52 protein-coding genes, 1 tRNA gene and 1 pseudogene (2 of these 54 cut by a window edge) are annotated in these 57,396 nt (G+C 70.8%); 15 read left to right on the top strand and 39 right to left on the bottom strand.

Going from position 1 to position 57,396, the window contains the following annotated elements; all coding sequences use genetic code 11:
- On the top strand, positions 1-229 hold the 3' end of the coding sequence (gene cydC, locus FHU34_RS31540; RefSeq protein ID WP_145786257.1) for a thiol reductant ABC exporter subunit CydC. 1,559 nt of this gene lie to the left of the window's left edge; only the last 229 of its 1,788 coding nucleotides appear in the window; its start codon lies off the left edge, out of view; its stop codon occupies positions 227-229.
- Positions 230-297: 68 nt separating this feature from the next.
- Positions 298-972, top strand: a complete 675-nt coding sequence (locus FHU34_RS31535) for a permease prefix domain 1-containing protein (protein ID WP_145786256.1) — start codon at positions 298-300, stop codon at positions 970-972.
- A gap of 22 nt (positions 973-994) precedes the next feature.
- Here the strand turns inward: FHU34_RS31535 and FHU34_RS31530 are convergent, their stop codons facing one another.
- Complete coding sequence (locus FHU34_RS31530; RefSeq protein WP_145786255.1) at positions 995-1,336, bottom strand: PadR family transcriptional regulator; 342 nt, start codon at positions 1,334-1,336, stop codon at positions 995-997.
- Positions 1,337-1,496: 160 nt separating this feature from the next.
- Here FHU34_RS31530 and FHU34_RS31525 point away from each other — a divergent pair, with 160 nt between their 5' ends.
- Together FHU34_RS31525 and FHU34_RS31520 are read left to right on the top strand one after the other, a co-directional pair.
- On the top strand, positions 1,497-2,456 hold the full coding sequence (locus tag FHU34_RS31525) for a DNA primase (protein ID WP_145786254.1): 960 nt from the start codon (positions 1,497-1,499) through the stop codon (positions 2,454-2,456).
- Between the two features lie 39 nt (positions 2,457-2,495).
- Positions 2,496-4,928 (top strand): transposase, encoded by a 2,433-nt coding sequence (locus tag FHU34_RS31520; RefSeq protein ID WP_145786253.1) that lies wholly within the window; start codon positions 2,496-2,498, stop codon positions 4,926-4,928.
- Positions 4,929-5,162: 234 nt separating this feature from the next.
- Here the strand turns inward: FHU34_RS31520 and FHU34_RS31515 are convergent, their stop codons facing one another.
- From FHU34_RS31515 to FHU34_RS31500, 4 genes are all read right to left on the bottom strand, one after another.
- Positions 5,163-5,756 (bottom strand): GTP-binding protein, encoded by a 594-nt coding sequence (locus FHU34_RS31515; protein WP_088986404.1) that lies wholly within the window; start codon positions 5,754-5,756, stop codon positions 5,163-5,165.
- 1 nt (position 5,757) lies between these two features.
- Positions 5,758-6,132, bottom strand: coding sequence for a DUF742 domain-containing protein (locus FHU34_RS31510; protein WP_124820399.1), 375 nt, complete (start codon positions 6,130-6,132; stop codon positions 5,758-5,760).
- Between the two features lie 98 nt (positions 6,133-6,230).
- Entirely contained in the window at positions 6,231-6,635 is a 405-nt protein-coding gene (locus tag FHU34_RS31505) for a roadblock/LC7 domain-containing protein (protein WP_030329023.1), read from the bottom strand.
- The gene (locus tag FHU34_RS31500) at positions 6,632-10,234 is read right to left on the bottom strand and encodes a sensor histidine kinase (RefSeq protein WP_145786252.1); all 3,603 of its coding nucleotides are present in this window, start codon (positions 10,232-10,234) and stop codon (positions 6,632-6,634) included. Before FHU34_RS31500 ends, FHU34_RS31505 begins: the two co-directional genes overlap by 4 nt.
- A gap of 502 nt (positions 10,235-10,736) precedes the next feature.
- Here FHU34_RS31500 and FHU34_RS33975 point away from each other — a divergent pair.
- The gene (locus FHU34_RS33975; RefSeq protein ID WP_231924438.1) at positions 10,737-11,030 is read left to right on the top strand and encodes a hypothetical protein; all 294 of its coding nucleotides are present in this window, start codon (positions 10,737-10,739) and stop codon (positions 11,028-11,030) included.
- A gap of 5 nt (positions 11,031-11,035) precedes the next feature.
- On the opposite strand, the gene FHU34_RS31490 is transcribed toward FHU34_RS33975, so the two are convergent.
- Both FHU34_RS31490 and FHU34_RS31485 read right to left on the bottom strand, forming a co-directional pair.
- Entirely contained in the window at positions 11,036-12,109 is a 1,074-nt protein-coding gene (locus FHU34_RS31490; protein WP_145786251.1) for an adenosine deaminase, read from the bottom strand.
- A 45-nt stretch (positions 12,110-12,154) separates the two neighbouring features.
- Positions 12,155-12,571, bottom strand: a complete 417-nt coding sequence (locus tag FHU34_RS31485; RefSeq protein ID WP_145786250.1) for a PPOX class F420-dependent oxidoreductase — start codon at positions 12,569-12,571, stop codon at positions 12,155-12,157.
- A gap of 58 nt (positions 12,572-12,629) precedes the next feature.
- On the opposite strand from FHU34_RS31485, the gene FHU34_RS31480 reads away from it, so the two are divergent.
- On the top strand, positions 12,630-13,118 hold the full coding sequence (locus FHU34_RS31480; RefSeq protein WP_145786249.1) for a MarR family winged helix-turn-helix transcriptional regulator: 489 nt from the start codon (positions 12,630-12,632) through the stop codon (positions 13,116-13,118).
- A 1-nt stretch (position 13,119) separates the two neighbouring features.
- Positions 13,120-14,103, top strand: a complete 984-nt coding sequence (locus FHU34_RS31475) for a putative RNA methyltransferase (protein WP_145786248.1) — start codon at positions 13,120-13,122, stop codon at positions 14,101-14,103.
- 2 nt (positions 14,104-14,105) lie between these two features.
- Here FHU34_RS31475 and FHU34_RS31470 read toward each other — a convergent pair whose 3' ends face one another.
- The 11 genes from FHU34_RS31470 to FHU34_RS31420 all read right to left on the bottom strand — a co-directional run bounded on the left by FHU34_RS31470 (position 14,106) and on the right by FHU34_RS31420 (position 27,164).
- On the bottom strand, positions 14,106-14,786 hold the full coding sequence (locus tag FHU34_RS31470; RefSeq protein ID WP_145786247.1) for a DUF4272 domain-containing protein: 681 nt from the start codon (positions 14,784-14,786) through the stop codon (positions 14,106-14,108).
- Positions 14,787-14,897: 111 nt separating this feature from the next.
- On the bottom strand, positions 14,898-16,178 hold the full coding sequence (locus tag FHU34_RS31465) for a thymidine phosphorylase (RefSeq protein WP_145786491.1): 1,281 nt from the start codon (positions 16,176-16,178) through the stop codon (positions 14,898-14,900).
- A 57-nt stretch (positions 16,179-16,235) separates the two neighbouring features.
- Positions 16,236-16,940 carry a cytidine deaminase gene (locus FHU34_RS31460; RefSeq protein WP_145786246.1) on the bottom strand — a complete coding sequence of 235 codons (705 nt, stop codon included), beginning with the start codon at positions 16,938-16,940 and terminating at the stop codon, positions 16,236-16,238.
- A 218-nt stretch (positions 16,941-17,158) separates the two neighbouring features.
- Positions 17,159-18,439 (bottom strand): ABC transporter permease, encoded by a 1,281-nt coding sequence (locus FHU34_RS31455; protein ID WP_145786245.1) that lies wholly within the window; start codon positions 18,437-18,439, stop codon positions 17,159-17,161.
- Positions 18,440-18,442: 3 nt separating this feature from the next.
- Positions 18,443-19,819, bottom strand: coding sequence for an ABC transporter permease (locus FHU34_RS31450; protein ID WP_145786244.1), 1,377 nt, complete (start codon positions 19,817-19,819; stop codon positions 18,443-18,445).
- Positions 19,816-21,363 carry an ABC transporter ATP-binding protein gene (locus FHU34_RS31445; RefSeq protein WP_341874464.1) on the bottom strand — a complete coding sequence of 516 codons (1,548 nt, stop codon included), beginning with the start codon at positions 21,361-21,363 and terminating at the stop codon, positions 19,816-19,818. The genes FHU34_RS31450 and FHU34_RS31445 overlap by 4 nt, the downstream gene beginning before the upstream one ends.
- 248 nt (positions 21,364-21,611) lie before the next feature.
- Entirely contained in the window at positions 21,612-22,679 is a 1,068-nt protein-coding gene (locus tag FHU34_RS31440) for a BMP family lipoprotein (protein ID WP_088986416.1), read from the bottom strand.
- Positions 22,680-22,957: 278 nt separating this feature from the next.
- Entirely contained in the window at positions 22,958-23,299 is a 342-nt protein-coding gene (locus tag FHU34_RS31435; RefSeq protein ID WP_145786243.1) for a hypothetical protein, read from the bottom strand.
- A 66-nt stretch (positions 23,300-23,365) separates the two neighbouring features.
- Positions 23,366-24,277, bottom strand: a complete 912-nt coding sequence (locus FHU34_RS31430) for a sugar ABC transporter permease (protein ID WP_425280596.1) — start codon at positions 24,275-24,277, stop codon at positions 23,366-23,368.
- Entirely contained in the window at positions 24,274-25,914 is a 1,641-nt protein-coding gene (locus tag FHU34_RS31425; RefSeq protein WP_145786242.1) for an ABC transporter permease subunit, read from the bottom strand. The genes FHU34_RS31430 and FHU34_RS31425 overlap by 4 nt, the downstream gene beginning before the upstream one ends.
- Positions 25,914-27,164, bottom strand: a complete 1,251-nt coding sequence (locus tag FHU34_RS31420; protein WP_145786241.1) for a sugar ABC transporter substrate-binding protein — start codon at positions 27,162-27,164, stop codon at positions 25,914-25,916. The genes FHU34_RS31425 and FHU34_RS31420 overlap by 1 nt, the downstream gene beginning before the upstream one ends.
- A gap of 199 nt (positions 27,165-27,363) precedes the next feature.
- On the opposite strand from FHU34_RS31420, the gene FHU34_RS31415 reads away from it, so the two are divergent.
- Positions 27,364-28,449, top strand: a complete 1,086-nt coding sequence (locus FHU34_RS31415) for a LacI family DNA-binding transcriptional regulator (RefSeq protein ID WP_244312065.1) — start codon at positions 27,364-27,366, stop codon at positions 28,447-28,449.
- 147 nt (positions 28,450-28,596) lie between these two features.
- Positions 28,597-30,231: a glycoside hydrolase family 13 protein gene (locus tag FHU34_RS31410; protein ID WP_145786240.1), complete on the top strand. Its 1,635-nt coding sequence runs from the start codon at positions 28,597-28,599 to the stop codon at positions 30,229-30,231.
- Between the two features lie 154 nt (positions 30,232-30,385).
- Here FHU34_RS31410 and FHU34_RS31405 read toward each other — a convergent pair whose 3' ends face one another.
- The 6 genes and pseudogenes from FHU34_RS31405 to FHU34_RS31380 all read right to left on the bottom strand — a co-directional run.
- A complete protein-coding gene (locus tag FHU34_RS31405) occupies positions 30,386-30,823 on the bottom strand; it encodes a hypothetical protein (protein ID WP_088986418.1) in 438 nt (145 codons plus the stop codon).
- A gap of 81 nt (positions 30,824-30,904) precedes the next feature.
- Positions 30,905-31,291, bottom strand: coding sequence for a GntR family transcriptional regulator (locus FHU34_RS31400; protein ID WP_145786239.1), 387 nt, complete (start codon positions 31,289-31,291; stop codon positions 30,905-30,907).
- Positions 31,291-32,217, bottom strand: a complete 927-nt coding sequence (locus tag FHU34_RS31395) for a YihY/virulence factor BrkB family protein (protein WP_145786238.1) — start codon at positions 32,215-32,217, stop codon at positions 31,291-31,293. Before FHU34_RS31395 ends, FHU34_RS31400 begins: the two co-directional genes overlap by 1 nt.
- Positions 32,218-32,298: 81 nt before the next feature.
- Positions 32,299-32,868, bottom strand: a complete 570-nt coding sequence (locus tag FHU34_RS31390) for a 2'-5' RNA ligase family protein (RefSeq protein WP_145786237.1) — start codon at positions 32,866-32,868, stop codon at positions 32,299-32,301.
- Between the two features lie 24 nt (positions 32,869-32,892).
- Entirely contained in the window at positions 32,893-33,918 is a 1,026-nt protein-coding gene (gene trpS / locus FHU34_RS31385) for a tryptophan--tRNA ligase (RefSeq protein ID WP_145786236.1), read from the bottom strand.
- A gap of 171 nt (positions 33,919-34,089) precedes the next feature.
- Positions 34,090-35,109, bottom strand: a pseudogene (locus tag FHU34_RS31380) (hemolysin family protein); the annotation flags it as partial.
- A gap of 196 nt (positions 35,110-35,305) precedes the next feature.
- On the opposite strand from FHU34_RS31380, the gene galE reads away from it, so the two are divergent.
- Positions 35,306-36,289 carry a UDP-glucose 4-epimerase GalE gene (galE, locus tag FHU34_RS31375; RefSeq protein WP_145786234.1) on the top strand — a complete coding sequence of 328 codons (984 nt, stop codon included), beginning with the start codon at positions 35,306-35,308 and terminating at the stop codon, positions 36,287-36,289.
- Positions 36,286-37,455, top strand: coding sequence for a galactokinase (galK, locus tag FHU34_RS31370; RefSeq protein WP_145786233.1), 1,170 nt, complete (start codon positions 36,286-36,288; stop codon positions 37,453-37,455). The genes galE and galK overlap by 4 nt, the downstream gene beginning before the upstream one ends.
- A gap of 107 nt (positions 37,456-37,562) precedes the next feature.
- Here galK and FHU34_RS31365 read toward each other — a convergent pair whose 3' ends face one another.
- The 8 genes from FHU34_RS31365 to FHU34_RS31330 all read right to left on the bottom strand — a co-directional run bounded on the left by FHU34_RS31365 (position 37,563) and on the right by FHU34_RS31330 (position 45,353).
- Entirely contained in the window at positions 37,563-38,858 is a 1,296-nt protein-coding gene (locus tag FHU34_RS31365; RefSeq protein WP_145786232.1) for a sulfate adenylyltransferase subunit 1, read from the bottom strand.
- Positions 38,858-39,769 carry a sulfate adenylyltransferase subunit CysD gene (gene cysD, locus FHU34_RS31360; RefSeq protein ID WP_145786231.1) on the bottom strand — a complete coding sequence of 304 codons (912 nt, stop codon included), beginning with the start codon at positions 39,767-39,769 and terminating at the stop codon, positions 38,858-38,860. Before cysD ends, FHU34_RS31365 begins: the two co-directional genes overlap by 1 nt.
- A gap of 75 nt (positions 39,770-39,844) precedes the next feature.
- Complete coding sequence (locus tag FHU34_RS31355) at positions 39,845-40,675, bottom strand: inositol monophosphatase family protein (protein WP_088986426.1); 831 nt, start codon at positions 40,673-40,675, stop codon at positions 39,845-39,847.
- Positions 40,676-40,855: 180 nt separating this feature from the next.
- Entirely contained in the window at positions 40,856-41,446 is a 591-nt protein-coding gene (gene pth, locus FHU34_RS31350) for an aminoacyl-tRNA hydrolase (protein ID WP_145786230.1), read from the bottom strand.
- Positions 41,447-41,539: 93 nt separating this feature from the next.
- On the bottom strand, positions 41,540-42,238 hold the full coding sequence (locus tag FHU34_RS31345; protein ID WP_145786229.1) for a 50S ribosomal protein L25/general stress protein Ctc: 699 nt from the start codon (positions 42,236-42,238) through the stop codon (positions 41,540-41,542).
- 334 nt (positions 42,239-42,572) lie between these two features.
- Positions 42,573-43,553, bottom strand: coding sequence for a ribose-phosphate diphosphokinase (locus FHU34_RS31340; protein ID WP_145786228.1), 981 nt, complete (start codon positions 43,551-43,553; stop codon positions 42,573-42,575).
- Positions 43,554-43,611: 58 nt separating this feature from the next.
- Entirely contained in the window at positions 43,612-45,171 is a 1,560-nt protein-coding gene (gene glmU / locus FHU34_RS31335) for a bifunctional UDP-N-acetylglucosamine diphosphorylase/glucosamine-1-phosphate N-acetyltransferase GlmU (RefSeq protein ID WP_482809808.1), read from the bottom strand.
- A gap of 110 nt (positions 45,172-45,281) precedes the next feature.
- Positions 45,282-45,353: transfer RNA gene (locus tag FHU34_RS31330), tRNA-Gln, on the bottom strand.
- Between the two features lie 318 nt (positions 45,354-45,671).
- Here FHU34_RS31330 and FHU34_RS31325 point away from each other — a divergent pair.
- Positions 45,672-46,637, top strand: coding sequence for an acyl-CoA desaturase (locus tag FHU34_RS31325; RefSeq protein WP_145786226.1), 966 nt, complete (start codon positions 45,672-45,674; stop codon positions 46,635-46,637).
- A 221-nt stretch (positions 46,638-46,858) separates the two neighbouring features.
- The gene (locus FHU34_RS31320) at positions 46,859-47,557 is read left to right on the top strand and encodes a TetR/AcrR family transcriptional regulator (RefSeq protein ID WP_145786225.1); all 699 of its coding nucleotides are present in this window, start codon (positions 46,859-46,861) and stop codon (positions 47,555-47,557) included.
- A gap of 47 nt (positions 47,558-47,604) precedes the next feature.
- Here the strand turns inward: FHU34_RS31320 and FHU34_RS31315 are convergent, their stop codons facing one another.
- The 6 genes from FHU34_RS31315 to FHU34_RS31290 form a co-directional block, all read right to left on the bottom strand.
- Positions 47,605-48,081 carry a DUF4383 domain-containing protein gene (locus FHU34_RS31315; protein ID WP_145786224.1) on the bottom strand — a complete coding sequence of 159 codons (477 nt, stop codon included), beginning with the start codon at positions 48,079-48,081 and terminating at the stop codon, positions 47,605-47,607.
- Between the two features lie 169 nt (positions 48,082-48,250).
- The gene (locus FHU34_RS31310) at positions 48,251-48,706 is read right to left on the bottom strand and encodes a DUF4383 domain-containing protein (RefSeq protein WP_145786223.1); all 456 of its coding nucleotides are present in this window, start codon (positions 48,704-48,706) and stop codon (positions 48,251-48,253) included.
- Between the two features lie 101 nt (positions 48,707-48,807).
- Positions 48,808-50,613 (bottom strand): ABC-F family ATP-binding cassette domain-containing protein, encoded by a 1,806-nt coding sequence (locus tag FHU34_RS31305; protein WP_145786222.1) that lies wholly within the window; start codon positions 50,611-50,613, stop codon positions 48,808-48,810.
- A gap of 120 nt (positions 50,614-50,733) precedes the next feature.
- A complete protein-coding gene (locus FHU34_RS31300; RefSeq protein WP_145786221.1) occupies positions 50,734-51,684 on the bottom strand; it encodes a 4-(cytidine 5'-diphospho)-2-C-methyl-D-erythritol kinase in 951 nt (316 codons plus the stop codon).
- An 86-nt stretch (positions 51,685-51,770) separates the two neighbouring features.
- Positions 51,771-52,640, bottom strand: a complete 870-nt coding sequence (gene rsmA / locus FHU34_RS31295) for a 16S rRNA (adenine(1518)-N(6)/adenine(1519)-N(6))-dimethyltransferase RsmA (protein WP_145786220.1) — start codon at positions 52,638-52,640, stop codon at positions 51,771-51,773.
- A gap of 46 nt (positions 52,641-52,686) precedes the next feature.
- A complete protein-coding gene (locus FHU34_RS31290) occupies positions 52,687-53,586 on the bottom strand; it encodes a TatD family hydrolase (protein WP_145786219.1) in 900 nt (299 codons plus the stop codon).
- A 131-nt stretch (positions 53,587-53,717) separates the two neighbouring features.
- Here FHU34_RS31290 and FHU34_RS31285 point away from each other — a divergent pair, with 131 nt between their 5' ends.
- The gene (locus FHU34_RS31285) at positions 53,718-54,965 is read left to right on the top strand and encodes a hypothetical protein (protein WP_145786218.1); all 1,248 of its coding nucleotides are present in this window, start codon (positions 53,718-53,720) and stop codon (positions 54,963-54,965) included.
- Between the two features lie 42 nt (positions 54,966-55,007).
- Here the strand turns inward: FHU34_RS31285 and metG are convergent, their stop codons facing one another.
- A complete protein-coding gene (gene metG / locus FHU34_RS31280; RefSeq protein WP_145786217.1) occupies positions 55,008-56,840 on the bottom strand; it encodes a methionine--tRNA ligase in 1,833 nt (610 codons plus the stop codon).
- Between the two features lie 149 nt (positions 56,841-56,989).
- On the opposite strand from metG, the gene FHU34_RS31275 reads away from it, so the two are divergent.
- Positions 56,990-57,396: the 5' portion of a hypothetical protein gene (locus FHU34_RS31275; RefSeq protein WP_425280595.1), read on the top strand. 721 nt of this gene lie beyond the right edge of the window; 407 of the gene's 1,128 nt are visible here — the first part of the coding sequence; its start codon is at positions 56,990-56,992; its stop codon lies beyond the right edge, outside the window.

Raw genomic sequence — 57,396 nt, 5'->3', positions numbered from 1 at the left:
CGCGGTGCTGGCGTCCGCTCTGGCCGCCACGCCCGCCGCGCACTCGGTGCTGCTGATCACCCATCGGCTCAGCGGGCTGGCCGAGCTGGACGAGATCGTCGTCCTCGACGGTGGTCGGGTGATCCAGCGCGGACGGCACGCCGACCTGGTCGCCGTCCAGGGCTGGTACCGGGACCAGTGGATGCTCCAGGCCGCTGCCGAACGGGGTTACCTGGCGCTCGCGCCCTGACCCGGCTCCGGGACGGACCAGGGTTCTCCCCGACGTCGGGCGTCGGGATTCCGTGGCAGGGTGGTGCCATGCCGCACCGTGAGGACGTGTTGGTCGACGAGCACCTGCGGGAGTTCGCCGCCCGGTTGCAGGGGCCGGCGCGGCTCAAGTCCGACCTGTTGACCGAGGCCCGGCACGGGTTGCTGGACGCCGTGGAGGCGTACCGCGAAAGTGGGCTGCCGCCCACCGAGGCGCAGCGCCGGGCCGTGGTCGAGTTCGGCTCACCGGCGCAGCTCCTCGCCTCCTGGCAGGCGGAGCTGGCGGCGGGCGCGCTGCGCGGGTTGTCCCTGCGGATGCTGGCGATCGCCGGGGTGGGGATGGTCGCCGGCGACCTGACCTGGAAAGGGTCGAGCTGGAGCGACGGCCCACGCCCCCCGGCCGGCTATCTGCTGCTGTCCAATTCGGTCGACTGGATCTGGGCGGGTGCGCTGCTGCTCGCGGTGGCCGGCCTGCTGGTGGTCGCGGCCAGCGCCCGTTCGCCACGGCCGGGCCTGGCCCGGTTGCAGCGAGCGGTGGGCGCCGGCCTGACCGGGATCCTGGCGCTGTCCATCCTCGCCGGGTGCGCCCTCTTCGGCTGGTCGGTCAACCTCTGGGACGCCGCACTGCACTGGCCCCCGATGATCATCGGGGCGGTGCTGGTCGGCGGTGCCTACTTCTCGCTGACCCGTGCGGTGCGCGGTTGGCTGCTGGCCGTCGCCCGCTGAGCCAACGCCCGCCCGGTGGGGATCAGGCCGGGGTCGTGGGTGGGCTGCCCGGGTCCAGGAACCGGCCGACGGTCAGCTGGAAGTCGTGCCAACCGGCGCGTTCCCCGGCCAGCGCCCGCCGGCCGGAGTCGGTGAGCTCGTACGTCCGCCGCTCCCGGCCGTTGACGGTGCTCCAGGTGCTCGCCACGTGCCCGGCGCGCTCCAGGCGACGCAACGCCGGGTAGATGGTGCCGGTGGGCAGATCGAGGCTGCCGTCACTGCGCTCGCGTAGGGCCTCGATGATGGCGTAGCCGTGCAGCGCGCCCTGTTCGAGAACGGCGAGCAGCAGAGCGTCGAGGTGGCCGTGCAACGCCTGGGCCTTCATGCGTAGCTACGCTACTTGTCGAACGGTCGGTTCGCCAGCGCCCGTCACCAGCAGGCCGAATCCGTGCGCCAAGCGGCCACCGGGGTGCGGGCACCGGTCACCCAGGTCCGCCGACTAGGGTATGTGCCCAGAGTCACTCGTCGGTCAGAGACCCCGGCGGGTGGGCAACCCGAAGCACACGGAGGTCAGCGTGGCCCGCCAGTCGCCCCAACGGCCCGACGCCGACGAGCCCGAGCTCGACGACACCACCGGCGCGGCCCAGCCAGACGAGATCGAGGAGATCGACCGCCCAGCGGGCCCGGTCGACCGTGCGCTCTGGGACGAGCTGCGCATCGATCCCGTGGAGATCGCCCTCCCCGCCGGCACCGGCTTCACACTGCGGGCGTACCGGCCGGCCAGCTCGCTGACCCCGACCGACGTGGCCGAGCGCGACCTGGACGACCCGTTCCTCGCCCGCCGTCAGGTGATCGAGGAGGAAGAGGACGACGAGACCGTCGTCATCCTCGACGAGGAGCTGGCCGAGGAGTTCGCCGACAGCGACGAGGACGACTCGAAGCGACGCCGCGACGGGGCCGCCGAAACCGCGGCCGAGGACGAGGACGAGGACGAGGACGTCGCCGACGAGGCGGACGACGAGGAGGTGCCGGTCTTCCTCAGCAACAAGGGCAAGTTGCTGCTGTTCAAGACCCCCGAGTCGTTGGTCAGTTTCATCCGGTCCGGTGCTCCCAACGATCTGTCCCAACTGGACAGCTGGAATGAATTGTCCGAACGGGTGGAGCCGGCAGATATCGTGCCGCTCGACGAGGACACCTACGAGCTCGACCTCGTCGTGGAGAACCTGCGCGGCGGGCACGACACCTGGGATTCGACCCTGCTGATCGAGGCCGGCGAGGTCGCTCGTGACCTTTCGTACGCATTGCGGCTGCCTGCGGTGCTCGACATGCTCTCCGCCGGCTCCAGTCTCGACGACCTGGACGAGGCGCTGCGGGCCACCGCCAACGGCGGCATCGGCGCTTTCATGGGTCGGCGGCGGCTGAAGAAGATCGGTGCGCAGACCGCGAGTTTGGGTTGGCGCACCATTGTCGGCAAGATCTCTGCGGTGGTGGACTGGCGCGACTGACCCGTACCGGGGAGCATCAGTTGCTGGCAGAGGAAAGACCTGTCCCGGGAGGAGGACGACGCCGTGGCGCTCGTGCGCGTTTACTGCGGTCTGGCCTCGGCGGATCCGGCTGACCGACCGGCCTCCGCCGGCTCGACGCTGACGTCCGCTGTGGTCGATGACGCAGGCCGTCTGCTGCATGTCAGCGAGATCAGCGACGACGCCGCTGGCTACGCCCAGCTCGTCGCGCTGCTCGTGGAGCGGTCGGGCGGGCCGAGCGGAGCGGCCATCGCCGCCGACAGCGACGACCACACGGTCATCTCGCTGTTGAGCGCGGCGGGTCGACCCCTGGCGATCGCCGACGACGACTCGGTGGACGACTTCGCCGAGCGGTTCGCCGACGACGACTCCCTTGAGGAGATGCAGTCGCCTCCGGCCGAACGACGGGCCGTCGGCCTGGCCCGCGCGTTGCAGGCCGGCGCGCTGTCGGCGGTCACCCTGCCGGCACCCCGGGATCTGGCCGGCTACAAGCAGGTGCTCTCCGCGCACGCGGCGCTGGCCACTGGTCGACACTCGGCCGCCGTCGCGCTGCGCGAGGTCCTTCGTGAGCTCTACCCGGCGGCCTTGCGGGCGTACCCGGACCCGGCCGAGCCGGTCTCTCTCGCGGTGCTCGACGCGCTGCCCGAGCCGGGCATGCTCGGCGGCACCGTGGCCCGTGGTCGCGAGGTGTCGGTAGCGGCCGACGCCATCGCCGCGCATCTGGCCGCCGACGGGGTCGCCGACGCCGACGAGATCAACGAGGCGGTCACCGCCCTGCGGGTCGCCATCTCCGAAACGCCCCGGCGCGCCGCGGTCAACCGGGCGCTCACCTCAGCGGTGGCCGAGACTGTCCGGCAGGCCGTCGCCTCCGTACGGGCCTGCGACGCGGGGTGTGAAGCCCTGGTCAGTGCCCTCGGTTCACGGGTCACCGCGCCCGCCCAGGCGCCCGGCCGCCGCGCCGCCGCCCGCCGTGGCGAGTCGGTCGGCGAACTGACCGGGATGACCGCCACCGGTGCAGGGCTGCGCCCGGTCCGTCCCACCCCGCCCGCCGAGCCCGCACCGGCCGTCGGGCGCCGCAGCCGCCCCGAGCCGATCCCCGGCAACGCTCCGATGGCGTCGCCCCGCCCACTCGGGCCGCCCCCGACGGCACCGGCACCGGTCACGCCGCCGCCTGTCGCACCCGCACCGATGGCACCGGCCGCGATGGCCAAGCCCCCGGCGTCCACACTTCCGCACCGCACCACCGAGCCGGCGCCCAGCCGGATCGACGGTCCGACCAACCGACCGGTCTCCTCGCCGCCACCCCCGCCGCCCGGGATCACCCCGATCGCCCCCACGCAGCGCGGCACGGTGCCTCCGGCCGAGGCCGGCGAGCCGTTCCGGCCGACGCTGACCACCGCCGCCATCAACAATGCGCGGGCCGAACGGCAGCGTACGGTCATCCCGCCCCGTCCGAAGACCAACGGCGAACGGTCGAGCCACCTGCAACGCCCGGTCGACGAGCCGCCCACGGGCGGGTTCAGCGCCACCGACCTCAGCATTCCGGTGCCGACCCCGCGGCCCGGTCAGGACACTGCGCCCCCGGGGTCCCGGGCCAACTGGCCGCTGGTCAACAACCCGGAGGACCCGGCCGACAGTTCGCCGAACAACCCGGTGGCCTACCCGTACGGCGGTGGGCGCGGCATCGACGCCCCCACCGACCCGGGTCGGGCGGACGGTCGGGTCACGCCGCCCTGGTTGGCCGACGACCTACCCCAGGAGCCGCCCATGCTGCGGCTGGTGGAGCCACCGCCGCTGGCCGACCGGGCGCTCCGGGAAGGGCTCAACCCGCCCACGGAGCCGCACCTGGAGACGCCGCCGTTGCGATTGGTCGACCGGGAGCAGGCTGCTCGCGGCGGTCGAGCGGCTGCTCGAACCGACCGTGCCGCCGAGCACCGGCCGCTGCCCCCGATGGAGCACCGGCCACCGCCCGTGGAGCACCGGCCACCGCCGGTCGAGCACCGGCCACCGCCGGTCGCCGACGAGGGCGACGGCGACCTGCTGATCTTCGCGCAGGCCAAGTCGGCCTGGTTCGTCGGCCAGGCCGAGGAGTCCGATCTGGACTGGTCGACCACTGCCGACACCGGCTGGCAGGCCGCAGAACAGGCCGCCCGTCCCGCGGTGGGCGCCGAGACCAACGCCGGGCTGCCGAAGCGTGTGCCTCAGGCCAATCTGGTCCCGGGTTCCCCGCTGCGTGAGGAGCGTCCATTGCGGATAGTGCGCGATGCGGCAAGTCTCGCGGAGAACACCACCGGCTACTTCCGTGGCTGGCGTCGTGGCCAGGAGATCGGCGGTTTCGCGGTGGGCGGTCGGCCCGGTCGTGAGGCGGCCGGCGGCTGGGACTTCAGCCGTGACCACGGGGACCGTGACGACGACCGGGAGTACGAGTACCGCTCCGCCGGTTACCAGTCCTGACCCTCTCTACACACGACAGCGCCCCCGGTCAGTCGACCGGGGGCGCTGTCGCATGTGTGGTGGGGGGCAAGGAGTCCAGGACGCGGCAACGCCGCCTCCTGAGGAGCCCTGGAGAGCTATCGGCCACAGGGTGCCGGGGCCGACAGCTCCAAGGCTCTCTGGAAGCGGCGAAGGGCGCGCAGAGTGCCGCGCCCGGTGGGGGCCGGAGCCACCACCGGGCGTGTTGCGTCCCGATCAGGCCGGGGCGACGGCGCGCGTACGGCGCATGGTGAGCACGTACTCGACCAGCGAGATCAGCACGTGCTTCGTCGACTCCCGGTTACGGGCGTCACAGGCCACCACCGGCACGTCGCTGGAGATCGCCAAGGCGTCCCGAACGTCCTGCGGGTCGTGGTACTGCATCCCGTCGAAGCAGTTGATCGCCACCAGGTACGGGAGGCGTCGGTGCTCGAAGAAGTCGATCGCGGCGAAGCAGTCGGCCAGCCGGCGAGTATCCACCAGCACGACCGCGCCGATCGCGCCCCGAACCAGTTCGTCCCACATGAACCAGAATCGGGTCTGACCCGGCGTACCGAAGAGGTACAGGATCAGGTCACGGTCGATCGAGATCCGGCCGAAGTCCATGGCCACCGTGGTCGTCGACTTGCCCGGCACCTGCCGGGTGTCGTCGACGCCCACGCCAGCCGAGGTCATGATGGCCTCGGTGGTCAGCGGCGTGATCTCCGAGACCGAGCCGACCAGCGTCGTCTTACCGACGCCGAATCCACCGGCGATAACGATCTTCGCCGACGTCACGCGGCCGCCCGGGTTCGGCGGGCGGTGCGACATGTCAGAGCCTGCGAAGTCCACTCAGCACCCTCTCCAGCAGTTCAGTGCCCACCGCGTCGTCGGAGTCGTCCAGGATGGTCGGCTCGTGGACCGCGACCAGGCCGTCCGTCGCCATGTCGGCGATGAGCACCCGGGCCACACCGAGCGGGAGCTGCATCCGCGCCGCGATCTCCGCGAGCGATTGCACGCGTCCGTCACACAGCGCGGCGATGTACTGGTGTTCGCGGCCACCACCGTTGCCATTGGCAGCGGTACGGCCGCGCACCGTCGTCTCGACGAGCGCCTCCAGCGCGATGTCGAGCCGGGGACGGGTGCGACCACGGGTCACGGCGTATGGACGGACCAACGCTCCGGTTGGTTCGTCACGATCGGCCATCTCGCCGCTCACCTCCTTCGCACCCGTTACCGGCTCCCACCGGTGAAACCCGTCGTTGTCGTTGTTGAAGTCGTGCCGACCTCACGATCGGCGAGACGTCAGCCCAGCATGCCCGCAGCCGCACGCGGCTGCGGGGTCAGCGCGTCGCCCACCCGGTCGACCAGCAGCGCCATCTCGTAGCCGACCTGGCCCACGTCGGAGCTGCGAGCAGCCAGCACGGCGAAGGACGAGCCATCCGAGATGGACATCAGGAACAGGAAGCCATTGTCCATCTCCACGACGGTCTGCAACACCGCGCCTCCCTCGAAGCAGCGTGCTGCCCCCTGGGTCAGACTGACCAGACCCGACGAGATCGCGGCGAGCTGGTCTGCCCGGTCGCGCGGCAGATCCCGTGACGACGCCAGGAGAAGGCCGTCCGCCGATACGGCGACCGCATGCGCGACACCGGGCACCCGGTCGGCGAAGTTGGCCAGCAGCCAACCAAGATCCTGCGTAGTTGTCATCCTTCTTGCTCCTTCTGCCCGCTCCCGGCCACCGGGCCTGAGCCAGACTGCGAGGATTGCCCACCCGAAGTTGCCTCCGGGCTGGTCGGGTTGTCCGAGGTGCTACGCCCTCGCTGCACGCCCCGGTGGTAGGCGGAGAGCAGGCCACGAACCGCCTCCGGGGAGCGCCGCTGGACCGAGGTGGTGGGCTTCTCCACCGCACCAGGTACCAGCTGCGCCATCGGCTTGCGCTTCGGCAGACCGGTCGTGGTGGTCTCGCTCACCGGCACCGTGTCAGCCGCCGCCGAGGCAGCACGCCAGCCGTCGTCGGCCGCGGTCTGCCAACCGTTGGTCTGCGGCTGGGGCCGGCGGTTCGGCAGGCTCTCAGCGAGGCTGGGGCGACCGCCCTCGTTCGCTGTGGAGCCGTTGCCCCGCGGCGCTCCTCCGGCCGTCGGAGTGTCTGCCATCGGTGTGTTACCTGTCGTCCCGGGTGGTGTCTTGTGGACTGCCTGACCGGTGGCCTCGACGGTGGCGAACTGCTGGGTCGCGTTGTCGCCGTTCGTCGCCGGCTTGGCGCCGGCGGCGCCCTCCTCCGAACCCGGGCGGCGGGTACGGAACCAGGCCGACTCGAGCTCCCGGAAGATCGGCAGCTCCATCGTCTCGTCCGCGTACCGCTGGCGGTTCTGCGCCTGCGGTTGCTGCGGAGCCGGCCGACTCTGCGGAGCTGGAGCCGGAGCCGGACGCTGAGCCGGAGCCGGAGGCTGGGCGGCTGCGGCGGACGGCTGTTCGCCGGGTCGCGGCACGCGCGGCAGCTCGGTGGTCATGTCCAGGGCGGCGGCGAGCCGCTCGGGCACCGGCGGGGTGGCCGCGTCCCGGTCCCCGTTCGGCACCGGAGGCCAGGCCGGCGGTGCCGGAGCACCGGCCGCGGGCGCGGGCGGGGCCGACCGGGGCGTGAACCCGCTGAACGACTGACCGGAGGCCGGCGGCGCCGAGTACGGCTGACCCGAGTACGGCTGACCGGACGCCGGCGACGCCGACACGGGCGAGGCGGACACCGGCGGACCGGCGTACGGCTGGCCGGAGGCCGGGGCCGCGGACACCGGCTGACCGGAGTACGGAGCTCCCGAGTAGGGCTGGCCGGAGTACGGCTGACCGGAGGCCGGCGAGGCGGAGACCGGCGCGCCGGAGTAGGGCTGCGCGGAAACCGGGGGCGCCGAGTACGGCTGCGTCTCAGGGCTGCTCGGCAACTGTCGAGGAATGGACGGCTGCTGGCCGGTGCTCGGCCCGTCGTCCCCGGCGCGACGCTGCGGCAGCGGGTCGATGCCCTGGCCGTTGGCGGGCCGCGGGGTGAACCCGTCGCCACCGTTGACGCCGTTCGCACCGGCAGCGCCGGTCAGGTCGGACCACGCCGGCATCGAGCGGTAGCCGCCGGCGTTGGCCGGGGTGCCGGATCCGTTGCGCGAGGCGGGCTCGAACGGACGACCGCCGAGGGTGACCTGGTTGCCGGACTCGCTCGGACGGGGGCCGTTGCCCAACGCCGGCAGCGCGCCGAAGACCGGTGCGGGCCCGTTCTGCTGAGGGCCGCCGGCGGCGGGGAGAGCCGGAGGCTGCTGCACCCGACCGGAGAGCGCCCGGGGCACCAGCACCGAGGTGGGCAGGGTGACGTCCGCGACGGTGCCACGGTCGGAGCCGGGGCGCAGCTCGACCCGGACGCCGTGCCGGGAGGCCAGCCGGGCGACCACGACCAGGCCCATCATCCGGGAGACGGCCACGTCCACCTGCGGCGGCGTCGCGAGCCGCTCGTTGAGGTCGTGCAGCTGGTCGGCGCTGATGCCGATGCCGCGGTCCTCGACGTAGAGCGAGGCGCGGTCGCCGACCCGGCGGGCCTCGACCATCACCTGCGAGTCGGGCGGAGAGAACGCGGTGGCGTTGTCGAACAGCTCGGCGACGAGGTGCACCAGGTCGTTGACCGCGTGTGCGGCGACCTCGATGTCACGGTCGATGACGCCGAACTCGATCCGGGTGTAGTGCTCGACCTCGGACTGCGCGGCGCGCAGCACGTCGATGAGCGCGGCCGGCTCCCGCTGCACGCGGGTGGAGTCGGCACCGGCGAGCACCAGCAGGTTTTCGTCGTTGCGGCGCATTCGGGTGGCCAGGTGGTCGAGCTGGAACAGCTCGGCCAGACGGTCCGGGTCTTCCTCGCCGCGCTCCAGCCGGTCGAGGTGCCCGATGAGGCGGTCGACCAGGATCTGTGAACGGCGGGCCAGGTTGACGAACATGGTCGCGACGGAGGCGCGCAGTGCCGCCTGCTCGGCGGCCGTGCGGACGGCTTCCAGGTGGACGGCGTTGAACGCCTCGGTCACCTGGCCGAACTCGTCACGGCTGCGGACCGGCAGCGGCTCGGCGATCTGGTTCGCCAACTGCACCGGGGTGAGCTGCCCGACGACCTGCGGGTCACGCAGTCGGGCAACCGCCTGCGGTAGGCCGTACTGGGCGACGGAGAGGGCACCTTGCCGCAGTTCGCGGAGCGAACGGGCCATGGACCGGGCGACCAGGTACGCGAAGAGGATGGCCAGCAGCAGCATGCTGAGCAGCAGGCCGGTCTCCAGGAAGACCTGGCGCTGGACGTCCGAGCGGAGGGCGTCGGCTTCCTTGACCACTTCGCTGTCGAGCTGCGTCTCGACGGTGCGGACCAGCTTCGCGTTGGCCGTCATGGCGGCTTCCCACTGGTCCGGGCCGAACGGCGCGCGACTCATGTCGCCGGTGGTGTTGCCGTCGATCCAGCCGGTGTAGTTCTGTGCCTGCCGACGGTCGCCGCCGGCGACGGTCTGGTCGTGGAACTTCGCGTCGTCCGGGGTGGCGACGGCCTTGAAGCTCTGCAGCGCCTGTTGCTGGCCGGTGCCACTGGCGATGTAGTCGGTGCGCAGCGCCGGCGTCAGGCGCTTTCCACCCTTGACGCCCAGCGCGCGGTGCACCACGACCCGGCGTACGGCGAGGAACTCCTTCTCCCGGGCGACCGCCGCGGCGGCGCGCATCCGGTCGCTCAGGTCGTTGTCACCGGCGAGCTGCGTGGCCGAGTCACGGATGGCGAGCAGGTCGCTGATCAGGCCCTCGTACGCCTGCACGGTCTCGGTGAGCGCGAGCTTGCCGTTGAACACCTGGCTGCGGACGCCCGACAGGTCCTGCAGGTTCTGGTCGATGCCGTCGAGCAGACCATCCAGGCTGCTCGGCAGGTCCTCGATGTCGGCCCGCTGCTGCCGGTAGGGGATCGCGTCCTGGTCGACCCGGGAGTTCACCCGGTTGTAGGCCTCCTGGTACTGGGCCGTCGGCTGCGTCCCGTCGGCGCCCAGCAGCAGCACGGCGGCGGTCCGCTCGTCCTGCAGGCTGTCGACCAGGTCACCTGAATAGCTCGACAGGTTCGCCAGGTCGCCGGCCCGGTTGGCATTGTTGAGCGTCTCCACGTGGTCGACCAGACCACTGGTGCCCACCACGACCGTGGCGATGGTCGGCACGATCATGATTAGACCGAGCTTGGACCAGATCGGCATGTCCCCGAGCCGGCTGGCCGGCTGGCGCAGCCGCGACAGGAGGGAGCCCGCCATCTTTGGCCGTTTGCTCACAACACCGCCCTCGCGATTACAGCTTCAACGCGTTGCCTCGGGCAACGCCCAGCGACCGACCCGGCGGGTCGGACCCCCGAGATTCCATCACGCCGGTCGGCAAGAAGAAAGCCCAGGTTGTCCCCGACCGAAGGTGTGATGAGATGTTGATGCGATTTGATAGCAGTCCGTCTGGCCGGAGTAACTGAAGGTAATGGAACATCCGCACCGCGTTGTCCTGCTCGCCGGCCCTTCGGGCTCCGGAAAGTCGTACATAGCACAGCAAACCGGGTTACCGGTGCTCTGCTTGGACGACTTCTACAAAGACGGCGATGACCCTACGTTGCCGCGACGAAACGGCCAGGTGGATTGGGAATCTCCTCAGTCCTGGGACGCCTCGACAGCGGTGGAAATCATTGCCCAACTTGCTCGTGAAGGCCGAGCCGATGTGCCGGTTTATGCGATCGGTGCGGACCGGAGGGTGGCCACCCGGCCATTCCATGTCGACGGATCGCCACTTTTCGTGGCCGAAGGGATCTTCGCGGCCGAGATCGTCGAGGAGTGCCGTCGCCGGGGACTGCTGGCCGGGGCGTACGCGCTGCGTCGACCGCGCGGGGCGACCTTCCTCCGCCGGCTGGCCCGTGACCTGTCCGAGCAGCGCAAGGCCCCCCGGGTGCTGGTCCGGCGGGGGGTGGCGCTGCTCCGGGCCGAGCCCGCGGTCCTGCGCCGGCAGACCGGGTTGGGCGCGGAGGCGGCCCGCGCCCGGGAGGTGCTGCGCCGGGTGGCCGGCCTGCTCGCCGGCCACCCGCACGGCTGAGGGGGTCAGGCCAGCAGCTTGGCGTACGCCGGCTTGATCACCTCATCGATGATCCGGAGCCGCTCGTCGAACGGGATGAAGGCGCTCTTCATCGCGTTGATGGTGAACCACTGCAACTCCTTCCAGCCGTAGCCGAACGTGTCCACCAGCAGCGACATCTCCCGCGACATGGAGGTGCCGCTCATCAGCCGGTTGTCGGTGTTGACCGTCACCCGGAAACGCAGGTCCCGCAGCAGGCCGATCGGGTGGTCCGCGATGGAGGCCACCGCACCGGTCTGCACGTTCGAGGAGGGGCACAGCTCCAGGGGGATCCGCTTGTCCCGGACGTACGCGGCCAGCCGACCGAGCGCGCCGTCGGGGGCGATATCGTCGACGATCCGTACCCCGTGGCCGAGCCGGTCCGCTCCGCACCACTGGATCGCCTGCCAGATGGAGGGCAGCCCGAACGCCTCGCCGGCGTGGATGGTGAAGTGGAAGTTCTCCCGCTGGAGGTACTCGAAGGCGTCCAGGTGCCGGGTGGGCGGGAAGCCCGCCTCGGCGCCGGCGATGTCGAAGCCGACCACCCCGGCGTCCCGGTGCCGCACGGCCAGCTCGGCGATCTCCTGGGATCGGGCGGCGTGCCGCATCGCCGTGAGCAGGGTGCCCACCCGGATGGTCAGGCCCGCCTCGACGGCCTGGGCGGTGCCCTCCGCGAACCCGGCCAGCACCGCCTCGACCACCTCGTCCAGGCTGAGGTCCTGCTCCAGGTGCTGCTCCGGGGCGAAGCGCACCTCGGCGTAGACCACCCCGTCGGCCGCCAGGTCGAGGGCGCACTCGCGAGCGACCCGCCGTAGCGCCGGCGCGGTCTGCATGACCGCCACGGTGTGCGCGAACGTCTCGAGGTAGCGCTCCAGGGAACCGGAGTCGGCCGCCTCCGCGAACCAGCGTCCCAGCGCCTCGGGATCGGTGGCGGGCAGCTCGTGGCCCACCTCGGCGGCCAGGTCGACGATCGTCGCCGGCCGCAGCCCGCCGTCGAGGTGGTCGTGCAGCAGTGCCTTCGGGACCTTGACGATGTCCTCGTACCGGATTGTTGCGACCATGCTCAGACCCTAGTCAGCCAGCTCCTGCCCATCCGAGCAGGCCGCTCATCCGGGCCAGCCGTAGACGCGTTCGACGGCGAGTCGGATGACCACTCGACCGTCGGCGACCATGGCGGCCCGGTACTCCGCCCAGTCGGGGTGCTCGCCACGAATGCGCCGGTAGACCTCGACCAGTTCCTCAACGGTGGCGTCGTCCTCGGTGGCGGCGGGTGGGGTGAGGGTGGCGGTGCCGTCGGCGACCGCGTACGCGCCACCGTCGCTGGTCGTCACGTGGAAGCTCGCCCGGGGGTCCCGGCGCAGGTTGCGGGCCTTGGCCCGGTCGCCGACGGTCGAGCATCGGATGAGCCCCGGCTCGGCCAGGTAGTCGAGGTTCGACAGTTGGGGTCGGCCGTCGCGGCGCAGGGTGACCAGCACTCCGCGCCCGCGTTCGCCGAAGAGCTGCCAGAGGTCATTCGTTGACATGTCATCGACCGTAGGGGGTGATTCGATGACATGTCAACGATCCGGGTAGGCTGGTGGCATGGACGCGCCACGGTGGTTGGACGAGCGGGAGGACCGCGCCTGGCGGGGCTACCGCCGGATGCGTCGCCTGCTCGACCTGGAGCTGGCCCGGGACCTGACGCAGGACAGCGGTCTCTCCGAACCCGACTACGACGTGCTCTCCGACCTCTCGGAGTCACCGGAGGGACGTCTGCGCCTCCGCGATCTGGCGGATCGGATGCTCTGGTCCCGCAGCCGGCTCTCCCACCACCTCACCCGGATGCAGCAACGCGGCCTGGTGACCCGACAGGAGTGCCCGGACGACGCCCGCGGCTCGATAGTCGCGCTCACCCCGGCCGGCCGGGAGGCCATCGAGGCTGCGGCACCCGGCCACCTGGCCGCCGTCCGCCGGAACCTCATCGACCTGCTCACCCCCGCCGAGATCGAGGCGCTCGGCGCGCTCACCCACCGGGTGGTGGACCACCTGGCTGGTCAGCAGCCCCGCCCACGGCACGAGCCGGCGGCCTGACGTGGATCCCCGGATCCTGCACCGAATGCGCTGCCCGGTCTGCGGCGAACCGTTGAGCGAGACGACCGCCGGCACCGCCCGAGCCTTGCGCTGCCCGCACCGGCACAGCTTCGACATCGCCCGCCAGGGTTACGTCAACCTGCTCGCCGGTCGCGCCCCGCACGTCGGGGACACCGCCGAGATGATCGCGGCCCGGGAGGACTTCCAGGCCGCCGGCCACTACGACGTCATCTCCGCCGCCCTCGCCACCGCCGCCACGGAGGCCGTCGGCCGTCTCGACGCGACGCACCCCCGGGGCTCTGCTCCCACCGAGGCACCGGTCTCCGACCAGGGGTGTCGCCTGGAGGTAAGCAGAGCAAAGGACACAACAGCGGGGGTACGGTCCGAGCCCTCGACGCCCGACGTCGGCGCGTACCCCCTGGTGGTGGATGCCGGCGCCGGCACCGGCCGGTACCTCGGCGCGGTGCTGGCGGCGCTGCCGGACGCCGTGGGTCTGGCCCTGGACGTGTCCAAGCCGGCGCTGCGTCGCGCGGCCCGTGCGCATCCCCGGGCCGCCGCCGCGCTCGCCGACACCTGGCAGCGGCTGCCGCTGGCCGACGCCTCGACGGCCGTGCTGCTGAACGTCTTCGCTCCGCGCAACGGCCCGGAGTTCCACCGGGTGCTCGATCCGGCCGGCACCCTGCTCGTGGTCACGCCGGACGCCGACCATCTCACCGAGTTGGTGGACGCGCTCGACCTGCTCCGAGTGGACCCGGAGAAGGCGGACCGGGTGACCAGCAGCCTGGGCGGGCACTTCACACCGGTCCGCTCCACAGTGCACCGGGCGGAGCTGGCCCTGACCCGTACCGAGGCCGCCAGCCTGGTCGGGATGGGCCCGAGCGCCTGGCACACCGATCAGGCCTCCCGCACCGAACGACTGGCCGCACTGCCCGAGCCCGTCCGGGTGACGGTCGCGGTCCGGGTGGCCGCGTACCGACCCCGCTGACCTCAGGTGGAGAGGTCGACCTCTTCCCAACCCGGGGGCTCGTCGTGGTACGGCCCGCGCAGGATCACCGCCCACTCCAGTGCCCAGCGGCGTTGCCCGATCGCGTTCGCGTCGACCAGGCCCGGTGCCCTCCGACCGTCGCGCTCGGTCTCCAGGTAGGCCCAGTCCAGGCAGTAGTGCAGGTCGAGCAGAGCGGCCGCGTCCGCCGGGTGCTGCGGCGCGGTGAGGATCCGGGAGCGCCAGTGCGGGAAGGTCTCCCCTCCGGCGATGTGCGGTAGCCGCTCGACCAGCCGTTCGTCGACGGCCAGCGTGGGGTCGAGCTGCTTGCTCAACCCGAGCACCCACGCCAGCGCGAAGAGCGCGTCGTGGTGCAGCACGAACGAACGGTGGTCGCCCTTGCCGCCCATCACGAACTGCCACTCCGGCGGGGTCACCATCTCCACCAGGTGTGAGCCGAGCAGCCAGCTCATCGCCGCCTGCGGGGGCATCCCGAAGCACCGCGCGAGGATCAGGTGCAGGACGGCGATCCGCGCCTCGATCTCCGCCGTCGGGCGCAGGTCGATCTCGTCACCCGGCTCCCACACCAACGGGAACTGGGCCGGCGGCAGCGGCAGGCCGAGCCGGGACAGCTCGTCCAGACTCGCCTCGCGCACCTCACGTGGGTCGGGGGCAGCAACGGTCACGGCGGGTCTTCCTGTCTGCTCGCGCCGGCGCAGGGCCGGTGGTCCCCCCTTGGCCTGCGACAATAGCGCTCCCAGGTGATCGGCACCATGCCCACCCCGACCCCTGTTCGGTCAGCCGATGCGCTCGATGACCAGCGGCGTCGACGCCGCAGCGGTCGACGAGACACGCACCGCCGTCGCGGCCTCCGCCAACGCCGCCGGGATCCGCGTCGCGTCCTCGGCACGCAGCTCGTAGAGGGCGTCACCGGCCCGCACCGGGTCACCCGGCCGCTTGTGCAACACCACACCGGACGGCACGCTGACCGGGTCCTCCTTGCGGGCCCGACCCGCGCCGAGCCGCCACGCCGCAACCCCCATGGCGTACGCGTCGACGGCGGCGACGTACCCGTCCTGCTCGGCGCGGACCACCTCGACCTCGGCGGCCTCGGGCATCGGCGCGTCCGGGTCGCCGCCCTGCGCCCGGATCATCGACCGCCAGGAGTCCATCGCCCGACCGTCGCGCAACGCCGCCGCCGGGTCGGCGTCCGGCAGGCCTGCGGCGTCGAGCATCTCCCGGGCCAGGGCGAGCGTCAGCTCCACCACGTCGGCCGGCCCACCACCGGCCAGCACCTCGACCGACTCGGTCACCTCGACGGCGTTGCCGATCGCCAGGCCGAGCGGGGTGGACATGTCGGTGAGCAGGGCAACCGTCCGGACGCCGTGCGCGCCGCCCAACTCGACCATGGTGCGCGCCAGCTCACGGGCCTGGTCGACGGACTTCATGAAGGCGCCCGAACCGACCTTGACGTCGAGGACCAGCGCGCCGGTGCCCTCGGCGATCTTCTTGCTCATGATCGAGCTGGCGATCAGCGGGATCGCCTCCACGGTGCCGGTCACGTCGCGCAGCGCGTACAGCTTGCGGTCCGCCGGGGCGAGCCCGGCGCCCGCCGCGCAGATCACCGCGCCGACCTCGTCCAGCTGCTTGATGAACTCGTCGTTGCTGACCGTGGCCCGCCAGCCCGGGATGGACTCCAACTTGTCCAACGTGCCGCCGGTGTGCCCGAGACCCCGGCCGCTCAACTGGGGCACTGCCGCGCCACAGGCCGCCACCAACGGGGTGAGCGGCAGCGTGATCTTGTCGCCGACGCCGCCGGTGGAGTGCTTGTCGACGGTCGGCCGGCGTACCGCCGAGAGGTCCAGCCGCTCGCCGCTGGCGATCATCGCGGCGGTCCACCGGGCGATCTCCGGCCCGGTCATGCCGTTGAGCAGGATCGCCATCGCCAGCGCGGACATCTGCTCGTCCGCGACAGCCCCCCGGGTGTACGCGTCGACCACCCAGTCGATCTGCGCGTCCGACAGCACCCCGCCGTCCCGCTTCACCCGAATGACGTCAACAGCAGCAAAACTCATCAGAAGATCTTCCCTAGTCTGTTGCAGATCCCGACCCACGGTCGGCCCAATCCCCGCCGCTCAACTCCAGCGAACAGGGATCTCCGCGGGTGGCTCACCCTCGCCGGCCCAGAAGATGGTGCCGGTCTCGTCGACCACCACGACCCGGGGCGTGCGTGCCATCCCCCAGGTGATCGCCTCGGCGGGATCATCCCAGCTCGGCGCCTCCTCCAGCACACCGGTCTCGGCGCCCGCGTCGTCTCCGGCCGAGCGTTCCCAGTACGCCGTCCAGACCTGCTGGCCGGCGGACATGTCCGCGTGCACGAAGACGGTGCCGCGCCCGCGCCAGGCGGCAAGCCGCTCGGGGACCACCGGCACCGGAGTCTCCCCGGTGACGGCTTCCAGGTCCTCGACGCCGAAGGCGTGCGGCAGCAGCTCGGCCATCCGCAGCGGGTCGCCCCTGGTCTCGATCAGGCACTCCGGGCCGCCGTGCTCCCAGAGCAGCTGCCGGCAGCGACCGCACGGCATCAACGGCTCGCCGGTGGCGTCGACGCAGGACAGCGCGACGAGCCGACCGCCGCCGGTGGCGTGCAGGCTGGACACCACTCCGCACTCGGCGCAGAGCGTCACCCCGTACGCGGCGTTCTCCACGTTGCAACCCACCACCACACGGCCGTCGTCGACCAGCGCGGCGGCGCCCACCGGGAACGTCGAGTACGGCGCGTACGCGTGCCGCATCGCGTCGGTCGCGGCGGCGCGCAACCGCGCCCAGTCAATGTCGCTCATGCCGTCATTCTGCCCAGGTAGCCCAGGTCAGGAGCAAGCAGGGGCTCCCGTCCCGACACCCGCCCCCACTCCCGCTTGCGTGATCAAGTGATGAAAAGTAGGTGAGAGACGCCCCTGACGCCTACTTTTCATCACTTGACCATGAGCGGGAGCGGGAGAGGGCTGGAGAGCGTACGGAGCGTGCCCGGCGGAAAGGCCCGCCGGGCACGGCTCGGGCGTCAGCCCTTGATGTACGGCTTGCCGTCGGCGGCAGGTGCACGGACCCGGCCGACCAGCCCGGCGACGGCCAGGATGGTCGCCAGGTAGGGCAGCATGGCCAGGAACTGGCTGGGGATCGAGCTGCTGATCGCACCCAGGTAGGTGGCGAGCTGGTCGGCGAAACCGAAGAAGAGCGCGGCGAGCAGCGCCCCGGTCGGGTTCCACCGGCCGAAGATCAGCGCGGCGAGCGCGATGAAGCCCTTACCGCCGATCATGTTCTTGGTGAACGAGTAGAGCGCCAGCGTGTAGGACGCGCCGCCGATACCGGCGACCACGCCGGCCAGCAACACGTTGCGGTAGCGCACCCGCAGCACCTTGACGCCGAGCGTGTCGGCGGCGATCGGGTGCTCGCCGACCGAGCGGGTACGCAGACCCCACCGGGTGCGGAAGAGCCCGATGTGGATCACCAGCACGAGCAGCAGCCCGAGGTAGAGGAAGATGTTGCCGCGGAACAGCGCCGGCCCGAGCACCGGAATGTCCTTCAGCAGCGGGATCTCCCAGTTGCTGAAGCGGGGCGCGCTGTTGTATTTCGCCGCGTCGGTCTGCATCAGCCGCTCGTAGAGGAAGCCGGTGACGCCGACCGCCAGCAGGTTCAGCACGATGCCCATGACGACCTGGTCGACCAGGTAGCGGATGGCGAAGACAGCCAGCAGCAGCGAGATGAACGCGCCGCCGATGGCAGCGGCGACCAGGCCCACCCAGACGCTGCCGGAGATGCTGCCGAACAACGCACCGCTGAAGGCGCCCATCAGCAGTTGGCCCTCGATGGCCACGTTGACCACGCCGGAACGTTCGCAGAGCACCCCGGCGAGCGCGCCGAAGATCAACGGCAGGGCCAGGATGAACGTGCCCCGGATGATGTTGACCAGCGGCATGAAGTTCTGCCCGGCCGGCGCTGCGGAGACCTGCCAGCAGAGGAACGAGAGCACGAAGGCGACAAGCCCGACGCCGAGCACGAGGAGGAACCACCGCTTCGGCACCCCGGCGAGCAGCGCCGCGCCGGCGGCGATCGTGATGATCCCGAACAGGATCGCCCCGATCGTGCCGTTGATCTCCAGTGCGGCACCGGCCGCGTCGTCGCTGAGCGTGAACCGGGCCTGCTGGTTGGTGGCGAGCGCGCCGAAGAGCACCGCCGCCAGCAGGCCGAGCCCCAGCAGCGTGAGGCCGACCTTGCGGCTACGGGTCCAGAAGCCCTCGTCGACCGGAGCGACGGCGATGTCGGGGACAGCCATGGTGGACATGAGTTACCAGCCCTTCGCCAGGCTCGTCTGCAACCGGGCGGCGCGTGCGGCCCGGAGCTGGAAGATCGCCTTCACCAGAGCCGGCGCGGCGATGAAGATGACGATCAGCGCCTGGAGCACTGTCACCAGCTCCAGTGAGATCCCGGAGTACGACTGCATCCGGTTGCCACCGGCCTGCAACGCGCCGAACAGCAGCGCGGCCAGCAGGACCCCCCAGGGCTTCACCCGTCCGAGCAGTGCCACCAGGATGCCGTCGAAGCCGATCTGCGCGACCACCAGCGGGGTCAACGCGCTGGCGGTGGAGCCGAGCACCATGTTCGAGCCGCCGAGACCGGCCAGGATGCCGGCGAAGACCATGATCAGGATGTACGTCCGCGTGACGCTGATGCCGGCGGTGCGTGCGGCGTCGGGGTTGGCACCGACCGCCCGCAGCTCGAAGCCGAGCGTCGAGCGGTTCAGCAGCCAGGCGACCGCCCAGGTGGCCAGCACTGCGAGCAGGATGCCGGCGTGCACCCGCAGGTTGTCGCCGAGCAGTCGGGGCAGCTGGGCGGAGGTGTCGACCGCCTTGCTGATCGCGTCGGTACGGGTCGGGTCCTGCACGCCGTTCTGCACGATCAGCCAGGTGAGGAAGTACGTGGCGACGTAGTTGAGCATGATCGTGTTGATCACCTCGTGTGCGCCGGCGCGGGCCTTGAGGATGCCGGGGATGAACCCCCAGATCGCTCCGCCCAGCGCGCCGGCCAGCACCGCCACCAGCAGGTGCAGGCCGGGCGGCAGCGGCAGGAGGAAACCGGCCAGCGCCGCCATGATCACGCCGATCGTGGCCTGGCCCTGCGCGCCGATGTTGAACAGGCCGCCCCGGAAGGCCAGCGCCACCGACAGACCGGTGAAGACCAGCGGCGCGGCGTAGGTGAGCGTCTCCGAGATCGGCGCGAGCACGGGCTGCCACCCGTTGGTGCCGTTCAACCAGCCGGTGAACGCCTCGGGGTCGAAGACCGAGCCCTTGAACAGGTTCGCGTACGCCTCGCTGACCAACGTCCAGCTGGAGTTGATCGCGTCCGACGGGCGCGAGGTGATGTACGAGTACGTGGACAGCACCGCCGGATCAGAAATGATCATCAGCACCGCGCCGACCACGATCGCCAGCACCAGCGACAGCAACGTCACAGTGAAGGTGTTGGCCGCCCAGAGGTTGTCCAGGAACAACCGGCCCAGGCTCTGCTTCGGCTCCGGGTCCTGCTCCGGCTTCGCGGCGGAGCGATCCGGCTGGGTCGCCACCTCGGCCCGTTCGGTGTTGCCGAGCGCGTTCTGCGCGGCCTGCGCCTCGCTCGCCGGCTCCTTGTCCGGGGAGCCCGACTGCGGGTTGGAAGGGTTGGTCATGCCTTGTCCTCGCTCGCGGAGCCTGCGTCGCTCGCCGGGGTCCCGTCTGCCGCGTCGGGCTCGCTGTCGGCGGGTGCCGCGACGGCCTCGTGTGCGGCGTCCGGGCTGATGCCGGCCATCAACAGGCCGATCTCCTCGCGCGGAGTGTCCGGACCGACGATGCCGATGATCCGACCCCGGTACATCACAGCGATCCGGTCGGCCAGACCGATGACCTCGTCGAGTTCGCTGGAGACCACCATGACGGCGGTGCCGATGTCCCGCTCATGGATGATCTGGCTGTGGATGAACTCGATCGACCCGACGTCGACGCCACGGGTGGGCTGGGCGGCGATGAAGAGCTTCAGTGGCCGGGACAGCTCCCGGGCCACGATCACCTTCTGCTGGTTGCCGCCGGAGAGGGTGCCCACCGCCGCGTCGGCCGATGAGGTGCGGACGTCGAACTGCTCGATCCGCTCCTTCGCGGAGGCCGCGATCGCGTCCGGCTTGAGCGCGAGCCCAGCACCGAACGGCGGACGGTCGTAGATGTCCAGCACCAGGTTTTCCGCGACGCTGAACTCCTTGACCAGGCCGTCCACGCTGCGGTCCTCGGGCACGTAACCGACGCCCGCCCGGAGCACCTTCTTGGGCTTCCAGCCGTCGATCCGGTCACCGGCCAGGCTGACCGTGCCGGCGAGCACCGGCCGCAGGCCCATGATCGCCTCGATCAGCTCGGTCTGGCCGTTGCCCTGTACGCCCGCCACGCCGAGCACCTCGCCCGCGCGCACGGTCAGGTCCACCCCGTCGACCGCGCGGATCTGCCGGTCGTCGTCGACGACCAGCCCGGTCACCTCCAGAACCGGCTCGCCCGGCGTGGCCGGGGCCTTGTCCACGGTGAGCCGGACGTTGCGCCCGACCATCAGTGCGGCCAGCTCGTCGCGGCTGGCCTCCGGTGAGGCGGTGCCGACGGTCTTACCGCGTCGGATCACCGTGATCCGGTCGGCGATGGCCTTGACCTCGCCGAGCTTGTGGGTGATGAAGACGATCGACTTGCCGGCCGCCTTGAGCGACCGCATGACCGTCAGCAGTTCCTCGGTCTCCTGGGGGGTCAGCACCGCGGTCGGCTCGTCCAGGATGAGCAGGTCGACGTCGCGGGTGAGCGCCTTGACGATCTCGACTCGCTGCTGGATGCCGACCGGCAGGTCCTCGATCACCGCATCCGGGTCGACCCGCAGGTTGTAGCGCTCGGACACCTCGGCCACCTCGCGCCGGGCGCGCCGCCGGTCCAGGAAACCGGCGATACCGCCCCGGGTCTGCTCCGCGCCGAGCATGATGTTCTCGGCGACGGTGAAGACCGGCACCAGCATGAAGTGCTGGTGCACCATGCCGATCCCGGCGCCGATCGCGTCGGACGGGCCCTTCAGCTTCAGCGGCTTGCCGTCGACCAGGATCTCGCCCTCGTCGGGCTGGTAGAGCCCGTAGAGCACGTTCATCAGGGTCGACTTGCCCGCGCCGTTCTCGCCGAGCAGGGCGTGAATCTCTCCAGGCTCCACCGTCAGGTCGATGTGGTCGTTGGCGACCAGATCACCGAACCGCTTGGTGATGCCGCGCAGTTCGAGTCTCAGCGCAACCTCCTGGAGTGCGAGCGATGGTGCAGCCTAGCTGCCGTCAACCCGGCCGGAACGGCCCGGCCGACGTGGTGCGCGATCGGCCGCTCCGACCCCACGGTCACCCGCAGGGCCGAAGCGGCCGATCGGTCGTACCTGTCCCCGCCGACCCCACCGATGATCTCACCGGAGGGGCCAGCCGGTTGTCACTTGGTCGGCTGGGCCTTCGAGGTGACGGTGATGGTGCCGGCGGCGATGTCCGCCTTGATCTTGTCGACCTCGGCCTTCAGCTCGGCCGGAACCTTGCTGTCGAAGTCGTGGTACGGGGCGATCGAGACACCGTTGTTGGCCAGGGTGCCGACGAAGCCCGGCTTGGCCGGCAGCTTGTCGCCGGCGGCGGCCTTGACCACGGCCTCCTTGACGGCCTCCGGGATGTTCTTGACCACGGTGGTGATGATCGCGGAGCAGTCCGGGGTGCTCTCGCAGCCGTCGACGTCCACCCAGATGGTGCTGTACTTGCCGCCCGAGGCCTTGGCCGCGGCGGTGGTGCCGAGGCCGGAGCCGCCGGCGACCGGCATGATGATGTCCGCGCCCTGGGCGACCAGCGCGTCGGAGACCTTCTTGCCCTCATCCTGCTTGGCGAAGTCGTTGGTGAAGGAGCCCTTCTGAGTCTCCTTGTTCCAGCCGAGCGCCTGGACGTTCTTCTTCTTGGTGGTGTTGTAGTACGCCACGCCGTCGACGAAGCCGTCCATGAAGATGGTGACCGGCGGGATCGGCAGCGCGCCGTAGGTGGCCACCTTGCCGGACTTGCTCATCCCGGCGGCCAGGTAACCGGCCTGGAACGCGGCCTGGGCGGTGTCGAACTGCATCGGGTAGACGTTGGCGTCACCCGGGTTAGCGTCGACGATGCCGAACTCCTGGTTCGGGTTCGCCTTGGCGATCTTCGAGGTGGCGTTGGCCATCAGGCCACCGACCGCGAGGATGAAGTTGCACTTCTGGTTGACGTACTGCGTCAGGTTCGGCTCGTAGTCGGCCTCGGCCTTCGACGCGACGAACTTGATGTCGATGTTGTCGTTGGCGGCCTTGGCCTCCTGCAGACCCTTCCAGGCTGAGGCGTTGAACGACTTGTCGTCGATGCCGCCGACGTCGGTCACCATGCAGGCGCTGAACTTCTTGGCGCCACTGCCGGCGTTGTTGTCATCCTTGGGGGCCTCGCCACAAGCGGCGGCGGTGAGCGCGAGCCCACCCACCGCGATAATCGAGGCGATCCGCATCCCACGCACCGAGCGCAAGACGTCTCCTTCCCATTGCTCACCGCGCCTTGTGCGGTGGCAGCCCATCAGCCGGCCTGCGGGTGTGCGGCCGGCTGTCCCACGTTACGGACGGGAGCGTACGCCCGCGCCCACCCACCGGCCGACAATCGTGCACGACTGTTGAGCGCCTGTTACCCGGGTGTAACCCTTGCGTGGGGCACGTCACTCTTCGTGCTGGTAAGCGAGCGCCCAGGCGTCCGCAACGTCCGTTTTTCGGGGGGCGTCCCCCTCCCCGGACGTTACCGCCAAAAGACCGCGACCGCCGCGTTGACCAGGGTCAGGCCGACGATTGCCAGGAAGTGGCCGCGGTTCACCGCGTCCCGCTTCCGGGAGAAGAAGACCATGACGAAGATCAGCAGAGCGATGACCAGCTTCGTCACAAGTTTCGCCGGCGCCGGCTCGTCTCCGTCGCGGAGCGGGGCGGAGAGCCCGAGCCCGGTCAGCAGCTGGATCGCCGCCCCCCAGAGCATGGCCTGGTTGATCCGGATCGGACCGCTGACGTACTGGGCGATCGAGCCGCCGAGCAGCAGAGCGAAGCCGATCAGATGGACATAGAGGAGGATTAGTCGAAGTGCTTCCACGCGCTCATCCTCTCCTATCAACGACGGTTTGTAGTAGTGGGGTCGACCGGTCGGCGCGTCGACGACTCATCCCTTGACCGCGCCGGAGGTGAGGCCGGAGACGATGAAGCGCTGGAGGAGCTGGAACACCAGCACGGTGGGGATCGCGGTGAGCAGGGTGCCGGCGGCGAAGATCCCGAAATTGGTGTTCCGCTCGCCGCCCTGCAACATGCCACGCATGCCGACTGCGAGGGTCTTGGCGTCGGTGTCGGTGAGGAAGACACTCGCCATCAGGAACTCGTTGATGGTGTTGATGAAGGCGAGCAGCCCGGTAACCGCGAGGATCGGCGCCACCAACGGCAGCATGATCCGGAAGAAGACCTGGGCGTGCGAGGCGCCATCCATGGTGGCCGACTCGTCCAACTCCCGGGGCAGGGTGTCGAAGAAACCCTTCATCAACCAGGTGTTCACGCCCAGCGCGCCACCCATGTAGAGCAGCATCAAGCCCCACGAGGTGTTGAAACCGATGGCCGGCCACAGATCGGTGATCGTGCCGAAGATCAGGAAGATCGCCACGATCGCCAGGAACTGCGGGAACATCTGGATCAACAGCAGCGACAGCAGCCCCACCCGTCGCCCCTGAAACCGCATCCGGGAGAAGGCGTACGCCGCGAGCGCGGAGAGGAAGACCGAGGCGAACGACGCGCCACCTGCGATGAGCAGCGAGTTCAGGAACCAGCTGGCGAATTCGGTGCGCGCGAACAGATCCCCGAAGTTCTCAAACGACACCCCGCCGGTCGGCACCAACTCGGTGGAGGACAGGGTGCCGAGCGGATTGAGCGCCGCCGAGACGACGAACACGAGCGGAAAGAGACTGAACAGTACGCCGAGCAGGCCGACCAGGTGCCGCCAGCCGACCTGGGCGAACCAGCGGTTCCTCCGTCTCCCCACGATGCGGTTGACCGCCGCCGTGCGGTCCGCGCCGGTGAGCGTGGTCACGAATACACCTCCTCCTGCTGGCGGGTCCGCCGGAAGCTGACCGCCGAAACCACCGCGACGATGGTGAAGATGAACAGTGAGATCGCCGCGGCGAAGCCGAACTGCGCGGCCTGCCCACCGAACGCCAGCCGGTACGTGTAGGTGATCAGCAGGTCGGTGGCACCGTTGCTGGGGTTGTCCGCCGGGAACGGCGCCCCCTCGGTGGTCAGGTAGATCGCATTGAAGTTGTTGAAGTTGAACGCGAACGACGAGATCAGCAGGGGCGAGAGCGCGACCAGCAGCAGCGGCAGGGTCACCGCTCGGAACGACTGCCAGGGCGACGCGCCGTCGACCGAGGTGGCCTCGGTCAACTCCCGTGGGATGGCCTGTAGCGCGCCGGTGGCCACCAGGAACATGTACGGGTAGCCGAGCCAGAGCTGCACCAGGATCACCGCGGCGCGGGCCGACCAGTCCTGCCCGAACCAGTCGACCCCGAGCCCGAACAGGTTGTTGATCAGCCCGAAGTCGGTGTTGAACATGTCCCGCCAGACCAGCAGCATCGCGAACGACGGCATGGCGTACGGCAGGATCAGCAACATCCGGTAGAGGTTCGTGCCCCGCATCCGGGGCGAGTGCAGCGCCAGCGCGATCAGCATGCCGAGGACGAACGTGCCGACGGTGGAGCCGATCGCGAAGGCGAAGTTCCAGATCAGCGTCCCGAGGAACGGCCCGGCGATCCGCTCGTCGGTGAGCACCCGGGTGAAGTTGGACAACCCGACGTTCACCTTCCAGCCCTGGGCCAGCCGCTCACCGTCGGCGGAGACGAACGCGCCGACCTCGCCGTCCGCGGTCCACGTCTGGCCAGTGTCGGTGTCCTCCACACAGTCGCAGCCCGCGTCGTACGCCCGGACTGCCTTGCCCTCGTACACCCGGGACAGGCCGGACGAGCGCAGCGCGCCGCCGGCGGTCGGCACCACCAGGTCGGTGACGTCCTTGCTGCGGGCGCTGGCCTGGCCGACGTTGAGCACGGTGTAGCCGTCGGCCGCGGTGACCTTCCCACCGGGGGCGACGGTGGCCGCGCCGGGGTCGAGTGGGCGCAGACCCCGAGCGTCTCCGGCGGAGACCGCACCGGTCTGCGGGTCGGTGATCAGGAAGACCAGGGGCCCGGTGGCCGGGTCGCCAGTGGTGGCGACCGACATCGGGTACTGGGTGGAACCTGGGACCTGCTTCACCGAGGAGCTCTGGATCGCGACGATCGCGTCGTCCTTGCTGCCCCGGTGCCCGTCGCCGAAGTTGGTGAAGGCCGTGCTCGCGGTGTAGAGCACCGGCACGATCTGGAAGGCGATCAGGAATAACGTGCCCGGGACGAGGTACTTCGCCGGGACGTGCCGACGGCCCAGGTAGAGATAGAACAGCGTGGCAGTGGTCAGCACCAGCACAGCCAGGCCGACCCACTGCTCAGCCTCCACCAGCGGGAAGGCCGCCCAGATCGCGGTCCCGGCCACCAGGCCGAGCAGGACCACCTTCGCGGCGAGGCCGGCCACGGTGATCGGCGCGTGGTTCCGCGCGGTACGGGACGTGCGCGGGGACCCGGTGCGGACGGGCCCCCGGCCCGGGGCCTGCTGGGCAGACCCCGGGCCGGACAGCGGTGTGCTCATTACTTGATCGAGCCAGCGATCGTCTTGCCGGCCGCGGTGACCGTGCTGGTCGGGTCGGCGCCGCCGATGACAGCGGCCTCGGCCTTGCCGAACGGGTCCCAGATCGCGGCCATGGCCGGGATGGCCGGGAGCACCTGACCGTTCTTGCCGGCCTCGATGAACTTGGCCAGGTCCGGGTCGTTGCCCTTGACCTGGTCCAGTGCGGCGGTCAGCGCCGGCGGGCGCGGGTCGGCCTGGTAGAGCGCCACGGCCAGTTCCGGCTTGGCGACGTAGTTGACGACGAACTCCTGGGCGAGAGCCTTGTTCTTACCCTTCGCCGCCACGTAGAAGGACTGGACGCCCACGAACGGCGCGGCCGCCTTGCCACCGGCGAAGCCGGGAACGGCGGAGACGTCGTACGTGATGCCGGCCTTCTTCACATCGGCGGTCGCCCACGGCCCGGAGACCAGGAAGGCGCACTTCTTGCCGGTGAAGGTGGCGGTCGAGTTGGTGTCGGCGATCGAGCGCTTCAACACGCCCTCGCCCTTCTCGCCGAGCGCGGCGATCTTCTTGAACGCTTCGATCGACTCCGGCTTGCCCACACCCAGGTCCTTCGGGTCGTAGTCGCCGTTCGCGGTGGTGCCGAAGAGGTAACCGCCGGCCGAGGCGTACAGCGGGTAGATGTGGTACGCGTCGCCCTTCTGGCCGACCTGCAGGCACAGCGTCTCGGTGACCTTCTTCTGCGCCTTGAGCTGCTTGCCGGTGGCGACCAGCTCCTCGATCGTCGCGGGCGCATCGGGGGCCAGCTCGGTGTTGCGGATCAGCGCCAGGTTCTCCTGCGCGTACGGCACGCCGTAGAGCTGGCCGTTGAAGGTGACGGCCTTGATGGCGGTCTCGTTGAAGGCGGCCTTCTGCTCGTCGGGCAGTTGTACCGGGTCGATGGCACCGTTCTGGACCAGGTTGCCGATCCAGTCGTGCGCGCCGATCACCACGTCCGGGCCGCCGCCCTGGCTCGACACGGTCACGAAGTTGTTCTGGAGGTCCTCGTTCGGGACAGCCTGCACCTCGACGGTGACGCCGTTCTCCTGTCCGAACTTCTCGGCGAACGGCTTGAGGGCGGCGGTCCGCTTGTCGTCGGCCCAGATCACCAGATTGCCGCCGGCGGCCTTGGGGGTTTCCTTCGTGGCCGGCTCGTCGCTGTCGCCGCCACAGCCGGAGACGGCAAGCGCCAAGCCGAGAACGGCAACCACACCCGCGGTACGGATGCGCATCGGTACTCCTGTCGTCATGGCTGATCCGCCGGGGGAAGGGCGGACCGCCAGCGGTAAATGCTGAAAGTTCTTGCTAATCGGCGCAGAAGTGCTGCGCCGCAGCTCTCGCATGTTGCGGGCACGTTAGCAAGAGGTTGCAGGTTTTGGAAGAGCTTGCAAAGGTCGTCGCAAGAACTTGCCCGTGGGCTAAAGTTCCGCCATGCGCGCTCGACTGTCCGACATCGCCCAACAGGCCGAAGTCAGCGAGGCCACGGTGTCGCGGGTGCTCAACGATCGCCCCGGCGTAGCCCCGGAGACCCGACAGGCCGTCCTCACCGCCCTCGACGTTCTCGGCTACGAGCGCCCGGCACGGCTGCGTAAGCGCAGCGCCGGGCTGGTCGGTCTGGTCGTGCCGGAGCTGGACAACCCGATCTTCCCCGCATTCGCGCAGGTCATCGAATCGACCCTGGCGCAGAGTGGGTTCACCCCTGTGCTCTGCACCCAGACCGCCGGCGGCGTCACCGAGGACGAGTACGTGGAGATGCTGCTGGACCGGCAGGTCTCCGGGATCGTGTTCGTCTCCGGTCTGCACGCCGACACCGCCGCCAGCCACGACCGCTACCGGGCGCTGATTGCTCGGCCACTGCCGGTTGTAATGATCAACGGGTACGTGCCGGGCATTGGCGCGCCCTTCGTGTCCTGCGACGACCGGGAGGCCGCCGAGTTGGCCGTGGCCCACCTCGTCGCACTCGGGCATCGCAGGATCGGCCTGATCACCGGCCCGGACCGGTTCGTGCCGGTGCAGCGCAAGGTAACCGGATGGCGTGCGGCGATGACCCGGCTGGCCGGCGTCGCCGAGGTCGATCTCGGCCCGCTCGCCGAGCTGACGCTGTTCGGTGTGGAGGGTGGCAAGGCGGCGGCCGGGCGCCTGCTTGACCGCGGCGTCACCGGCCTGGTCTGCGGCTCCGACCTGATGGCTCTCGGCGCGATCCGGGCTGCCCGGCAGCGTGGCCTGAGGGTTCCCGAAGACCTCTCCGTCGTCGGCTACGACGACTCGCCGCTGATCGCCTTCACCGATCCGCCACTGACCACCGTGCGGCAGCCGGTCACCGCGATGGCGGTGGCAGCCGTCCGAGCCCTGGTGGACGAGATCAACGGCCACGCCGCCCCCCACTCGGAGTACCTGTTCCGTCCGGAGCTGGTGGTGCGCGGTTCCACGGCGGTCGCGCCCGCTGGCGCGCACGTCGGTGCGGGCACCTCGAATCCGCACCGACCCGGCACGTCGGCGTTGGTCATTCCCGCCTGAGCGGCGCAATCGCCAGCATCCCTTGCGCAAGATCTGCTTGACTCTTGCAGTGCCGTGCGGGCATATTGCTCAAACACCCAGCGGGTAACCGCCGCACCGCAGCGGGTGCCATTCACCGCCGGCTCGAGACACACGGGAACGCCACCGATGACCGTCAGCACCACCGCCCCGCCCCGCACTGACGACGACTGGTGGCGCTCCGCGGTCGTCTACCAGGTCTACGTGCGCAGCTTCGCCGACAGCAACGGTGACGGCATCGGTGACCTGCAGGGCATCCGGCAGCGCCTGCCGTACCTGCACGACCTCGGGGTGGACGCCCTCTGGCTGACCCCCTTCTACACCTCGCCGATGATCGACGGCGGCTACGACGTCGCCGACTACCGCGACGTCGACCCGATGTTCGGCACCCTCGCCGACTTCGACGCGATGATCGGCGACGCACACGCCCTCGGGCTGCGGATCATCGTCGATCTGGTGCCCAACCACACCTCCAGCGCACACCGATGGTTCACCGCTGCCCTCGCCGCCGGCCCCGGTTCACCGGAACGGGCCCGCTACCTCTTCGCCGAAGGCCGGGGCGAGCACGGCGAGCTGCCCCCGAACGACTGGGAGAGCATCTTCGGCGGCCCGGCCTGGACCCGGGTCGAGGACGGTGAGTGGTACCTGCACCTGTTCGACCCGGCCCAGCCGGACCTGAACTGGCGTCACCCGGAGGTCCGCGCCGAGTTCGAGGACGTACTGCGGTTCTGGCTGGACCGGGGCGTGGACGGTTTCCGCGTCGACGTGGCCCACGGCATGATCAAGGCCGAGGGGTTGCCGGACGTCGGTTTCAGCACCATGACCACCGGCCAGCGTCAGGTGGAACTGCTCGGAAAGGGCCGCCTGCCCTACTTCGACCAGGACGAGGTACACGAGATCTACCGCGTCTGGCGGCCCATCCTGGACAGCTACCCGGGCGGTCGGATGGCGGTCGCCGAGGCGTGGGCCGAGACCCCGCAGCGCCTGGCCCGCTACATCGGCCCGGACGAGCTGCACCAGGCGTTCAGCTTCGACTTCCTCGACGCCACCTGGTCGGCCGACTCGTTCCGCAAGGTGATCGACACCGCCTTGTCCGAGTCGGCAGTGGTCGGCGCACCCACCACGTGGGTGCTGTCCAACCACGACAAGCAGCGGCACGTCACCCGCTACGGCGACGGCATTCAAGGGTTGCGCCGAGCACGCGCCGCCAGCCTTCTGATGCTCGCCCTGCCCGGTTGCGCCTACCTCTACCAGGGCGAGGAACTGGGCCTGCCCGAGGTCCTCGACCTGCCCGACGAGATGCGCCAGGACCCCGCGTTCCTGCGTACCGGCGAGAGCCGCGACGGGTGTCGCGTGCCGATCCCGTGGAGCGGTGAACTGGCCCCGTACGGCTTCGGGCCTGCCGGCAGCGAGCTGAGCTGGCTTCCGGCCCCGGCGACCTGGCAGGCCATCTCCGTCACCGCACAGACCGGTGTGCCGGGCTCGACGCTGGAGCTGTACCGCGCCGCGCTGCGCATCCGGCGTGCACATCCCGCGCTGGCCGACGACACACCAGGGGTGACCTGGCTTCAGAGCGGCCCGGACGTGCTGGCCTTCTCCCGCACGGCCGGTGAAACCGTGCTGACCTGCATGGTCAACCTCAGCGGCGCGCCGGTCCTGATCGACGGGTACGGCGAGCCGATCGTCGCCAGCGAGTCGCTCCTCGAGCAGGGCACCGGTCTTCTGCTGCCCGTCGACGCGGCAGCCTGGTTGGAACGACGCTGAGCGGGTAACTCGTTCTCGACCTGGTCGTCCGTCGTGCCCCGCGCCGACGGGCGACTGGGCTACCGGCCCCTTGTGGTGGGGGGCGAGGTGGTACCGGCGCCACGCGGATTCGACTCCGCGCGGCGCCGGTGTCCGTCTACGCCCGTCCGGGTCGTCACTTCGCGGTGAGCAGCGCGGCGATCCGGGTGAAGCCGGCGCGCACCTCGGCCTCGTTCGGCGGTTCGGCGGGCTCGCCGTGCCCCGCCTCGTCGGCGGCGGCGTCCAACTCCTCGTCGATCACGTCCTCGAAGTCACCGTAGAGGTCGGCCCCCTCCACCTGACGGGCCTCGTCCTCCGCGGCGACCTGCGCGGCGGCGATCTCACTGCGGATCTCGTCGGCCGACAACGCCGGCAGCAACGGCTCCACCACGGCCATCAACTGCTCCTCGGCCACCACCGCCTCGGCCAACGCCAACGCGTGCGGTCGCTCGTAGGGTCCGCAGACCACCGGCTCCCACTCGTCGAGGTCACCGAGTGGACCGAAGGTGATGATCCACGGCAGGCCGAGGAGCGGTGAGTCCGCCGGCAGGTCCAGTGTCATGAGTGCGCCCACCGGCTCATCATGGTCCGCGAACACGATTCACGACGCCTTTCGGCGCAGTTACCGCCCGTCCGGCGGCCTATCCGTGGTCGGTCAGCCAGGGCGGACGGCGTCCAGGGCTGCACGGACCAGAGCGAGCGCGGTGGCCGGCGCCACGCCGAGCCGAGCCGCCTCGGCCGCGTACCCGGCCGCAGCCCGCTGCAACCGGTCGACAGCGTCGTCGCGACCGGGCGCGACGAAGGTGCCGTTGCGCCCACGGGTCTCCAGCAGCCCCGCGGCCTCCAACTCCCGGTACGCCCGGGCCACCGTGTTCGCGGCCAACCGCAGGTCGGCGGCGAGTTGGCGGACGGTGGGCAGTCGACTGCCCACCGGCAACCGGCCGTCACCGATCAGCTCGGCGAGCTGCCCGCGTACCTGCTCGTACGGGGGCACCGACGAGTCCGAGTCGACCGAGATCAGCACCTCTGCACCTTCCGTCATCAGCCCGCACCGCCCGGCGTACCGGGGTCGGTGTCCTCGTCCACGTCCCTCGGCGGGGCGGCGGCCTCCGCCAGGTCCACCACCCGCCCGCTCGATGAGGTCGCGAGGAGCGCCGCGCCGAACAGCACCAACTGGTTGAGCAGGTAGAGGTAGAGCAGCAGACCGACAGCGCCGGCAACCACGGTGTACGCCGGATTGCGTTCGGTACGCACCACGTAGTACCGCCCGACCGTGTTCAGCAGCGTGATGCCGACCGCCACCAGCAACACCACCGGACGCAACCGGGATCTGCTCATCCGCAGCCGGGGCACCGCGACGAGCAACGCGGTGGCGAGCACCGCGTTGACCAGCACGCTGAGCACCGCGCTGATCGTGGTGAGGCCGACCGACCCGGTGCTGCGCAGCAGGAACCGCAGCAGCGACTCCAACGCGTCCACCGCCGCGACCGATACGCCGAGCAGCACGAAGACGCCGATCATCACACCCAGGTCGACCAGCCGTCGGATCACCAGGTTGCCCGGCTGTTGGTTGAGCTGGTACATCAACCGCTGCGAGGACCGGATCGCCTCCACCCACCCGATGCCGGTGAAGACCAGGATGACCAGACCGACCACGCCGACGGTGTTGCTGGAGTTGGCGATCTGCTGGGCATCCAGGAACGGCAGGTTGTCCTTGAGGAAGTCGGCGGCCGCCGCGCTGACCTCGTCGTTGTCCTCCAGGATCGCGCCGAAGATGGAGTACGCGACCAGGGCGAGAGCGAACACCGCGAAGAAGCCGTAGTAGGCGATCGCGGCGGCCAACCTCCCGGCCAATACCTCGGCGTACAGCGCGCCGGCCCGCCACACGTGGTCGAAGAGCCCCGACCGGTGGCGCGCAGCGCTCACCCAGCGGTCGATGCCCGCCTCGATCCGGCCGATCACGTTCACGCGATCATCCTTGCCGATCTCCCACTGCTGTGGTGGCAACCGGCTCCTGATGCTCGCCGGCCGGCGCGTCGCCGACGGGGGTCAGTCGCCGAGGCGGAAATCCCGACGCGGCTGCCACCGGGCCTGCCCGCTGTGCGAGAACAGGGTGAACGCGTCGACCTCGAACATCGCGGAGAAGTCGGCCAGATCCTCGTACACCTTGTCCAGAGCCTCCGGCGCCACGTCCTGTGCCACGGTGACGTGCGGATGGTACGGGAAGCGCGCCTGACGATGCAGGCCCGGCGCCGCGGCGATGGCGGCGGCCAGCAACTCGCACTCGCTGATGCCGGCGGCCACCGCGACGAACACCACCTGGGTGACCGGGCGGAACGTTCCGGTGCCCCGCAGGTGCAGTGTGAACGGCAGGTGCGCGGCGGCGACGGTGGCCAGGTGTCGCTCGACGGCGGCCAGGTTGGCCGTCTGGATCTCGGTGGGCCCCAGCAACGTCACATGCGCGGGAACCGCGAGCGGGTCGCCGGCCTCGACCCGCCGTCGGGTGAGCTGGCCACCCCACGGCTCGGGAATGTCCACAGCGATGCCGATCTGGGTGGTGTCACCGGTCGGCGAAACCCCGCCACTGCGATCCACGCTGCGCGCCGCCCCTCCGGCCACCAACCCGCCCACCTGTCCGTGGAGCTACTCGCCGCGGACGGGCGCGAAGAATCCGACCCGCTCGTACGCCGACCGCAGGGTCGTCGCGGCCACCGCGCGGGCCTTCTCCGCGCCGCTGGCGAGCAGCTTGTCCAGCTGCGCCGGGTCGTCGAGGTAGGTGCGGGTGCGCTCCTGGATCGGCCTGACGAAGTCCGTGACGACCTCGGCCAACTCCTTCTTCAGGTCGCCGTAACCGCGGCCGGCGAACGCGGCCACCAGCTCGTCGATGCCGCGCCCGCTGAGCGCCGAGTGGATGGTGAGCAGGTTGGACACACCAGGCTTGGTCTCGGTGTCGAAGACGATCTCCCGACCGGTGTCGGTGACCGCCGACCGGATCTTCTTCGCGGAGCGGGCCGGGTCGTCCAGGAGGTCGATGATGCCGGCCGGTGAGGACGACGACTTGGACATCTTCGCCGTCGGGTCCTGAAGATCGGTGATCTTCGCAGTGTCCTTGACGATGTGCGGCGCGGGCACCGTGAACGTCGGGCCGAACGTCGCGTTGAACCGCTGGGCCAGGTCCCGGGAGAGTTCCAGGTGCTGGCGCTGGTCCTCGCCGACCGGCACCGCGTTGGCCTGGTAGAGCAGGATGTCGGCGGCCTGCAGGATCGGGTAGGTGAACAGCCCGACACTGGACCGCTCGTTGCCGTGCTTCTGCGACTTGTCCTTGAACTGGGTCATCCGACTGGCCTCGCCGAAGCCGGTGATGCAGCCGAGCACCCAGGCCAGCTGCGGGTGCTCGGGCACCTGCGACTGCACGAACAGGGTGCTGCGTTCCGGGTCGAGCCCGACCGCGAAGAGCTGGGCGGCGGCCACCCGGCTGCGTTGACGCAGCAGCGCCGGGTCGTGCCCCGCGGTGATGGCGTGCAGGTCCACGACGCAGTAGAAAGCGTCGTGGGTCTCCTGGAGAGCCACCCAGTGCCGGACCGCGCCCAGGTAGTTGCCGAGGTGGAACGAGTCGGCCGTCGGCTGGATGCCGGAGAAGACGCGGGGGCGGGCGGGAACGTCGGACATGGCGACAATTCTGTCAGCAAGCGACCGGGTCCGTCATGACGGGCCGGCGGGTCGGCTGCGGCCCGCCGGTGTCGGGCTGCTGACCTCGCGTGCTTCGCCCGCGTCGACCCGCCGCGTCGGCCCGGCCACGAACCGGCGCTGCTGCCCCGCCATCGTCTCCCGCACCTGTCCGGGGCCGATCCCCCGAACCGACTCGCGGCGCTGCTCGGCGTTGTCCTCGCGGCGCTCCTCCGACAGCCGGACGGCGGACACCGCGAGCCGGGCCACCCGGCGGCCGTCCAGTGCGAGCACCCGTAGCAGCCAGCCGCCCGGCGGTCCGGCTGGGTCGGGGTCGGCGACCTCGTCCGGTTCACCGGGCACCGGCACCTCGTCGCCGACGACCGGCAACCGACCCAGCACTGCCATCACGAACCCCCCGACCGTCTCGTACGGGCCGACGGGCAGCGCCACCCCGGTCCGTTCGGCGAAGTCGGCGAGGTTGAGGCGGCCGTCCACCACGGCGGGCAGACCGGCGCGTACGGGGTCCGGAGCGGCGTCGTACTCGTCGTGGATCTCGCCGATCAACTCCTCGATGAGGTCCTCAAGGGTGACGATCCCGGCGGTGCCTCCGTACTCGTCGACCACCACGGCGAGGTGCTGGCCCTCCCGGCGCATCTCGGTCAGCGCGGGTAGCACCCGCTTGCTGCCGGGGAGCCGCTTCACCTCGCGGGCCAACTCTCCGACGGTGACGCAGTTGTCGGCGTCCGGCCGCAGCAGCACGTCACGGAGGTGCACGAAGCCGACCACGTCGTCGTGGGTGCCGTCGGTCACCGGGTAGCGGGTGTGCGTCTCGGCGCGGACCAGCCGGGCGGCCTCGGCGATGGTCAACCGCGCCGGGAGGAAGACCACCTCGGTGCGCGGCATCATCACCTCGCGGATCAGGCTGGCGCCGGCCACCAGGACCTCGTCGATGATTCGCCGTTCGTCCGGGTCGAGCACCGTGTTCGCCGCGACCAGGTCCCGCAGGTCGGCCTCAGAGATGCGCTCGCGGCCTGCCGCCGGGCCCGCCCCGAGCAGATCGGTGACGAGTCGGGTGGCACCATCGGCGGCGCGGACCAGCACGCGGGCGACGGCTCGGGCGAGCGGACCGGGATCGCGGCGGGGCGGCACCCGCACGCGTCGCCGAAGCCCGGTACGGGCCGCTTCCCGCATGACAGAGATGGTAGACACCGTTCGCTCATCGCACCGGAGATCGCACGGACAGGGTCACGAATGTTCGGCTCTGTTTAATTGTGAGAGATTATGATGAGATGGGGATGATGGCGGTGTGGGCGACGATGTCGACCACCGCCTTAGGGTGATCACCGAAGGGCCACGTCCTGGGCGGGCCAGGCAGGGAGGCAACGACGTGAAACTGCTCGTCACCGGGGGCGCCGGCTTCATCGGCAGCGTGGTGACCCGGATGCTGCTCGACGCGGGCCACCAGGTGGTCGTCCTGGACGACCTACGCACCGGGCACCGGGAGGCGCTCGCCCCGGACGCGACCCACGTCGAGGCGCCCATCCACGAGGCCGCCCGCATCGTCACCGCGGACGCCGGCTTCGACGGAGTGCTGCACTTCGCCGCCCTGATCGCCGCCGGCGAGTCGATGGTCAAGCCGGAGCTGTACTGGCAGAACAACACGGTCGGCACGCTCGCCCTGATCGACGCGGTCCGCGCCGCCGGGGTGCCGCGGATGGTCTTCTCCTCCACCGCCGCCGTCTACGGCAACCCCACCGAGCTGCCCATCCCGGAGACCGCGGTCAAGGCACCCACCAACACGTACGGCGCCACCAAACTCGCCGCCGACATGGCGCTCACCTCCGAGGCCGTCGCGCACGGGCTCGCCGCCGTCTCGCTGCGCTACTTCAACGTCGCCGGCGCGCACCTCGACGGTGACGTCTCGCTGGGTGAACGCCACGACCCGGAAACGCACCTGATCCCGATCGCGTTGGAGGTCGCGGCCGGTCGGCGGGAGAAGCTCCAGCTCTTCGGCGACGACTACCCGACCGTCGACGGCACCTGCGTCCGCGACTACATCCACGTCGCCGACCTCGCCCGGGCACACCTGCTGGCGCTGGACGCCGCCACCGCCGGCCAGCACCGCATCTACAACCTCGGCAACGGCAACGGCTTCAGCAACCGCCAGGTGGTCGACGTGGTCCGCGAGGTCACCGGGCGACCCGTGCCGGTCGAGGTGGCGCCACGCCGCGAGGGCGACCCCGCCGAGTTGGTCGCCTCCTCCGCGCTGGCCCACGACGAGCTGGGCTGGACGCCCCAGAAGCCGACCCTGCACGACATGGTCGGCGACGCCTGGGCCTTCTACGGCAAGCACATCCTGGGGCAGTCGTGACCAACCCGAACGGCGACGTCGTCGCACGGGCCGCCGAGGGTTTCACCCACCAGTACGGCGGCGACGCGGCCGGCCGCTGGGCGGCTCCCGGCCGGGTCAACCTGATCGGCGAGCACACCGACTACAACGAGGGGTTCGTGCTGCCCTTCGCCCTGCCGCTGCGGACGGTGGTCGCCGCCGACCGGCAGGACGGCGAGCAGTGGACCGTCTGGTCCGAGCTGTCCGACGAGACCATCACCTTCGGCGCGGACGACGTCGCCGAGCCAGGTCGGGTGACCGGCTGGGGCGCGTACGTCGCCGGGGTGGTCTGGGCGCTCCGCGAGGCAGGCCACCAGGTGCCGGGCGCCCGGCTGGCGATCGCCTCCGACGTGCCACTGGGCGCCGGGCTCTCCTCCTCGGCCGCACTGGAGTCTGCAGTGCTGGCCGCCCTGCTCGACCTCGGTGGGCTGGAGCTGTCCCCGGAGCGGCAGCCCCGGTTGGCGCAGCGGGCGGAGAACGTCTACGTCGGTGCGCCGACCGGCATCATGGACCAGTCCGCCGCGATCCGCTGCCGCGCCGGGCACGCCCTCTTCCTGGACTGCCGGGACGAGTCGGTCGAGCACATCCCGTTCGACCTGGACGCCGCCGGGCTGGCGGTCCTGGTCATCGACAGCCGAGCGCCGCATCGGCACGCCGACGGCGAGTACGCTGCCCGCCGCCGCTCCTGCGAGGCCGGGGCGAGCGCCCTCGGCGTCGCCGCGCTGCGAGACGTCGGCGTCGACCAGCTCGACGCCGCGCTGGCACAACTCGACGACGACGAGACCAGGCGACGGGTCCGGCACGTGGTGACCGAGGACCAGCGTGTGCTGGACACTGTGGCGCTGCTCCGCGCCGCCCGGGTCCGTGACATCGGACCGCTGCTCACGGCCTCACACGTCTCGATGCGCGACGACTTCGAGATCACCGTGCCGGAGATCGACACCGCTGTCGAGGCGGCGTTGGCGGCTGGCGCGTTGGGTGCCCGGATGACCGGTGGCGGCTTCGGAGGCTGTGTCCTCGCCCTCGTCGAGGCGGACCGCGCCGACGAGGTCGCCGCCGCCGTCAAGGCCGCGTACGCCGAACGAGGCTTCACCACCCCCGGCACCGTGACGGTCCTACCGTCCCCCGGTGCCACCCGCCTCCCCTGACCCACTGCAGGTGATCAAGAGGTTTGCGTCAGTCCGGGCTCGGATTTTGACGCAAACCTCTTGATCACCGGACGAGCCGGGGGCCGGGAACCCCAGGGTTGGGGTGGTCAGCTGGCTTCGACGATCATCGCGGCGCCCACCGTGCGGTTGGTGGTCTCGTCGATGATGACGAAGCCTCCGGTGGTGCGGTTGCGCCGATACTCGTCGGCCAGCAGCGGCACCGTCGTCCGCAGCCGCACCCGACCGATCTCGTTGAGCCGCAGCTCGTCGGCCGACTCGTCGCGGTGCAGCGAGTTGATGTCCAACCGGTAGTGCAGCCCACGTACGATCGCCCGCGCCGAGCGGGTGGTGTGCTTGATCGCGTACCGGCCGCCGACCCGAAGCGGGGCCGTCTCGTCCATCCAGCAGACCATCGCCTCGATGTCCTGGGCGACCGCCGGTGCGTTGTTCGGGCGGCAGATCAGGTCACCCCGGGAGATGTCGATCTCGTCGGCCAGTCGTACCGTCACGGACATCGGCGGAAACGCCTCCGCGACCGGACCGTCGGCGGTCTCCACGGCGGCGATCCGGCTGGTGAAGCCGGACGGCAGCACCATCACCTCGTCACCCGGCTTGAGCACTCCGGAGGCGACCTGGCCGGCGTAGCCGCGGTAGTCGGTCACCGTGGTGGACTGCGGACGGATCACGTACTGCACCGGGAACCGGACGTCGACCAGGTTGCGGTCGCTGGCGATGTGCACCCGCTCCAGGTGGTGCAGCAGCGACGGGCCCTCGTACCACGGCATGTTCTCCGACCGGGCGACGATGTTGTCACCGCGCAGTGCGGAGATCGGCACCACGGTCAGGTCCGGTACGTCGAGCTTCGCGGCGAACGCTGTGAACTCGTCGGCGATCTGCTCGTAGACCTCCTGCGACCAGTCCACCAGGTCCATCTTGTTGACACAGAGGACCAGGTGCGGTACCCGCAGCAGGGAGCACAGGAAAGCGTGCCGGCGGGACTGTTCGACCAGGCCCTTACGCGCGTCCACCAGGATCAGCGCCAGGTCGGCGGTGGACGCCCCGGTCACCATGTTGCGGGTGTACTGGATGTGCCCAGGGGTGTCGGCGATGATGAACTTGCGCCGCGGGGTGGCGAAGTAGCGGTACGCCACGTCGATGGTGATGCCCTGCTCCCGCTCGGCGCGCAGGCCGTCGGTGAGCAGCGCCAGGTTGGTGTACTCGTCACCGCGGGCGGCGCTGACCGCCTCCACCGCCGCCAACTGGTCGGTGAAGAGCGACTTGGTGTCGTAGAGCAGCCGACCGATCAGGGTCGACTTCCCGTCGTCCACGCTGCCGGCGGTAGCGAACCGCAGCAGGTCCATCGACCGCGTCTCGCTGGTCGGGGCCATGGTCTCGGTGGTCATCAGAAGTAGCCCTCCCGCTTACGGTCCTCCATGGCGGCCTCGCTGACCCGGTCGTCACCGCGGGTCGCGCCGCGCTCGGTGATCCGGGTGGCCGCCACCTCCTCGATGACCTTCTCCACGGTGTCCGCGTCGGAACGGACCGCGGCGGTGCAGGAGGCGTCGCCGACGGTGCGGTAGCGCACCTGCTCCTTGAACCGCTCCTCGCCCGCCCGGGGGCGGAAGAACTCGTTGACGGCGTACAGCATGCCGTCCCGCTCGATCACCTCACGCTCGTGCGCGTAGTAGATCGAGGGCAGCGGGATGCGTTCCCTGGCGATGTAGTGCCAGACGTCCAGCTCGGTCCAGTTGGACAGCGGGAAGATTCGGATCGACTCGCCGGGGTGGTGCCGGCCGTTGTACAGCGACCACAACTCCGGCCGCTGGTTCTTCGGGTCCCACTGGCCGAACTCGTCACGGAAGCTGAAGACCCGCTCCTTCGCGCGGGCCTTCTCCTCGTCTCGGCGAGCCCCACCGAAGAGCGCGTCGAAGCGGTGCTTCTCCACGGCGTCCAACAGCACCGGCGTCTGGATCCGGTTGCGCATGCCGTCGCCGGACTCCCGGACCATCCCGCTCGCCAGGGCTTCCGGCACGCTCGCGATCACGAGCTGCAACCCCAGCTCGGCGACTCGCTGGTCGCGGTATTCCAGGACCTCGGGGAAGTTGTGCCCGGTGTCGACGTGCATGACGGGGAAGGGGATGTTGGCCGGGGCGAACGCCTTCTGCGCCAGCCGCAGCATGACGATCGAGTCCTTGCCGCCGGAGAAGAGCAGCACCGGGCGTTCCATTTCGGCGACCACCTCGCGCATCACGAAGATGCTCTCCGCCTCCAGGGCGTCCAGGTGGGAGACCCGGTACGCCGCCGGGGTGGTCATGACACCGACTCGATTCGCTCGATCATCCGATTTCCAGACCTTTCCGGTCGGACATGTCAAGAAAGTCCGCTCAGGCTACCCGGAATGTCTCTGCAGCGCTGCAAGCAACCGGGTGGCGAGATCCTTGCGGCAGACCAGGAGGTCCGGCAGGCGCGGATCCGCCTCGTTGTATCTCAGCGCAGATCCGTCGATCCGGGAAGCGTGTAGTCCGGTGGCCGTCGCCACAGCGACCGGGGCAGCCGAGTCCCACTCGTACTGCCCACCGGCGTGGATGTACGCGTCGACCTCGCCGGTGACCACGGCGGCGATCTTCGCGCCGGCCGAACCCATCGGCACCAGGTGCGCCCCGACGTCCTCGGCCAGGTCGGTGAGGAAGACTGGCGGCCGGCTCCGGCTAGCCGCCAGGCGGATCTTCCGCTCGCCGGCCGTCGCCGCTTCCACAGTCATCGGCGGGTACGCCGGCGGGTAGTCGGTGCCCAGCACCCGGTGCTGCGCCGGCAGGCCGACCGCCCCGGCGACCAGCCCGTGCGGGCTCGGCGCGTTACGCGCCCAGAGCGCCACGTGCACCGCCCAGTCCGAGCGGCCCTCCTCGGAGAACTCCCGGGTGCCGTCCAACGGGTCGATGATCCACACCCGGTCGGCGGTCAACCGCGACACCGCCCCGGTGTTCACCTCGGCCGCCCAGGCCAACCGCGAGCCCTCGTCCTCCTCGGAGAGCACCGCGTCGCCCGGTCGCCACTTCGCCAACTCCGTGCGAATCAGGTCGTGCGACACCTTGTCCCCGGCCGACTTCAGCGCGCCGGAGTCCGCGAAACCCATCTCCGTGCGCAGGTCGAGCAACGCCTGCCCGGCCCGGGACGCCAGCCATCGGGCGAACGCGCCATCGATCATCGGAGGACTGCTCATCTGCCCGCTCCCGTCGCCTCGCCGCGACCCGTGCCCGCACAGGCCGATTCGCCGCGACCCGCGTCGCCGGTCGCGGCACGCCGAAAGGCGCAGACTACCGGCCCACCGTTTCCGATCCGGTACGCCTCGCCCGGCCAGACTCGGTCGAGAGGTCCCGAGTCGGGGCCTTCGGACCCGGCCTCAACTGCCGTGGTAGAGGTTCTGCGTGGGCTCGACGCCCTTGACGATCACCGACTCCACCACGTCGGCAGCCCGGTCCACCAGGAAATCCAGTTCCTTACGCTCCGCCGCGCCAAAATCCGACAGCACGTAATCCGCCGGATCCTGCCGCCCCGGCGGTCGGCCGACGCCGAACCGCACCCGCGCGTAGTCCTTCGTGCCCAACGACTTCGACATCGACCGCAGGCCGTTGTGCCCACCCTCACCGCCGCCGAACTTCACCCGCACCTGGCCGTAGGAGATGTCCAGTTCGTCGTGCACCGCGATCACCTGCGCCACCGGCACCTTGTAGAACTGCGCCAGGGCCGCCACCGGCCCACCGGACAGGTTCATGTACGTCAGTGGCTTCACCAGCACCAGCTTCGGTCCACCGAACCCCAGCCGCGCCTCGGCCACCTCGGCCACCGCCCGCTTGTGCCGCCCGAACCGGGCACCAACCCGACCGGCCAGCAGGTCGGCCACCATGAAACCGACGTTGTGCCGGTTCCCGGCGTACTCCCGACCGGGGTTGCCCAGGCCGACCACCAGCCACGGCCCCGCCTCGTCCGTCACGACCTTTCCCTCCCGACGCCCATCCACCGACTCCCGATACGCCGACAGGCGCCCCCGATCATCCGGGGACGCCTGTCGCAGAGCTTGAACCGATCAGGCCTCGGTGCGCGCCTCGGCGTTCTCGTCGCCCTCGGCGGCCGGAGCCGCGTCCGCACCCTCGGAGCCCTCGGTGGTCTCGCCGACCTCGGCCTCGGCCTCGTCGGTGGCCACCTCGATCTCGGGCAGCGTCGCCTCGAGCTGCTCGGCGGTGGGGGCAGCGGTCACCGACGCGACGGTCAGGTCGGAGTCGGCGGCCAGCTCGACGCCGGACGGCAGCTCGACGTCAGCGGCGGTCACCTGGGTGCCCGCCTCCAGGCCCTCGATCGAGGCCTCGAGGTGGTCCGGAACCTTGGTGGCGTCGGCGGTCACCGAGAGGGTGTCGTGGTCGTGCACGATCAGGGTGTCCCGCGCGGCCTCGCCGGTCAGCTGGACCGGAACCTCGACGGTGACCTTCTCGCCCCGACGGACCAGGATCAGGTCGACGTGCTCGAAGGTGTCCCGGATCGGGTCCCGCTGGATCGCCTTCGGCAGCGCCAGCACCTGGGTGCCGTCGGTGATGTCGATCGCGAAGAGCTGGTTGGCACCGCCCTTACGGATCGCCGCGGCGAACTCCCGCGACGGCAGCGCGATGTGCTTGGGCTTCTCGCCGTGGCCGTACAGCACGGCGGGCACCTTGCCGGCCCGGCGGGTACGGCGGGCACCACCCTTGCCGAACTCGGTGCGGGGCTCGGCGCTGATCTTTACCTCGGACACGGGGAAACTCCTGATGCTTTTCGCTGCGGCGGCTTGTCGTCTGGCGGTGCTGGGGCGAGGGGCTCGCTGGGGCTCATGCGTCATGAACGACTGCCCGGAGCACCGCGTCGATGACGGTGCCTCCGTGCGGCGCTTTTCAGCGGCCCGCCGGGCACCCTCGCCGTGGCAACCGCACCAGTCTACCCGAGCTGTTTCCAGGGTTTCCGGCAGTCCCCGTTCACGGCTCCAGACCGGCGCGTCGGTGGTATTCCCACCAGCGCGCCGGCCCCGTTTCCACCAGTTTGACAGCCCCGCCCCCGCCGGAACGGCGAGTGGCGGAAACGGGGCTAAATGATCAGCTCAGGCCGCCGAAGAGGGTGGTCACCGAACCGTCGTCGAAGACCTCCCGGATCGCCCGCGCCAGCAGCGGCGCGATCGACAGCACTGTCAGCTTGTCCAACTGCTTCTCCGGCGGAAGCGGCAACGTGTTGGTCACCACGATCTCGCTGATCGAGCTGTTCTTCAGCCGCTCGGTGGCCGGGTCCGACAGCAGCGCGTGGGTGGACGCGACAACGATCTCCGCGGCCCCCTGTTCCTTCAGGATGTCGGCGGCCTTGGCGATCGTGCCGCCGGTGTCGATCATGTCGTCGACGATCAGGCAGACCCGGCCCTCCACCTCGCCGACCACGCGGTTCGCCACGACCTGGTTCGGCTTCATCGGGTCCCGGGTCTTGTGGATGAACGCCAGCGGGCAACCGCCCAGCCGGTCGGTCCACCGCTCGGCAACCCGCACCCGGCCCGAGTCCGGTGCCACCACTGTCATCGGTCGGCCGGCGTACTTGCGCTCCACGTACTCGGCCAGGATGTCCATGGCGAAGAGGTGGTCCACCGGGCCGTCGAAGAAGCCCTGGATCTGTGCGGTGTGCAGGTCGACGGTGAGGATGCGGTTCGCGCCGGCGGTCTTCAACAGGTCCGCCACCAGGCGGGCCGAGATCGGCTCCCGACCCCGGTGCTTCTTGTCCTGACGCGCGTACGGGTAGAACGGCAGCACCACGGTGATCCGCTTCGCCGACCCCCGCTTCAGCGCGTCAACCATGATCAGGGTCTCCATGACCCAGGTGTTCACTCCGTGCGTGACGGACTGCACCACGAAGGCGTCCGAACCACGCACCGAGTCCTTGAAACGTACGAAGATCTCGCCGTTGGCGAACTCGTACGCGTCGGCCGGGGTCGGCGCGACGCCGAGCACCTCGCCGATCTCCTTGGCCAACTCCGGAAAGCCACGTCCGGAAAAGAGCATCAGGCTTTTGCGGTTTTCGGCGACGATGCTGCCCATGGGCCCGTCTGCTCCCGTTTTGTCGGCGGTACCCGACCCGGTGGTGGTGGGTCAGGGACTATTCGGTTGCAGTATCTCCCGGGCCGGATGCGCCGCCCACCGTCTCGGTCACCCCGTGGATTGCCTCACTGTCGCTTGCGGTGCCGGGTGCCACCGACGCACCCTTCGCGTCGCCGACTCGCTGCGCACCCTTCGCGTCGCTGGCCCGCTGCGCCGCCTCGGCCGCTGCCGTGCCGGCGCGGCGCTTCACCACCCAGCCCTCGATGTTGCGCTGGCGGGCCCGGGCGACGCCCATCGCACCCGCCGGCACGTCGTCGACGATGACCGAGCCAGCAGCCGTGTACGCGCCGTCGCCCACCTCGACCGGCGCCACGAACATGTTGTCCGCCCCCGTGCGGGCGTGGCTGCCGATGACGGTGTGGTGCTTGTTCACCCCGTCGTAGTTCACGAAGACCGACGCCGCGCCGATGTTGGTGTGCTCGCCGATCGTCGCGTCACCCACGTACGTGAGGTGCGGCACCTTGGAGCCCGCGCCGATCTGCGTGTTCTTCACCTCGACGAACGTGCCGACCTTCGCCTTCTCGGCGAGTCGTGCGGCCGGCCGCAGGTACGCGTAGGGCCCGACGGTGGCGCCAGCGCCCACCTCGGCGCCGACGGCGTGGCTTCTGACCACCGACGCGGCGGGGCCGACGACCGTGTCGATGAGCGTGACGTCCGGCCCGACCAGCGCGCCCGCGCCGACCACTGTGGCTCCGCGCAGCTGGGTGTTCTGGTCGACCACGGCGTCGCGGTCCAGGGCAACCGTCACGTCGATCCAGGTGGTCGCCGGGTCGAGCAGGCTGACCCCGGTCCGCATCCACGCCTCGTTGACCCGGTCGCGCAGCAGCCGGCGCAGCGCTGCCAGCTCCACCCGGTCGTTGCAGCCCAACGTCTCCACGTGGTCGTCGGCTACGTGCACGGCGACCGGCTCACCGGCCGAGCGGAGCAGCCCGAAGACGTCGGTCAGGTACTCCTCGCCCTGGTCGTTGTCGGTGGAGAGCTTGCCCAGCGCGTCGCGCAGCCGCACCGCGTCGAACGCGTAGATGCCGGCGTTGATCTCCCGGATCGCCCGCTGCGTCGCGTCGGCGTCACGCTCTTCGACGATCTGCTCCAGGCGGCCGCCGGCGTCCCGGACGATCCGGCCGAGCCCGGTCGGGTCGGGCACCTCGGCGGCGAGCACGGTGGCCGCCGCGGCGGCCTCCTCGTGCGCGGTCACCAGCGCGCCGACCGTCTCGGGTCGCAGCAGCGGCACGTCCCCGTTGATCACCACGACGGTGCCGGCCCCTTCCGGGACGGCGTCCAGCGCGATCCGTACGGCGTGGCCGGTGCCGAGCTGCTCGGCCTGGAGCACGGGCGTGGCGTCCGGTGCGACCTCGGAGAGGTGCCCCCGGACCTGGTCGGCGCCATGCCCCACGACGACGACGGTGCGGTCAGCGGCGAGCGGCGCGGCGGCGCTCAGCACGTGACCGAGTAGCGTCCGACCGAGCAGCGGGTGCAGCACCTTGGGCAGTGTCGACTTCATCCGCTTGCCCTCACCGGCGGCGAGAACGACGACGGTACGAAGGTGGGGCTGGGGCACGATGTGGCTCCCGTCGGGACGGCGGACACTCTCGCGGCCATGCTAGCCGCGGGCCCCATCGCGTCTTCCTCTTACCCCCACCGGACCCTAAAACGGGCGCAGATGGACAGCTCGGCCGCCAGGGTTCGAACCTGAAATACGGGTACCAAAGACCCGGGTGTTGCCAGTTACACCACGGCCGATCAACGATGCGAGCACGTCGCATCCGGGGGGACGAGCACCCCGCCGGCTACACCTTAGCGTCCCGAGCGTCGGACGCCATCGCTCATTCCACCCCACCCCGCCGAACCCGCTTCCCGGACAGCCGCCGGCACCCCCTGTTCCGTACTCCCGGCGCCTGCGACGACACCGCGACCCGCCGCCGCTCGCACTGCCTTGACCTGCTGGTTCGTGCGAGTATCCGAGGGTTTTTCGAAACTTCCCCGTGCGATCTACGGTGCCGTAAGTTACGGTGACGTAGGCGTAACTTCGTGATCGTCACCTTCCCCCTGCGAGGTCCCATGTCCACTGCTCTGCTCGATCCCAACACCGCCGCGCCCGGCCCCAAACCCCTCACCGACGGCAGCCAGTCCCCCGGCATCCTGGCCGCCCTGTGGGCGTTCGTGGTGATCCCCTTCGTCGCCCTGCTGGTCGCCGTGCCCGTCGCCTGGGGCGGCTGGCTCGGCTGGACCGACGTGATCATCGGCCTGGTCTGGTACGTCATCTCCGGGCTCGGCATCACCGTCGGCTTCCACCGCTACTTCACGCACGGCTCGTTCAAGGCGAAGCGGTGGCTGCGGGTGTCATTGGCGGTGGCGGGCTCACTGGCGGTGCAGGGCGAGATCATCCAGTGGGTGGCCGACCACCGCCGACACCACGCGTTCTCCGACCTGGAGGGCGACCCGCACTCGCCGTGGCGCTTCGGCACCAGCTTCTGGGCGTTGACCCGAGGCCTGTTCCACGCGCACGTCGGCTGGCTGTTCCGCCGTGAGCTGTCCAACCGCGAGCGCTTCGCACCGGACCTCATCGCCGACCGCGACATCAGCCGGGTCGACCGTCTCTTCCCGATGCTGGTGGCCATCTCGCTGCTCGGCCCGGCGCTGATCGGTGGCCTGGTGACCTGGTCCTGGCAGGGCGCGCTGACCGCGTTCTTCTGGGCCGGGCTGGTCCGGATCGGCCTGCTGCACCACGTCACCTGGGCGATCAACTCGGTCTGCCACGTCTACGGTGAGCGTCCGTTCGCGATGCGTCAGGGCGACCGCGCGTCGAACTTCTGGCCGCTGGCGATCCTGTCCTTCGGCGAGAGCTGGCACAACCTGCACCACGCTGACCCGACCAGCGCCCGGCACGGCGTGCTCCGCGGGCAGGTCGACATCTCCGCCCGGGTGATCTGGATGTTCGAGAAGGTCGGCGCGGCGTCGCACGTGCGCTGGCCGAAGCCGGAACGCCTGGCCGCGAAGCTGGTGAAGCCGGTCGCACCCCGGTAAACCGGGCGGTGCGCCGGGAGGCCGCCTGGCAGGATGGCCCAGATGACCGAGCCACGCGGGGGGACCGGACGGCTCGGCCGACGGGGAGCCGGGCTCGATCCGGATACGGTCGGACGGCGCGGCGGGGTCGGACCGCCCGACAGTGAGGCGACGACGTGAACGGGCACAGCGGAGGCACCATCCCACGGCAGGGCGTCACCGAGCGCCAGCGAGGCGGCGACATGCCCGAGAGCAAGGATGTGGCCGAGGGCCGGCGGGCGACGCCGGCCCCGGCCCCGGCCCCGGCCCCGAAACCGAAGACCACCTCCCGGGTACGCATGTCGGCGGCCCAGCGACGGGAGCAGTTGATCGCGACCGGCCGGCAGTTGTTCGCCGAGCGTGGCTTCGACGCCACCTCGATCGAGGAGGTCGCCGCCCGCGCCAAGGTCTCCAAGCCGGTGGTGTACGAGCACTTCGGCGGCAAGGAAGGGCTGTACGCGGTGGTGGTGGACCGGGAGGTCCGCGCCCTACTGGACCGGATCACCACGGCGTTGACCGCTGGGCATCCCCGGGAGCTGCTGGAACAGGCCGCGCTGGCCCTGCTGGGCTACATCGAGGAGGAGGCCAGCGGCTTCCGGGTCCTGGTCCGCGAGTCGCCGCTGATGTCCGGCACGGCCAACTTCAGCAGCGTGATGAACGACGTGGCGCACCAGGTCGAGCACATCCTGGGCGCCGAGTTCAAGAGCCGCGGGTACGACCCGAAGCTCGCCGAGCTCTACTCGCAGGCGCTGGTCGGCATGGTGGCCCTGACCGGGCGCTGGTGGCTGGAGGTGCGCAAGCCGCGCAAGGAGACGGTGGCGGCGCACCTCGTCAACCTGGCGTGGAACGGGCTGTCGCACCTGGAGGCGAAGCCGACACTGATCACCGCGCGCCGCCACTGAGCCGGCTGACCCCGAGCCCGCTGACCGCACACCGCTGCTGAGCCTGCTCAGCGGCGGTGTGCGTCGGCGACCGGGTGTTTACGGCGCTCCAGCTCCGCCTCCGCGTGCTCGGCCGGGCCGACCTTGTCGTACAGGCCGGTGCCGAACAGGATCAGGCCGAACAGCATCGACACCACGACTGTCGACATCGAGAAGTTGAGGAAGTTCGCGTCGGTCTGCAGCACGGACATCATCAGAATGCTGGTCACCAGGAACACCACACCCGCAGTGAGATTCATGTAGTGACCGAGGTTGCTGCGCCGCGACGCCCCGATGATCAGGACGATTCCGAAGATCACCGAGGCGAGCGAGAAGGCCAGGTTGGTCCGCAGTCCGAGGGCCCAGGTGCTGCTCCGAGCGAAGAGCGGGTCACCGATCGTCTCGGCGACACCCCAGACGCCGAAGACCAGGATGTAGACGCCGACCAGACCGGAGAGGATCCGGTACAGCGGCCGTGCCGGATGGTTGACCGGAAAATGCGGCATACCCGAGACCCCCTGATTGACCGTTTCAGGGGAATTGTCGCCCACAAAAACGGGCACGTCAGGCAAAACACTGATGGTCGCGCGGGAGCCCGAGCTGCGCAGGGATCAAGCCTGACCGCCCGGAGCAGCTCGGGCTCCGGCGAAAACCACCACCGCAACCACGAAGAGCTCAGAGAATCAGACGAGCCTTGTGGAAGGCCTCCGCCTCCTCCTCGGACCCGACCTTGCCGTACATGCCGACCATGAGGAGCACCAGGGACGCCGTCAGCACCACGACCACAGTGGTGATGCTGAAGTTGAAGATGTTGGCGTCGGTGCGGATGAAGGCGAGACCACCCAGGCCGATCACCATCAGGGCGTACGCCAGCCACTGGTTGATCGCCACGTCGATGTTGCGGCCGAGCGCGGTGCCGACCAGCACGACGATCCCGAGCAACACGCTGAGCAGCGAGAAGCCGAGGTTGGTGCCCTGACCGAGGACCCGGGTGTCGTCCTGGGCGAGGATCTCGTTGCCGGTGCTGGCGATGATGCCGAGCACACCGAAGACCACCAGGTACAGACCGGTCAGCCCGCCGATCGCCCGGTAGATCGGCCGCGCGGGGTGGTTGACGGGGGTGTGTGCCATGTCTGTGTCTCCAACGCCGTGGGGTAGGTGTCGCCGACGATTGTCTCGCATGTGGTGGTGTGACGCCGCACACGGGGCCCGGGCCGGCGCGCCCGGAACCTTCAGCTCTCCGGCAGGTCCTCGGCGAGGGTCATCCAGCTCTCCTCGATCCGCTCCCGCTCGGCGCGCAGATCCTTGAGCTGGGCGTCCAACTCGGCGACCCGGGCGTAGTCGGTGGCGTCCGCCGCCAACTGATCGAGCAGCGTGGTCTCGCGCTGGTCGAGTTTGCCGAGCTGCCGCTCCAGCCGGCTCAGTTCCTTGCGGGCCTGGCGGACCTCGGCGGCGGACATGCCGGCTCCCGAAGAAGCGGCGGGCCCGGAGGCCGAGGTGACACCCGCCCGAGAAGAGCCGGCCCGCTCGGCGGTCCGCGCGAGGTACTCGTCCACACCGCCCGGCAGGTGCACCAGCCGACCGTCGCCGAACATGCCGTACGCGGTGTCGGTGACCCGCTCGATCAGGTAGCGGTCGTGGCTCGCCACGATGATCGTGCCGGGCCACGAGTCGAGCAGGTCCTCCAACGCGGCGAGCGTGTCGGTGTCCAGGTCGTTGGTGGGCTCGTCGAAGAGCAGGACGTTGGGCTCTCCCGCGAGCAGCCGCAGCATCTGCAACCGGCGGCGTTCCCCACCGGAGAGGTCGCTGACCGGGGTCCAGAGGCGGCGGTCGTCGAAGCCGAACACCTCGGCGAGCTGGGACGCGGAGACCTCCCGGTCGCCGAGCTGGACCCGGCGGGCGACCTCCTCGACGGCTTCCAGCACGCGAAGGTGCCCGGGCAGCTCGGTGAGCTCCTGGGACAGGAACGCGGGCCGCACCGTGGAGCCGGTGCCGAGACGGCCACCGTCGGGGCGGGTGATGCCGGCGAGCAACCGCAGCAACGTGGTCTTGCCGGCGCCGTTGGCGCCGAGGATGGCGATCCGGTCGCCGGGGCCGACCAGCCAGCTGACGTCGCGCAGGATCTCCTTGGGGCCGGCGTGCAGCTCGACGTTCTCCAGCTCGTACACCTGCTTGCCGAGCCGGGAGACGGCCATGCGTTGCAGGGACATGGTGTCCCGCGCCGGCGGCACGTCGGCGATCAACGCGTTCGCGGCGTCGATGCGGAACTGGGGCTTGGAGGTACGGGCCGGCGGACCACGGCGCAGCCAGGCGATCTCCTTGCGGAGCAGGTTCTGCCGGCGGGCCTCGGTGGCGGCGGCGACGCGCTCGCGCTCGGCGCGGGCCAGGGTCCAGGCGGCGAAGCCGCCCTCGTAGGCGCGAACGGTCTGGTCCGCGACCTCCCAGGTGGTGGTGCAGACCGCGTCGAGGAACCACCGGTCGTGGGTGACGACCACCAGCGCGCCCTTGCGGCCGACCAGGTGCCGGGCGAGCCAGTCGACACCGCCGACGTCGAGGTGGTTGGTGGGCTCGTCGAGGATGAGCAGGTCGGAGTCGCGGACGAGTAGCGCGGCGAGCGCCACCCGGCGTCGTTCGCCACCGGACATCGGGCCGACCGGCTGGTCGAGGCCCAGGTGCGGCATGCCGAGGCCGTCGAGGATGGCACGCACACCGGCGTCACCGGCCCACTCGTGCTCGGCGCCCATGCCCTCGTCGAGCCAGGCGGTGCCGAGCACCACGTCCCGGACCGTGGCGTCGGGGGCCAGCGTGAGCTGCTGCGGCAGCCACAGCACGCGCAGGTCGCGACGGTGGGTCACCCGGCCGTCGTCGGGGCCCTCCTGCTTCGTGAGCAGCCGCAGCAGGGTGGACTTGCCGGCGCCGTTGAGGCCGACCACGCCGATCCGGTCGGCGTCGTCCAGGCCGAGCGAGACGTCCGTGAGCAGCCGCCCTGCCGCGCCGTACCCCTTGGACACCCGGTCCAGATTGACGATGTTCGCCACGATCCACCCTTCATGATCAAGGCGTCCCGGTGCCGGCGGGCACCTGGACGCCTGCCTCAAGGGTACGCGGACGCCCCGGCCGACCGCGCCGCGCGCCCGCGGGACTGGTGGGACGGGCCGTCAGCCGACGCGGGCACCGGCGACCGGGCCGTGGGCGACCCGCGCCTCCCGGCACACCTCCGCGGCGTTCAGCTCGGCGGCGATCCGCTCCGCGTCGGCCGCGTCGGCCGCGAGGAACACACAGGTCGGGCCGGAGCCGGAGACGATGCCGGTGAGCGCGCCGGCCTCCTCGCCGGCCTTGAGGGTGTCGGCCAGCGCCGGGAGCATGGCCAGCGCGGCGTCCTGGAGGTCGTTGCCGAGCGTCCGGGCGAGTACCCGGGGGTCGCGTTGACGCAGCGCGCCCAGGAGGGCGTCGGTGGGGCCCAGCGGGGCACCGGCGGCACCGGAGTCGCGCAGCCGGTCCAGCTCGCGGTACGCGGCGGGAGTGGAGAGGCCCACGTCGGCGATCGCCACCACCCAGTGCCAGGTGGTCGGACGGGCCAGCACCGGGCTGATCGCCTCACCCCGGCCGGTGCCCAGCGCGGTGCCCCCGTAGATCAGGAACGGCACGTCGGAGCCGAGGTCGGCGGCGATCCCGGCCAGCTCGTCGCGGGACAGCCCGGTGCCCCACAGCGCGTCGCAGGCCACCAGCGCGGCGGCCGCGTCGGCGCTGCCACCGGCCAGCCCGCCGGCGAGCGGTATCTGCTTACGCAGGTGCAGCCGGGCGTGCGGGAGCACGCCCGCGTACCCGGCGAGGGCGTGCGCCGCGCGGATCACCAGGTTGGAGTCGTCCAGGGCCAGCTCGCCGGTGCCCTCGCCCTCCATCGTCAGGGCGAGCGTGTCGCCCCGACGGGCCGTCAGCTCGTCGTAGATCGAGATGGCGTGGTAGACCGTGTTCAGCTCGTGGTAGCCGTCCCGGCGCAGCGGGCCCACCCCGAGGTGCAGATTGACCTTGGCGGGCACCCGGACCTTCACCGGCCCGATGGCCCCGCGTCGCTCGTCCTCGTCGTCCGGACGCCAGGCCTCGGTCACGGGGTGACATCCCGCAAGCGCAGGCGGATGTCGAACGGCTTGGCCACGATCAGCTCCTCGGCGTCCTCGGCGGGCACGGCGTCAGCCTACTTCGCGGCCGGCGTACCGGCCGGAGCCGACGCGGCGATGGCGGCGAACTGCTCGACGGTCAGGGATTCCCCCCGGGCGCCGGGGTCGACGCCGGCCGCGGTGAGCGCGGCGGCGGCCCGGTCCGCGCTACCGGCCCAGCCGGCCAACGCGGCGCGCAGCGTCTTGCGCCGCTGCGCGAACGCCGCATCGACCACTGCGAACACCCTTTCCCGAGGTACGTCGGACCGGGGCGGTTCGTGGCAGGTGAAGGCGACCAGGCCGGAGTCGACGTTGGGCACCGGCCAGAACACGTTCGGGGGCACCCGTCCGGCACCCCGGGCCTGGGCGTACCAGGCGAGTTTGACCGACGGGATTCCGTACACCTTGGAGCCGGGACCGGCGACCAGCCGGTCGGCGACCTCCTTCTGCACCATCACCAGGCCGTGCCGCAGGGTGGGCAGCACGGCGAGCAGGTGCAGCACCACTGGCACGGCCACGTTGTAGGGCAGGTTCGCCACCAGCGCGGTCGGCGGTGGGTCGGCCAGCTCGGCGGCGGCGACGCGCAGGGCGTCAGCTCGGTGCACGGTGAGCCGGTCGGCGTCCGCCGAGGCGTACCGCGCGGCGGTCTCCGGCAGCGCGCCGGCCAGCACCGGGTCGATCTCCACGGCGTGCACGTGCCCCGCGATCGGCAGCAGCCCCAGGGTCAGCGAACCGAGCCCCGGGCCGACCTCCAGAGCCACGTCGTCCGGGGTCAGGCCGGCGGCGGTGACGATCCGGCGCACGGTGTTCGGGTCGTGCACGAAGTTCTGGCCCAGCTTCTTGGTGGGCGCGACGCCCAGCCGGGCGGCGAGCTCCCGGATCTCCGCCGGGCCGAGGAGACCGGTCATGCCTGGAAGCGTAGCGACGGGGTCGGTGCCGACCGTCGGGCCGGGCTCACCACGGGCCGAAGACCCGGTCGCCGGTGGCGGAGATGGCAGCGCACAGCTCGTCCAGGTCGGTGCCGGTGGTCTGGGCGAGCGCCCGGACGGTGAGCGGGATCAGGTACGAGGCGTTCGGCCGGCCACGGTGCGGTGTCGGGGTGAGGTACGGGGCGTCGGTCTCCACCAGTATCTGGTCGACGGGGGTGAGCGCGGCGGCCTCCCGCAGCGCGTTGGCGCTGCCGAAGGTGACGGTGCCGGCGAAGCTGAGCAGGTAACCGCGGCGGACACACTCGCGGGCGAAGTCGGCGTCACCGGAGAAGCAGTGCAGCACCACCCGGTCCGGCGCTCCCTCGTCGTCGAGGATCCGCAGCACGTCCGCGTGGGCGTCCCGGTCGTGGATGACCAACGCCTTGCCGTACCGCTTGGCGATCGCGATGTGCGCCCGGAAGCTGTCCTCCTGCGCGGCGCGCCCCTCGTCGCCGGTCCGGAAGAAGTCCATTCCGGTCTCGCCGATCCCCCGGACCCGGTCGCGGGCGGCGAGTGACTCGATCTCCCGCAACGCCTCGTCGAGGTCGCTGAGCCGGGGTGCCTCGTTGGGGTGCAGCGCCACGGTGGCCAGCACTGCGGGGTACCGCTCGGCGGTGTCCGCGCCCCACCGGGACGAGGCGACGTCCACGCCCACCTGGACCAGCCGGTCCACGCCGACCTTCGTGGCCAACTCGATCGCCACCCCGACCGGGTCGTCGGACGGCCCGCCGCCGGGCACACCGGCCTCGCTGACAGTGATGTCCAGGTGGGTGTGGCTGTCCAGTACCGCGCGGGGCAGCGGCTCGGGGGCGGGCGGAAACTCTCCGGCCCGCCGGGCGGCACGCTCTCGGCGCGATTCAGTGGGCTCGCTCATCAGCGACAGCATCACACACCGGGGCTGTCCATCTGCCCGCCACCCGACGTTCACCTCGACTACGCCGCGCGACTCTACCGTCGCCAGCGAGCGAGCGAACCGGGTCGACAGGGCATCTCGTCGAGGGAGAGGGAGACGGCGGCATGAGCGTCATCCCCCAGACCGGCGGGACCGCCGGCGAACGTACCGGGTTGCATGTGGCGTTCGGCGGCGGTGTGTACCCGGCCGAGGAGATCGCCCGAGGCGCCGCGTACGAGCTGTTCAGCGCCGACGAGGTGGCCGGCTTCGAGTGGGCGCCCCGGCCGGGCAGCGCGCTGCCGTGGCGCCGGTTCGTGCACGTCAGCGAGGTGACCGCGGTACACGGAGGCACCGAACCGGCCGACGAGCCGGAGACGCCGCTGATGATGCCGGCGCACCGCGAGCGGGGTTGGGCGTACCTGCACCAGCTCAGCCAGCAGCCGTCCGCAGCGGGTGACCCGGTGCTGGCGGCGGCGCGCGCGTCGGCGGTGGTCCGGCGGGGCACCCGGATGGTGAAGGTGCTCTCCGCCCAGCAGCTCGCCGGCTACGTGCGGGGCTGGTTGCCGCACGGCTTCTGCTACCGCGAGTACGACGTGGCGCACCTGCGTACGCCGGCGACGACGACGGTGCTGCGCAGCGACGGTGACGTCGGCCGGGAGGGGCCGGATGTGACGTACGCGCTGCGGTGGCGGGCGTCCGACCCGGGCGACTACGACGTGCCGGTGGGCGAGGCGCACCGCGGCCTGACCGCGCTGGCGTCCCGGGACCGGCTCGGCGCCCCGGTGCTGGGCACAGGCTTCGTGCCGAGCAACGGTCAGCTCATTCCGGAGTTCATCACCCGGGACTTCGCCGACCTGCCGATGCCGGCGAACGCCGCCCTGATCGCGTACCCCGCGGAGGGGGTGGAGGTGGTGCTCTACACCTACCAGGCCGAGCAGCGCGGATGGCTGCGGATGGTGGGCCCGCAGTGGCGACACCTGCTGGCCGGGGTGCCGGGCCTGTCCCCGGACCAGGAGTACGTGCCGAACGGGGACGCGCCGCGCTCCACCCAGTTGGTCGGTCTCTACGGTGACACCGAGTACGAGGCGGTGGCCGACCTGCCCGGCGGGTTCCGGGTGCTGGCGATGACCCGGGCGGCCCGTTACCCAGTGGAGGCGGTGGCTCGCCGACTCCGGTTCGCCCAGTGGCGGGGTGTGCCCTGCCTGGTGCTGCGGGAGGAGGCCGGTTGGTTGCGGGTGCGCCTGCGCTTCCCGAACCCGGAGGCGGTGGTGGCGACCGGCGCGCAGTGCCACGAACGAGGCGTCTACGAGGCGTGGGCGTTGGGCACCGAGGTGACCGACGACCAGGTGATGGACACCCGGTACGCGATGTGACGGCGCGCGGCGGCAGACCAACTGCCGCCGCGCGTCACACTGTCATCCGGCCAGTCGGGCCAGTTCCTCGTCGACGATCGACGGGTCGAGCTTGCGGAACACCGGCTTCGGTGCCGCCAGCGGGCGACCCGCCTCGATCGCCACCGACTCCCAGCGGGCGCCGACGGTGTAGTCACCGGTGAGCACGGGGTACGCCGGGCCGCCGTCCAGATCGTCGACCTGCTCGATGACGGGCATCGGCGCGTGCACGCCGGTGCCGCCGAGCAGTTCGTGCACCTGCTGCGCGGAGTGCGGCAGGAACGGGGTGAGCAGCGTGTTGGCGTCGCTGATCACCTGGAGGGCGACGTGCAGGATGGTGCCCATCCGGGGCTTGTCCGCCTCGTCCTTGAGCTTCCACGGGGCCTGCTCGGAGAGGTACCTGTTGGCTTCGGCGACCACCTTCATCGCCTCACCGATGGCCTGCTTCTGCCGGTGCCGGCCGATGAGGTCGCCGACTCCTGCGAACCCGGCCCGGGCCGTAGCGAGCAGCGCCTCGTCGGCCTCGGTGAGCCCGGCCGGGTCGACCGGCGGGATCGCGCCGAAGTTCTTCGCCGCCATGGAGACCGACCGGTTGACCAGGTTGCCCCAGCCGGCGACCAGCTCGTCGTTGTTGCGGCGGAGGAACTCGGCCCAGGTGAAGTCGGTGTCGTTGCTCTCCGGGCCGGCGGCGGCGATGAAGTAGCGCAGCGCGTCCGCGTCGTACCGCTCCAGGAAGTCGCGGACGTAGATGACCACCTTGCGGGACGAGGAGAACTTGCGCCCCTCCATGGTCAGGTATTCGCTGGAGACGACCTCGGTGGGCAGGTTGAGCCGACCCAGCTCGCCCGGCTCACCGTCGCGGGAGCCCTCACCGGAGTAGCCGGAGAGCAGCGCCGGCCAGATCACCGAGTGGAAGACGATGTTGTCCTTGCCCATGAAGTAGTAGGACCGGGCGTCTTCGCCGACCCCGTCGGCCGACGGGACGCTGCCCTCGCCGTCCTTGGAGTTCCAATACTTCCGCCACGCCTCGGGGTCGCCGGAGCGGCGGGCCCACTCGATCGAGGCGGACAGGTAGCCGATCACCGCGTCGAACCAGACGTAGATCCGCTTGTCCGACCGGTCCCGCCAGCCGTCCAGCGGGATCGGCACGCCCCATTCGAGGTCGCGGGTGATCGCCCGGGGCTGGAGGTCGTCGAGCAGGTTGCGGGAGAACCGCAGCACGTTGGGCCGCCACCCCTCGCGGGTGTCCAGCCACTGCCGCAGCACCTCGGCCAGGGCGGGCAGGTCGAGGAAGAAGTGCTCGGTCTCGACGAACTTCGGGGCTTCCCCGTTGATCCGCGACTTCGGGTTGATCAGGTCGATCGGGTCGAGCTGGTTGCCGCAGTTGTCGCACTGGTCGCCCCGGGCGCTGTCGTACCCGCAGATCGGGCAGGTGCCCTCGATGTAGCGGTCGGGCAGGGTGCGTCCGGTGGACGGGGAGATGGCGCCCATGGTGGTCTTCGGCACGATGTAGCCGTTGCGGTACATCCCCTCGAACAACTCCTGCACCACCGCGTAGTGGTTGCGGGTGGTGGTGCGGGTGAACAGGTCGTAGGAGAGGCCGAGACCGTGCAGGTCCTCGACGATCACCCTGTTGTACCTGTCGGCCAGCTCGCGCGGGGTGACCCCGTCGGCGTCGGCCTGCACCTGGATCGGGGTGCCGTGCTCGTCGGTGCCGGAGACCATGAGCACGTCGTGGCCGGCCATCCGCATGTACCGGGCGAAGACGTCGGAGGGAACGCCGAAACCGGAGACGTGGCCGATGTGGCGGGGGCCGTTGGCGTACGGCCAGGCCACTGCCGCGAGAACGTGACTCATGAGCAGCAAGCCTAGTGACCCGTCCGGGGCGCCCGCGAACCAATAGGGGGTGCCGCGCCAGCGGACCGGGCCGACCACCTCGACCATTGGTCCGATTTGTCGCCGACACGCGGTCTAGCTGCCCGTTCCGCCCCCCGCAGCGGTGTGCAATGAACGTCGTGACGGGCAGACGAGCGGCACGGGACCACCAGGACCGGCCCACCGGGCCGGCGGTCGACGACGATCCCGGTCCCGATCCGGCTCCGCCCCGGAGTGCCGGTGTCGCTCCCCAGCCCCGGCTGGTACCCGGCACCGACCCCGTCGCCGGGGCACGACAGGGTCCCAGCCCGCGACCGAGCCCGACCACACGGGCCGGTGCCGCCCCGCCGGAGGAGCAGCAGACCAGGCCGTCGGAGCTTGCCGCCACGCCGGTCCGGCCCACGCCGGCCGCGCCGACACCCACCCCGGCGCGGCCGACCCCCGCGGCGCCCGCGCCGAGCCCGGCCCGGCCGAGCCCTCCGGGCCCGACCGCCGGCGAGACGGTCGCCGCCGTGGAGGCCGTCGAGGTGGAGCCGAC

It is taken from the genome of Micromonospora taraxaci (genome assembly GCF_007830095.1).
Lineage (GTDB): Bacteria > Actinomycetota > Actinomycetes > Mycobacteriales > Micromonosporaceae > Micromonospora > Micromonospora taraxaci.
The sequence above is the reverse complement of the archived record's forward strand: the minus strand, read 5'-3'. Positions and strand labels throughout refer to the sequence as shown.

Excerpts from the sequence above, each read along its gene's own strand:
- FHU34_RS31535 (WP_145786256.1), top strand. The coding sequence starts at position 298 with ATGCCGCACCGTGAGGACGTGTTGGTCGACGAGCACCTGCGGGAGTTC.
- FHU34_RS31530 (WP_145786255.1), bottom strand. The coding sequence starts at position 1,336 with ATGAAGGCCCAGGCGTTGCACGGCCACCTCGACGCTCTGCTGCTCGCC.
- FHU34_RS31515 (WP_088986404.1), bottom strand. The coding sequence starts at position 5,756 with ATGTCGCACCGCCCGCCGAACCCGGGCGGCCGCGTGACGTCGGCGAAG.
- FHU34_RS31510 (WP_124820399.1), bottom strand. The coding sequence starts at position 6,132 with ATGGCCGATCGTGACGAACCAACCGGAGCGTTGGTCCGTCCATACGCC.
- FHU34_RS31505 (WP_030329023.1), bottom strand. The coding sequence starts at position 6,635 with ATGACAACTACGCAGGATCTTGGTTGGCTGCTGGCCAACTTCGCCGAC.
- FHU34_RS31490 (WP_145786251.1), bottom strand. The coding sequence starts at position 12,109 with ATGGTCGCAACAATCCGGTACGAGGACATCGTCAAGGTCCCGAAGGCA.
- FHU34_RS31485 (WP_145786250.1), bottom strand. The coding sequence starts at position 12,571 with ATGTCAACGAATGACCTCTGGCAGCTCTTCGGCGAACGCGGGCGCGGA.
- FHU34_RS31480 (WP_145786249.1), top strand. The coding sequence starts at position 12,630 with ATGGACGCGCCACGGTGGTTGGACGAGCGGGAGGACCGCGCCTGGCGG.
- FHU34_RS31460 (WP_145786246.1), bottom strand. The coding sequence starts at position 16,940 with ATGAGCGACATTGACTGGGCGCGGTTGCGCGCCGCCGCGACCGACGCG.
- FHU34_RS31455 (WP_145786245.1), bottom strand. The coding sequence starts at position 18,439 with ATGTCCACCATGGCTGTCCCCGACATCGCCGTCGCTCCGGTCGACGAG.
- FHU34_RS31450 (WP_145786244.1), bottom strand. The coding sequence starts at position 19,819 with ATGACCAACCCTTCCAACCCGCAGTCGGGCTCCCCGGACAAGGAGCCG.
- FHU34_RS31440 (WP_088986416.1), bottom strand. The coding sequence starts at position 22,679 with ATGCGGATCGCCTCGATTATCGCGGTGGGTGGGCTCGCGCTCACCGCC.
- FHU34_RS31425 (WP_145786242.1), bottom strand. The coding sequence starts at position 25,914 with ATGAGCACACCGCTGTCCGGCCCGGGGTCTGCCCAGCAGGCCCCGGGC.
- FHU34_RS31420 (WP_145786241.1), bottom strand. The coding sequence starts at position 27,164 with ATGCGCATCCGTACCGCGGGTGTGGTTGCCGTTCTCGGCTTGGCGCTT.
- FHU34_RS31415 (WP_244312065.1), top strand. The coding sequence starts at position 27,364 with ATGCGCGCTCGACTGTCCGACATCGCCCAACAGGCCGAAGTCAGCGAG.
- FHU34_RS31410 (WP_145786240.1), top strand. The coding sequence starts at position 28,597 with ATGACCGTCAGCACCACCGCCCCGCCCCGCACTGACGACGACTGGTGG.
- FHU34_RS31400 (WP_145786239.1), bottom strand. The coding sequence starts at position 31,291 with ATGACGGAAGGTGCAGAGGTGCTGATCTCGGTCGACTCGGACTCGTCG.
- trpS (WP_145786236.1), bottom strand. The coding sequence starts at position 33,918 with ATGTCCGACGTTCCCGCCCGCCCCCGCGTCTTCTCCGGCATCCAGCCG.
- FHU34_RS31365 (WP_145786232.1), bottom strand. The coding sequence starts at position 38,858 with ATGACCACCGAGACCATGGCCCCGACCAGCGAGACGCGGTCGATGGAC.
- cysD (WP_145786231.1), bottom strand. The coding sequence starts at position 39,769 with ATGACCACCCCGGCGGCGTACCGGGTCTCCCACCTGGACGCCCTGGAG.
- FHU34_RS31355 (WP_088986426.1), bottom strand. The coding sequence starts at position 40,675 with ATGAGCAGTCCTCCGATGATCGATGGCGCGTTCGCCCGATGGCTGGCG.
- FHU34_RS31340 (WP_145786228.1), bottom strand. The coding sequence starts at position 43,553 with ATGGGCAGCATCGTCGCCGAAAACCGCAAAAGCCTGATGCTCTTTTCC.
- FHU34_RS31325 (WP_145786226.1), top strand. The coding sequence starts at position 45,672 with ATGTCCACTGCTCTGCTCGATCCCAACACCGCCGCGCCCGGCCCCAAA.
- FHU34_RS31320 (WP_145786225.1), top strand. The coding sequence starts at position 46,859 with ATGCCCGAGAGCAAGGATGTGGCCGAGGGCCGGCGGGCGACGCCGGCC.
- FHU34_RS31315 (WP_145786224.1), bottom strand. The coding sequence starts at position 48,081 with ATGCCGCATTTTCCGGTCAACCATCCGGCACGGCCGCTGTACCGGATC.
- FHU34_RS31310 (WP_145786223.1), bottom strand. The coding sequence starts at position 48,706 with ATGGCACACACCCCCGTCAACCACCCCGCGCGGCCGATCTACCGGGCG.
- rsmA (WP_145786220.1), bottom strand. The coding sequence starts at position 52,640 with ATGACCGGTCTCCTCGGCCCGGCGGAGATCCGGGAGCTCGCCGCCCGG.
- FHU34_RS31290 (WP_145786219.1), bottom strand. The coding sequence starts at position 53,586 with ATGCTGTCGCTGATGAGCGAGCCCACTGAATCGCGCCGAGAGCGTGCC.
- FHU34_RS31285 (WP_145786218.1), top strand. The coding sequence starts at position 53,718 with ATGAGCGTCATCCCCCAGACCGGCGGGACCGCCGGCGAACGTACCGGG.
- metG (WP_145786217.1), bottom strand. The coding sequence starts at position 56,840 with ATGAGTCACGTTCTCGCGGCAGTGGCCTGGCCGTACGCCAACGGCCCC.